This is a genomic window from Streptomyces olivochromogenes, from assembly GCF_001514115.1.
Taxonomy (GTDB): Bacteria; Actinomycetota; Actinomycetes; order Streptomycetales; family Streptomycetaceae; genus Streptomyces; species Streptomyces olivochromogenes.
This window is the reverse complement of the sequence record NZ_KQ948470.1, coordinates 1-55,425: the sequence shown is the minus strand read 5'-3', so window position 1 is coordinate 55,425 and position 55,425 is coordinate 1. Positions and strand designations below refer to the sequence as shown.

The 55,425-nt window shown below is 69.3% G+C and carries 54 protein-coding genes, 1 tRNA gene and 2 pseudogenes (1 of these 57 only partly in view); 31 read left to right on the top strand and 26 right to left on the bottom strand.

Translation table 11 applies throughout. The annotated features are described in order from the left end of the window. Positions 1–484, top strand: the end of a protein-coding gene (locus tag AQJ27_RS39060) for an FAD-binding oxidoreductase (RefSeq protein ID WP_067379782.1). It extends 923 nt beyond the left edge of the window; only the last 484 of its 1,407 coding nucleotides appear in the window; the start codon falls outside the window, past its left edge; the stop codon is at positions 482–484. Here AQJ27_RS39060 and AQJ27_RS56715 read toward each other — a convergent pair. Continuing rightward, complete coding sequence (locus tag AQJ27_RS56715) at positions 481–636, bottom strand: hypothetical protein (RefSeq protein ID WP_159064506.1); 156 nt, start codon at positions 634–636, stop codon at positions 481–483. The genes AQJ27_RS39060 and AQJ27_RS56715 overlap by 4 nt on opposite strands. A gap of 261 nt (positions 637–897) precedes the next feature. Here AQJ27_RS56715 and AQJ27_RS39055 point away from each other — a divergent pair. Continuing rightward, positions 898–2,099 (top strand): annotated as a pseudogene (locus AQJ27_RS39055) (RNA-guided endonuclease InsQ/TnpB family protein). A gap of 34 nt (positions 2,100–2,133) precedes the next feature. Here the strand turns inward: AQJ27_RS39055 and AQJ27_RS39050 are convergent. Beyond that, positions 2,134–2,607 (bottom strand): SsgA family sporulation/cell division regulator, encoded by a 474-nt coding sequence (locus tag AQJ27_RS39050; protein ID WP_067379779.1) that lies wholly within the window; start codon positions 2,605–2,607, stop codon positions 2,134–2,136. Between the two features lie 255 nt (positions 2,608–2,862). On the opposite strand from AQJ27_RS39050, the gene AQJ27_RS39045 reads away from it, so the two are divergent. Further along, a complete protein-coding gene (locus AQJ27_RS39045; protein WP_067379776.1) occupies positions 2,863–4,479 on the top strand; it encodes an RDD family protein in 1,617 nt (538 codons plus the stop codon). 120 nt (positions 4,480–4,599) lie between these two features. Then, complete coding sequence (locus AQJ27_RS39040) at positions 4,600–5,277, top strand: RDD family protein (RefSeq protein ID WP_067379774.1); 678 nt, start codon at positions 4,600–4,602, stop codon at positions 5,275–5,277. A 63-nt stretch (positions 5,278–5,340) separates the two neighbouring features. Here AQJ27_RS39040 and AQJ27_RS39035 read toward each other — a convergent pair whose 3' ends face one another. Continuing rightward, the gene (locus AQJ27_RS39035; RefSeq protein ID WP_067379772.1) at positions 5,341–5,679 is read right to left on the bottom strand and encodes a hypothetical protein; all 339 of its coding nucleotides are present in this window, start codon (positions 5,677–5,679) and stop codon (positions 5,341–5,343) included. Positions 5,680–6,187: 508 nt separating this feature from the next. Here AQJ27_RS39035 and AQJ27_RS39030 point away from each other — a divergent pair. Further along, positions 6,188–8,533: an immune inhibitor A domain-containing protein gene (locus AQJ27_RS39030; RefSeq protein ID WP_067379770.1), complete on the top strand. Its 2,346-nt coding sequence runs from the start codon at positions 6,188–6,190 to the stop codon at positions 8,531–8,533. A 121-nt stretch (positions 8,534–8,654) separates the two neighbouring features. After that, the gene (locus tag AQJ27_RS39025) at positions 8,655–8,996 is read left to right on the top strand and encodes a hypothetical protein (RefSeq protein WP_067379767.1); all 342 of its coding nucleotides are present in this window, start codon (positions 8,655–8,657) and stop codon (positions 8,994–8,996) included. 167 nt (positions 8,997–9,163) lie between these two features. Here the strand turns inward: AQJ27_RS39025 and AQJ27_RS39020 are convergent, their stop codons facing one another. After that, the gene (locus AQJ27_RS39020) at positions 9,164–9,748 is read right to left on the bottom strand and encodes a nicotinamidase (RefSeq protein WP_067379765.1); all 585 of its coding nucleotides are present in this window, start codon (positions 9,746–9,748) and stop codon (positions 9,164–9,166) included. Between the two features lie 274 nt (positions 9,749–10,022). Continuing rightward, on the bottom strand, positions 10,023–11,351 hold the full coding sequence (locus AQJ27_RS39015; protein ID WP_067379763.1) for a nicotinate phosphoribosyltransferase: 1,329 nt from the start codon (positions 11,349–11,351) through the stop codon (positions 10,023–10,025). Between the two features lie 119 nt (positions 11,352–11,470). Here AQJ27_RS39015 and clpS point away from each other — a divergent pair, with 119 nt between their 5' ends. The 7 genes from clpS to AQJ27_RS38985 all read left to right on the top strand — a co-directional run bounded on the left by clpS (position 11,471) and on the right by AQJ27_RS38985 (position 16,637). Further along, entirely contained in the window at positions 11,471–11,788 is a 318-nt protein-coding gene (gene clpS / locus AQJ27_RS39010; RefSeq protein WP_054229692.1) for an ATP-dependent Clp protease adapter ClpS, read from the top strand. A 98-nt stretch (positions 11,789–11,886) separates the two neighbouring features. Then, positions 11,887–12,492, top strand: a complete 606-nt coding sequence (locus AQJ27_RS39005; RefSeq protein WP_067379761.1) for a DUF2017 domain-containing protein — start codon at positions 11,887–11,889, stop codon at positions 12,490–12,492. A 509-nt stretch (positions 12,493–13,001) separates the two neighbouring features. Further along, positions 13,002–14,462, top strand: coding sequence for an amino acid permease (locus AQJ27_RS39000; protein ID WP_067379758.1), 1,461 nt, complete (start codon positions 13,002–13,004; stop codon positions 14,460–14,462). A 99-nt stretch (positions 14,463–14,561) separates the two neighbouring features. Then, positions 14,562–14,984 carry a M67 family metallopeptidase gene (locus AQJ27_RS38995; RefSeq protein WP_067379756.1) on the top strand — a complete coding sequence of 141 codons (423 nt, stop codon included), beginning with the start codon at positions 14,562–14,564 and terminating at the stop codon, positions 14,982–14,984. Between the two features lie 182 nt (positions 14,985–15,166). Further along, positions 15,167–15,268: a putative leader peptide gene (locus AQJ27_RS60575; RefSeq protein ID WP_312638615.1), complete on the top strand. Its 102-nt coding sequence runs from the start codon at positions 15,167–15,169 to the stop codon at positions 15,266–15,268. A 122-nt stretch (positions 15,269–15,390) separates the two neighbouring features. Then, positions 15,391–15,669, top strand: coding sequence for a MoaD/ThiS family protein (locus AQJ27_RS38990; RefSeq protein WP_067379754.1), 279 nt, complete (start codon positions 15,391–15,393; stop codon positions 15,667–15,669). Positions 15,670–15,686: 17 nt separating this feature from the next. After that, on the top strand, positions 15,687–16,637 hold the full coding sequence (locus AQJ27_RS38985) for a PLP-dependent cysteine synthase family protein (protein WP_067379752.1): 951 nt from the start codon (positions 15,687–15,689) through the stop codon (positions 16,635–16,637). 277 nt (positions 16,638–16,914) lie between these two features. Here AQJ27_RS38985 and AQJ27_RS38980 read toward each other — a convergent pair whose 3' ends face one another. Beyond that, positions 16,915–17,397: a type II toxin-antitoxin system PemK/MazF family toxin gene (locus AQJ27_RS38980; RefSeq protein ID WP_067379748.1), complete on the bottom strand. Its 483-nt coding sequence runs from the start codon at positions 17,395–17,397 to the stop codon at positions 16,915–16,917. 260 nt (positions 17,398–17,657) lie between these two features. On the opposite strand from AQJ27_RS38980, the gene AQJ27_RS38975 reads away from it, so the two are divergent. Continuing rightward, positions 17,658–18,410, top strand: coding sequence for an MBL fold metallo-hydrolase (locus AQJ27_RS38975; protein WP_067379746.1), 753 nt, complete (start codon positions 17,658–17,660; stop codon positions 18,408–18,410). Positions 18,411–18,469: 59 nt separating this feature from the next. Here the strand turns inward: AQJ27_RS38975 and AQJ27_RS38970 are convergent, their stop codons facing one another. The 3 genes from AQJ27_RS38970 to AQJ27_RS38960 form a co-directional block, all read right to left on the bottom strand. Continuing rightward, positions 18,470–19,534 carry an MBL fold metallo-hydrolase gene (locus AQJ27_RS38970; RefSeq protein ID WP_067379743.1) on the bottom strand — a complete coding sequence of 355 codons (1,065 nt, stop codon included), beginning with the start codon at positions 19,532–19,534 and terminating at the stop codon, positions 18,470–18,472. 194 nt (positions 19,535–19,728) lie between these two features. Further along, complete coding sequence (locus AQJ27_RS38965; protein ID WP_067379741.1) at positions 19,729–20,145, bottom strand: nuclear transport factor 2 family protein; 417 nt, start codon at positions 20,143–20,145, stop codon at positions 19,729–19,731. A gap of 228 nt (positions 20,146–20,373) precedes the next feature. Further along, the gene (locus AQJ27_RS38960; protein ID WP_067379738.1) at positions 20,374–20,820 is read right to left on the bottom strand and encodes an Rrf2 family transcriptional regulator; all 447 of its coding nucleotides are present in this window, start codon (positions 20,818–20,820) and stop codon (positions 20,374–20,376) included. Between the two features lie 318 nt (positions 20,821–21,138). On the opposite strand from AQJ27_RS38960, the gene AQJ27_RS38955 reads away from it, so the two are divergent. Continuing rightward, a complete protein-coding gene (locus tag AQJ27_RS38955; RefSeq protein ID WP_067379736.1) occupies positions 21,139–21,837 on the top strand; it encodes an SDR family NAD(P)-dependent oxidoreductase in 699 nt (232 codons plus the stop codon). Positions 21,838–21,911: 74 nt separating this feature from the next. Here AQJ27_RS38955 and AQJ27_RS38950 read toward each other — a convergent pair whose 3' ends face one another. Further along, the gene (locus tag AQJ27_RS38950; RefSeq protein WP_067379733.1) at positions 21,912–23,177 is read right to left on the bottom strand and encodes a PTS transporter subunit EIIC; all 1,266 of its coding nucleotides are present in this window, start codon (positions 23,175–23,177) and stop codon (positions 21,912–21,914) included. A 223-nt stretch (positions 23,178–23,400) separates the two neighbouring features. Next, on the bottom strand, positions 23,401–24,690 hold the full coding sequence (locus tag AQJ27_RS38945) for a PTS transporter subunit EIIC (RefSeq protein ID WP_067379731.1): 1,290 nt from the start codon (positions 24,688–24,690) through the stop codon (positions 23,401–23,403). Positions 24,691–24,864: 174 nt separating this feature from the next. On the opposite strand from AQJ27_RS38945, the gene AQJ27_RS38940 reads away from it, so the two are divergent. From AQJ27_RS38940 to rdgB, 4 genes are all read left to right on the top strand, one after another. Continuing rightward, positions 24,865–25,098 carry a PTS sugar transporter subunit IIB gene (locus AQJ27_RS38940; RefSeq protein ID WP_030569190.1) on the top strand — a complete coding sequence of 78 codons (234 nt, stop codon included), beginning with the start codon at positions 24,865–24,867 and terminating at the stop codon, positions 25,096–25,098. 117 nt (positions 25,099–25,215) lie between these two features. Further along, entirely contained in the window at positions 25,216–25,950 is a 735-nt protein-coding gene (rph, locus tag AQJ27_RS38935; RefSeq protein ID WP_067379729.1) for a ribonuclease PH, read from the top strand. 123 nt (positions 25,951–26,073) lie between these two features. Further along, positions 26,074–26,466 (top strand): hypothetical protein, encoded by a 393-nt coding sequence (locus tag AQJ27_RS38930; RefSeq protein WP_067379726.1) that lies wholly within the window; start codon positions 26,074–26,076, stop codon positions 26,464–26,466. 33 nt (positions 26,467–26,499) lie between these two features. Further along, a complete protein-coding gene (rdgB, locus tag AQJ27_RS38925) occupies positions 26,500–27,102 on the top strand; it encodes an RdgB/HAM1 family non-canonical purine NTP pyrophosphatase (protein WP_067379724.1) in 603 nt (200 codons plus the stop codon). 52 nt (positions 27,103–27,154) lie between these two features. Here the strand turns inward: rdgB and AQJ27_RS38920 are convergent. Together AQJ27_RS38920 and AQJ27_RS59190 are read right to left on the bottom strand one after the other, a co-directional pair. Further along, positions 27,155–27,238, bottom strand: a tRNA-Leu gene (locus tag AQJ27_RS38920). Beyond that, positions 27,238–27,375: pseudogene (locus AQJ27_RS59190) on the bottom strand (HNH endonuclease); the annotation flags it as partial. The pseudogene AQJ27_RS59190 and the gene AQJ27_RS38920, both read right to left, overlap by 1 nt. 23 nt (positions 27,376–27,398) lie before the next feature. Between AQJ27_RS59190 and AQJ27_RS38915 the strand changes: the two are divergent. Next, positions 27,399–28,121, top strand: coding sequence for a hypothetical protein (locus AQJ27_RS38915; RefSeq protein ID WP_067379722.1), 723 nt, complete (start codon positions 27,399–27,401; stop codon positions 28,119–28,121). Positions 28,122–28,137: 16 nt separating this feature from the next. On the opposite strand, the gene sugE is transcribed toward AQJ27_RS38915, so the two are convergent. From sugE to AQJ27_RS38900, 3 genes are all read right to left on the bottom strand, one after another. Continuing rightward, the gene (gene sugE / locus AQJ27_RS38910; RefSeq protein ID WP_067379720.1) at positions 28,138–28,458 is read right to left on the bottom strand and encodes a quaternary ammonium compound efflux SMR transporter SugE; all 321 of its coding nucleotides are present in this window, start codon (positions 28,456–28,458) and stop codon (positions 28,138–28,140) included. A 177-nt stretch (positions 28,459–28,635) separates the two neighbouring features. Beyond that, positions 28,636–28,938, bottom strand: coding sequence for a GroES family chaperonin (locus AQJ27_RS38905; RefSeq protein ID WP_187285621.1), 303 nt, complete (start codon positions 28,936–28,938; stop codon positions 28,636–28,638). Positions 28,939–29,142: 204 nt separating this feature from the next. Beyond that, complete coding sequence (locus AQJ27_RS38900) at positions 29,143–29,481, bottom strand: DUF3618 domain-containing protein (RefSeq protein ID WP_067379717.1); 339 nt, start codon at positions 29,479–29,481, stop codon at positions 29,143–29,145. Positions 29,482–29,627: 146 nt separating this feature from the next. On the opposite strand from AQJ27_RS38900, the gene bcp reads away from it, so the two are divergent. After that, complete coding sequence (gene bcp, locus AQJ27_RS38895) at positions 29,628–30,095, top strand: thioredoxin-dependent thiol peroxidase (protein WP_067379715.1); 468 nt, start codon at positions 29,628–29,630, stop codon at positions 30,093–30,095. 64 nt (positions 30,096–30,159) lie between these two features. On the opposite strand, the gene AQJ27_RS38890 is transcribed toward bcp, so the two are convergent. After that, a complete protein-coding gene (locus AQJ27_RS38890) occupies positions 30,160–32,646 on the bottom strand; it encodes a transglycosylase domain-containing protein (protein WP_067379713.1) in 2,487 nt (828 codons plus the stop codon). 203 nt (positions 32,647–32,849) lie between these two features. On the opposite strand from AQJ27_RS38890, the gene AQJ27_RS38885 reads away from it, so the two are divergent. From AQJ27_RS38885 to AQJ27_RS38870, 4 genes are all read left to right on the top strand, one after another. Continuing rightward, positions 32,850–33,656, top strand: coding sequence for an ABC transporter permease (locus tag AQJ27_RS38885; RefSeq protein ID WP_096240266.1), 807 nt, complete (start codon positions 32,850–32,852; stop codon positions 33,654–33,656). A gap of 115 nt (positions 33,657–33,771) precedes the next feature. Continuing rightward, positions 33,772–34,548 (top strand): ABC-2 family transporter protein, encoded by a 777-nt coding sequence (locus tag AQJ27_RS38880; protein WP_079065582.1) that lies wholly within the window; start codon positions 33,772–33,774, stop codon positions 34,546–34,548. 6 nt (positions 34,549–34,554) lie between these two features. Beyond that, positions 34,555–35,556: an ABC transporter ATP-binding protein gene (locus AQJ27_RS38875; protein ID WP_201264422.1), complete on the top strand. Its 1,002-nt coding sequence runs from the start codon at positions 34,555–34,557 to the stop codon at positions 35,554–35,556. 10 nt (positions 35,557–35,566) lie between these two features. Next, the gene (locus AQJ27_RS38870) at positions 35,567–36,472 is read left to right on the top strand and encodes a DUF1707 SHOCT-like domain-containing protein (protein WP_079065570.1); all 906 of its coding nucleotides are present in this window, start codon (positions 35,567–35,569) and stop codon (positions 36,470–36,472) included. 12 nt (positions 36,473–36,484) lie between these two features. On the opposite strand, the gene AQJ27_RS38865 is transcribed toward AQJ27_RS38870, so the two are convergent. Further along, on the bottom strand, positions 36,485–37,819 hold the full coding sequence (locus AQJ27_RS38865) for an SGNH/GDSL hydrolase family protein (RefSeq protein ID WP_067379704.1): 1,335 nt from the start codon (positions 37,817–37,819) through the stop codon (positions 36,485–36,487). Positions 37,820–38,115: 296 nt separating this feature from the next. Between AQJ27_RS38865 and AQJ27_RS38860 the strand changes: the two genes are divergently transcribed. From AQJ27_RS38860 to AQJ27_RS38850, 3 genes are all read left to right on the top strand, one after another. Then, positions 38,116–39,543 (top strand): DUF445 domain-containing protein, encoded by a 1,428-nt coding sequence (locus AQJ27_RS38860; protein ID WP_067379701.1) that lies wholly within the window; start codon positions 38,116–38,118, stop codon positions 39,541–39,543. A gap of 94 nt (positions 39,544–39,637) precedes the next feature. Continuing rightward, a complete protein-coding gene (locus tag AQJ27_RS38855) occupies positions 39,638–41,131 on the top strand; it encodes an MFS transporter (protein WP_067379698.1) in 1,494 nt (497 codons plus the stop codon). A gap of 99 nt (positions 41,132–41,230) precedes the next feature. Further along, entirely contained in the window at positions 41,231–41,737 is a 507-nt protein-coding gene (locus tag AQJ27_RS38850) for a hypothetical protein (RefSeq protein ID WP_235613755.1), read from the top strand. Between the two features lie 124 nt (positions 41,738–41,861). On the opposite strand, the gene AQJ27_RS38845 is transcribed toward AQJ27_RS38850, so the two are convergent. Continuing rightward, positions 41,862–42,392: a levansucrase gene (locus AQJ27_RS38845; protein WP_067379695.1), complete on the bottom strand. Its 531-nt coding sequence runs from the start codon at positions 42,390–42,392 to the stop codon at positions 41,862–41,864. 16 nt (positions 42,393–42,408) lie between these two features. Then, positions 42,409–42,942 (bottom strand): DUF2269 family protein, encoded by a 534-nt coding sequence (locus AQJ27_RS38840; protein WP_067379692.1) that lies wholly within the window; start codon positions 42,940–42,942, stop codon positions 42,409–42,411. 225 nt (positions 42,943–43,167) lie between these two features. Between AQJ27_RS38840 and AQJ27_RS38835 the strand changes: the two genes are divergently transcribed. Further along, a complete protein-coding gene (locus AQJ27_RS38835) occupies positions 43,168–44,193 on the top strand; it encodes a GlxA family transcriptional regulator (protein WP_235613756.1) in 1,026 nt (341 codons plus the stop codon). Positions 44,194–44,226: 33 nt separating this feature from the next. On the opposite strand, the gene AQJ27_RS38830 is transcribed toward AQJ27_RS38835, so the two are convergent. After that, positions 44,227–44,529, bottom strand: a complete 303-nt coding sequence (locus AQJ27_RS38830) for a hypothetical protein (protein ID WP_054229723.1) — start codon at positions 44,527–44,529, stop codon at positions 44,227–44,229. A 98-nt stretch (positions 44,530–44,627) separates the two neighbouring features. Beyond that, entirely contained in the window at positions 44,628–48,746 is a 4,119-nt protein-coding gene (locus AQJ27_RS38825; protein ID WP_067380034.1) for a discoidin domain-containing protein, read from the bottom strand. Positions 48,747–49,212: 466 nt separating this feature from the next. Between AQJ27_RS38825 and AQJ27_RS38820 the strand changes: the two genes are divergently transcribed. Continuing rightward, positions 49,213–50,388: a hypothetical protein gene (locus AQJ27_RS38820; protein WP_159064505.1), complete on the top strand. Its 1,176-nt coding sequence runs from the start codon at positions 49,213–49,215 to the stop codon at positions 50,386–50,388. An 11-nt stretch (positions 50,389–50,399) separates the two neighbouring features. On the opposite strand, the gene AQJ27_RS38815 is transcribed toward AQJ27_RS38820, so the two are convergent. The 3 genes from AQJ27_RS38815 to AQJ27_RS38810 all read right to left on the bottom strand — a co-directional run bounded on the left by AQJ27_RS38815 (position 50,400) and on the right by AQJ27_RS38810 (position 53,587). After that, complete coding sequence (locus AQJ27_RS38815) at positions 50,400–51,746, bottom strand: HNH endonuclease signature motif containing protein (protein ID WP_235613757.1); 1,347 nt, start codon at positions 51,744–51,746, stop codon at positions 50,400–50,402. 795 nt (positions 51,747–52,541) lie between these two features. Beyond that, entirely contained in the window at positions 52,542–52,742 is a 201-nt protein-coding gene (locus tag AQJ27_RS53090; RefSeq protein WP_079065569.1) for a DUF397 domain-containing protein, read from the bottom strand. Continuing rightward, positions 52,742–53,587, bottom strand: a complete 846-nt coding sequence (locus AQJ27_RS38810) for a helix-turn-helix domain-containing protein (RefSeq protein WP_067379688.1) — start codon at positions 53,585–53,587, stop codon at positions 52,742–52,744. The genes AQJ27_RS53090 and AQJ27_RS38810 overlap by 1 nt, the downstream gene beginning before the upstream one ends. Before the next feature lie 212 nt (positions 53,588–53,799). On the opposite strand from AQJ27_RS38810, the gene AQJ27_RS38805 reads away from it, so the two are divergent. Next, positions 53,800–54,444, top strand: a complete 645-nt coding sequence (locus tag AQJ27_RS38805) for an ATP-binding protein (protein WP_067379685.1) — start codon at positions 53,800–53,802, stop codon at positions 54,442–54,444. A gap of 17 nt (positions 54,445–54,461) precedes the next feature. Here AQJ27_RS38805 and AQJ27_RS38800 read toward each other — a convergent pair. Continuing rightward, the coding region (locus tag AQJ27_RS38800; RefSeq protein ID WP_159064504.1) for a DUF3427 domain-containing protein at positions 54,462–55,425 on the bottom strand (964 nt) is incomplete at its 5' end.

Genomic DNA, 55,425 nt, shown 5'->3' with positions numbered 1-55,425 from the left:
GTGCGAGGCCGCGGGCGCGACGCAGGTGGTCCCCGCGGAGGACGCGGCGGAATCCGAACTGCTCCTCCAGGCGCGGCGGTTGTCGCTCACCGCGCTCGAAGCGGTCAAGGGCACCACGATGATCGACGACGTGTGCGTGCCGCGCTCCCGGCTCGGCGACATGCTCGAAGGCATCGAGCGCGTCGCCGAGAAGTACTCCCTGACCATCGGTGTCTGCGCGCACGCGGGCGACGGCAACACCCACCCCACCGTCTGCTTCGACGCCGACGATCCCGACGAGTCGCGGCGCGCCCGCGAGTCCTTCGACGAGATCATGGCCCTCGGTCTGGAACTCGGCGGCACCATCACCGGCGAACACGGCGTCGGAGTCCTGAAGAAGGAGTGGCTGGCCCGCGAGCTCGGACCGGTGGGCGTGGAGATGCAGCGCGGCATCAAGGCCGCCTTCGACCCCCTGGGCATCCTGAACCCGGGCAAGGTGCTCTAGCTGTTCGCCGAGGGGCACTCGGCCAGGCACGCCTGCCAGCCCTGGTGGAGGAGGGAGTGCAAGACGGCCAGCTCGTCCTCGGCAAGGTGCAGTGCGTCGGCGGCCAGGTGATCCGGGTCGCCGGTCCTAGGGCCCGCGGCTGCAGCGTCCACGCCAGTCGGATCTGCACCGCCCTCGCGCTGTCGGGGTGCGCGACTGCCAGGACTTCGGCAGGGTCGGGTGCCGTATCCGGGGCCCCGGGGCGGAGCGCCGGTACGTTCCGCCGGCGGAGCCGAGCATTAGCGAACGCGTGTGCCTTTGTTCGCTGGTTGGGGTGGTTGCGACGGAAGGGGGGTGCGGGTGTGCGGGTGTCGTACGTATGGTCGTTTGGCTGGAGTCGGGTGATATCAGGGCGGGGTGGGGGTTACGCCGTGGTGGCGGTGAAGGAGGCCGACGGGGTCGGGCATGCCCGGTACACCTACCGGCTGCGGGTGTCGTCCACGGCCCGCGCGGAGTTGCTGGCGGAGTGGGACCGGTGCCGGTGGGTCTGGAACGAGTGCGTGGCCCGCTCCAAGAAGGCCCACGCCGACGGGGAGAAGTGCGGCCCCGCCCGGCTGGACAGGATGCTGACCCAGGCCCGCGCGGTGACGCCGTGGCTGGCCCAGGGTTCCTCGGTGCCGCAGCAGCAGCTCATCCGGGACTTCGGCACATCCCGCGCGAAAGCCCTGAAGGACACCAGGCAGCGGCTGCCGATGCACCGTCGGACCGGCATGCCCAAGCGCAAGAAGAAACGCCAGGCGCTGCCCACGCTGAACTACACCCGGCGTGGCTTCCGGCTGAAGGACGGGCGCCTGCACCTGGCGGGCGGGATCGTCCTGACCGTGGTGTGGTCCCGTGAACTGCCCGCCGAGCCCTCCTCGGTGTGTGTGTGTACCAGGACAGCGTCGGGCACTGGTACGCCTCGTTCGTCGTCCCCGTCCAGACCGAGCCGTTGCTGCAGACCGGTCGGGTGATCGGGATCGACTGGGGAGTGAAGGAGACGGCGACCACCACCAGCGCCGCCCACGACCTGCCGCACGTCGAGCACGGCCGGAAGGCACAGGCCAAGCTGACCCGGTACGACCGCATGATGGCCCGCCGCAAACCTGAGAAGGGACATGCCGCCTCCAGGGGCTACCGCGAGGCGAAGAAGCGGCGGGCGAAGACTTACCAGAAGATCGCCCGGCAGCGGCAGGACACAGGCCGCAAGTGGGCGAAGAAGGTCGTGCGTGACCACGACGCGATCGCGGTGGAGGACTTCCGCCCGAAGTTCCTGGCCAGGACCACCATGGCCCGCAAGGCGGCGGATGCCGCGATCGGCGCCACCAAGAAGGCTCTGGTCGAGATGGGCCACAAGCACGGGCGGGATGTCCGCCTGGTGCATCCCGCACACACCACCATGGACTGCGGATCGTGCGGAGCGAGAACCAAGCACGCACTGCCGCTGTCGCAACGCACCTACACCTGCACCACATGCAAAGCGGTGTCTCCCAGGGACAAGAACTCCGCGCGTGTGATGCTCGTCCGGGCTGGTCTGGCCCCGGCTGGTGTCGAGGGCGTAAGACCTCCTGGAGCGCCGCTCCAGGAGGCGGCCTGAGCCAGGAATCCCCTCACTTCAGGGAGGGGAGCAGTCAATCGCCGTCCTTCGACTCGTCCGACGGCCACGGGTCGCGCAGCCACAGGTCGTCGGCCGGGGTCGGGGCCAGCAACTCGGCGAGGCCCTCGTCGATGCCGAGCTGCTCGGCCTCGAAGCCCGGCGGGACCGCCCGCAGGGTGCGCTCCAGCCAGACGGACACCTGCGCGGTGGGCGCCTCGAGGAGGGCGTCCCCGTCCGGGGAGCTGAGCGCCATCAGGACGACGCTGCGGCCCGCGACCTTCGTCGGCCACACCCGTACGTCGCCGTGCCCGCACGGCCTGAACACCCCCTCGACGAGCAGTTCACGGGCGAAGGTCCAGCCGACGGGATGGTCGGAGCCGATGTGGAAGGTGATGTGGACGGCGTACGGGTCGTCGGAGCGGTAGGTGAGCCGGGCCGGTACGGCGATGCTGCGTTCGGGCGACAGGACGAGGTTGAGCTCCAGTTCGCGTTCCACCACGGTGTGCATGTCGATGCGCTTCCTTTCGGGTACGGGGCCCTTGGGGCAGGCCCGTACGAGTGGAGAGCGCGATCACGCGGAACCATTACGCGGGTTCGAAGAAGTTTTTTGGCGGGCGTTCCGAGGCCGTGTTCCGGGCGGCGACCGCTTGTGGCGGAACCTTGCCCGAAAGAGGTGGGTACGGCGGGAGCGCCGCTGACAGGCGCGCCCGTCTGATAGATGTGGAGCCCCCAAAAACCCCCGAGCAGATACGGGACGACGGACATGAGCGCCCCAACCCCGGCCCCCGGTGACGACCGGCCCCGTGAAGGGTATTACCCGGACCCCTCCATTCCTGGATATGTCCGGTACTGGAACGGTGCCTCCTGGGTACCGGGTACGAGCCGTCCCGCGCCCTCCGACGGCGTACCGCTCACGCCGCCGTCCGGTACCCGGCCGACGGCCTCCGTTCCCGCGCCCGCTCCGGCCCCCGCCGAGGAGACCGGCCCGCACTTCTTCGACGAGGACCCGCGACCCGCCGCCGAGCCGCGCCGGGTGAGCCCGGCCGAGGCACAGCACGGCAACAGGCCCGAGCCCGCGGCCGCGTGGGGCGCCGACCGCTCCCAGCAGTCCGGATTCGGCGGCGAGCAGGACCGCCGGGTGTCCTGGGGCGCGCCTGCGACGGCCGACCCGCGGCTGGCGCGCGCGGCCGAACCGGGTGACGCCGTCGTCCAGCCGGACGGTGAGTCGGCCCGCGCCGACGGCACGGCGACGATCCCGCCCGCGGACCAGGGCGGCGCCGCGCAACCTCCCGCGTCCGGCGGCACCGTGGTGTTCCGTCGCCCGACGGGACCGGCGCGGGCCACCGGCGCCGAGGGCGCGTCCGCGGCCCCGGCGAGCGGCGCGCAGTTCGCCGGCACCGGTCACCCCGACGGCGCCGCGGAACCCGCCCCGTCCGAGGGCACCATGATCTTCCGCCCGTCCGCCCCGCGCACGGGTCCGCAGCGCGGGGCGCAGGCCGGGGGCACGGCTCCGGCCACCGGCGCACCGGGGGCGGACACGCCCGCGGCGGGCGGCCCGGCCGGGGCCGGGGGAGGCTTCGGCGCCGGGCAGGCCGCCCAGGCCGCGGCGGAGGCGGCGGAGGCGGCGGCCCAGTCCGCCGCCGCACCCTCCATGCCCTCCACGCCCTCCACGCCCTCCACCCCGTCCACGCCCTCCACCCCGTCCACTCCCTCCGTGCCCCAGCAGTCCACCGGCCCCGCCGCCACGCCCCTCACCAGTGGCCCCGGTGGGGGACAGCCGTCCTGGGCCCAGCAGGTGCACCGGCTCGCGGGTGACCCGGGCGCCGACGGGCAGCCCGTCGTGCCGTGGAAGCCGCCGGTGGACGACGTGTTCCAGGCCGCCGCCCGCAGACAGTCCGAGGCGCGCCCGGCGAGCCTCGGCAGGCGGCTGCTGGCCCGGATCGTGGACACCGCGGTTCTGGCGACCGTCACCGCCGTGGCCGCCGTACCGCTGGGCACCAAGGCGATCGACCACATCAACGAGAAGGTCGACGCGGCCAAGCGGTCCGGCCAGACCGTCACGGTGTGGCTGCTCGACGGCACGACCACGGGCTACCTCGGGATCGTCCTGGCCGTCCTGCTCCTCTTCGGCGTCCTCTACGACGCGCTGCCCACCGCCAAGTGGGGCCGCACCCTCGGCAAGAAGGTGTGCGGCATCGAGGTCCGGGACATCGAGGGCCACGGACCCCCGTCCTTCGGACGGGCCCTGCGCCGCTGGCTCGTGTACGCGGTCCCCGGCGTCCTCGTCATCGGTGTCGTCGGCGTCCTGTGGTGCCTGTTCGACAGGCCCTGGCGCCAGTGCTGGCACGACAAGGCGGCCCACACCTTCGTGGCCGCGTAGCCGCCCGTACGCCGTCGTGGTGGCCCGGCTCCCGCGCGGCGGCGCGGTCGCCGGGAGCCCGGTCCCCCGGACGGCCGCTCGCCGGATGCGCGGGGGCGGGGTTCGGGGTCGACTCGGGCCATGAGCAGCGAGCCGCCGCCCCCGGGTTCGGGTCAGCCACCGGACGAGGATCCGTTCAAGAAGCAGCCCCCGCCCGCCGAGGGCGGCGGCTCCCCCTACGACGGCCCTTCGCCGCCCACACCGCCCCAGGGCTCCCCGTACGACTCCCCGTACGGCGACCAGCCGCCCCCGCACGGCGGCGGCGACCCGTACGGCCCCGGCGGCCCCTACGGCGGCGACCCGCTGGCCGGCATGCCCCCGCTCGCCGACAGCGGCAAACGCACGGTGGCGAGGCTCATCGACATGATCCTCGTGGGCCTCGTGGTGTGGCTGCTGACCTTGGCGTTCGGGGTCGAGGAGTACACACTGAACGCGGACAAGATGGAGTACAGCAGGGGTTTCGGGCAGGCTCTGATCGCCGCGGTGCTCTACACCGGCTACGACACCATCATGATCAGCCGGTCGGGGCAGACCCTCGGCAAGAAGCTGTTCAAGCTGAGGGTGGCCAACCTCGACAACGGCTCCACGCCCTCCGTGCAGACCACGCTGGTCCGCTCGTTGGTGCTGTGGATCCCGTTCGCGTTCTGCTGCGCGTGCATCTGGACCGCGATCGCGGGCGGTTGGAGCTACTTCGACAAGCCCTACAAGCAGGGCCTGCACGACAAGGCGGCCAAGACGGTGGTGGTCAGCACGGGCTGACACACGCGATCAGCCGCACTCCACGAGGAGACGGCTGATCGGGAGAGCGGCGGGTTCGTGGAATCACGGGCCCGCCGGTTCGTGTACGGCGGAGACCGACGCCGACGACACGGACGACATGGACGACACGGACGCGGCGACGGACGCGGTCTCGCGCTGTGCGGGCACCCGCTCCTGAACGGGGGCCGGTGCGGGAGCCGGTACGGCGGCCACGGAGCCGGAGCGCACGCGCTTGGGCAGCGGAACCGTTACGGCGACGAGCAGTCCGAGAGCGAGTGCCGAGAGGGTGATCACCGCGATCCCCAGGCCCGAACTCGTCTGAGACAGCAGCAGCATGGCGAGGGTGGAGAAGATCACGGTGCAGGAACCGTAGGCGAGCTGTGCGGCGGTCGGACGAGGCATGGCGATTCCTCGGGGTGGGGGTACTCCCCCCGTGCCTCTCGCGATGGGGGAGGATGCGGACAACAACGGGACCGGACGGCGACCGGGACGATCGACAACGGGAGTGGGGCCGCCGGTCAGGGTGGGGCTGCGAATCGTGGGACGACAACGGTGTCGACTTGTCAATCCGTTGACATTCCAACGTTCCGCCAATCGACTCTATTCGCCTGCATGCCCGAGTGGAACGTCCGGTAAGCGTGACCTTACCCACGGTGCCGGAGCACAGGGGGCGCACGGAGTCATCGCGTCCACCAAGTGGACGGACGGACGCGCCCGTTGGCGGAGCTGATCACGGTTCGGATACCGAACTACCTCTCCGCATAGTGCAGTTGCCAGGTGCAAGTCAAGATCTGTCTTTTCTTTGGTAACTCCGGTCAAATGTCGTCACTTGACACGCGTATACGCGCGCGGACCTCCATCACCCCGGGATCCCCCCATCCGCGCGAACGGACGCAGGGGAGGACTTCAAGTGACCAGCAGACCATGGACGTTCAGAGCGGCCGCGGTGGGTGTCGCCCTCGCGGCGGCAACCGCCACGTTCTCGACGTTCGCCGTTGCGCAGGCAGATGATGCCGCATCGGCGGCGGCCTCGGCGAGCGCGAACCGCCACGAGCCCCAGCCGGCCGGCAACGAGGCCGAACACGACCTCGACGGCCCGCTCAGCAAGACCCAGGAAGCACAGCGCGAAGAGGCCCTGAACCAGGTCATATCCGGGGACGCGAAGGTCCAGGACCGGAACGGTTCGCAGGTCGTCAAGCTCAAGGGCAAGAACAAGTACGTCGAGCTCGGCCGCGAGAAGACCGACAAGATCTTCACGATCCTGGTCGAGTTCGGCGACCAGGTCGACAGCCGCTACGGCGGCACCGTGGGCCCGCTGCACAACCAGATAGCCGCGCCCGACCGCACCCAGGACAACAGCACGGCCTGGCAGGCGGACTACAACCAGGCGCACTTCCAGGACCTCTACTTCGGCACCGGCAAGAACACCGAGTCGCTGAAGAAGTACTACGAGAAGCAGTCCTCGGGCCGCTACTCGGTCGACGGCGAGGTCACCGACTGGGTCAAGGTCCCCTACAACGAGGCCCGTTACGGTTCCAACAAGGCGTCCACCGGCGCCTGGTACGCGGTCCAGGACGGTGTCACCGCCTGGGTCGCCGACCAGAAGGCGGCCGGCAGGTCCGACGCGGACATCAAGGCGGACCTGGCCAAGTACGACCAGTGGGACCGCTACGACTACGACGGCGACGGCAACTTCAACGAGCCCGACGGCTACATCGACCACTTCCAGATCGTGCACGCCGGTGAGGACGAGTCCGCGGGCGGCGGCGCGCAGGGCGAGGACGCGATCTGGGCGCACCGCTGGTACGCGTTCGGCACCGACGCGGGCGCCACGGGTCCGGCCGGCAACAAGCTGGGCGGCGCCGCGATCGGCGACACCGGCATCTGGGTCGGCGACTACACCATCCAGCCGGAGAACGGCGGCCTCGGCGTCTACGCGCACGAGTACGGCCACGACCTCGGTCTGCCGGACGAGTACGACACCACCAACTCGGCCGAGAACTCCACGGGTTTCTGGACCCTGATGTCCTCCGGTTCCTGGCTCGGCACCGGCAAGAACGCCATCGGCGACCTGCCCGGTGACATGAACTCCTGGGACAAGCTGCAGCTCGGCTGGCTGAACTACGACACGGCCAAGGCCGCGACGAAGTCGAAGCACAAGCTGGGTGTCGCCGAGTACAACACCAAGAACAAGCAGGCCCTCGTGGTCTCGCTGCCGGACAAGGCGGTCACCACCGAGATCGTCGCCCCGGCGCAGGGCTCGACCCAGTGGTGGAGCGGCAGCGGCAACGACCTCAAGAACACGCTGACGCGTTCCGTCGACCTCACCGGCAAGTCGTCGGCCGCCCTCACGCTCGACGGCTGGTACGACATCGAGGCCGACTACGACTACCTGTACACCGAGGTCTCCACCGACGGCGGCGCCAACTGGACCGCGATCGACGGCACGGTGGACGGGCAGCCGATCCCGCGCGACGGCAGTGGCAAGCCCGCGCTGACCGGCACGGTGGACGCGTACAAGAAGCTGTCGTTCCCGCTCGACGCCTACGCGGGCCAGAAGATCGACCTGCGTTTCCGCTACCAGAGCGACGGTGGCGTGGCGCTGAAGGGCTTCACGGCCGACGAGATCGCCGTGACCGCGGACGGTTCGGCGCTCTTCTCGGACAACGCCGAGACCGCGGACGCCGCGTGGACCGCCGCCGGCTTCTCCCGCGTCGGCGCGTCCTTCACCGACGACTACCCGCAGTACTACATCGCGGAGAACCGTCAGTACGTCTCGTACGACAAGACCCTCAAGACCGGTCCGTACAACTTCGGCTTCTCGAAGACGCGTCCGTCCTGGGTGGAGCACTACCCGTACCAGAACGGCCTGTTGATCTGGAAGTGGGACACCTCGCAGAAGGACAACAACGTCAGCGCGCACGCGGGCTCCGGGCTGATCCTGCCGGTCGACTCGCACTCCACCGCGCTGAAGTGGTCCGACGGAACGCTGATGCGCAGCCGGATCCAGTCGTACGACTCGCCGTTCAGCCTGTACCGCACGGACGGTCTGACGCTGCACAACGCGGACGTGGCGACGAAGATCCCGTCGAAGCCGGGGGTGCCGGTCTTCAACGACCACACCAGCACCTACTACGACACGACGGCCCCGACCGCGGGTGTCAACATCACTGACACCAACACCAAGATCAAGATCGTCAAGGAGGCCCGTGACGGGTCGACGATCTCGCTCGAAGTGGGCCCCGCGGTGAAGTAACCGGTATTTCCGCAGGTCAGAAGCGTATCGGCGGCGACCCCCTGGCGGGTTGCCGCCGATCGTGTTTAGGTGCGTCCTGTGGATTTCTTATTGACACCGGTGCGCACGGGGGTGTGACTGCATGGCCGCAGGAGGTTTTTGCAAGCTGCCGAACGGCAGCGTGGTAGTGGCGCTGAACCTGCCCAGCCCGGCGGGTCCGGGCCCCGGCTGCGTGCGCTTCCTGGTCCTGGCTCCGAACCGGGCCCGCGCCCTGACGCGCCTGCGCAACCTCGGCCTGCGCGCGGTCTACCTCCGCGGGAACGCGGCCCCGCCCACCCCCGACGAGATCACCGCCGTCCTGCACCACCCCGACGGCCTCATATGGCGCACCACACCGGACAGCGGCGTCCAGGGCCCCGACCTGACCCAGGAACTGTGGCGCCCGTTCAAATCCCTCCTGAGACGCCCGGCACCCCAGGCGTGACCGGCGACGGCCCGGCGGCACGGACGTAGGCACCCGGCGGTCCCTCGGCCGCGCGGGGGCCGGGAGCACCGCTGCGGGGCGCCCCCGGCGCCCGCGCCGGGGCTGTCCACAGCGGTCCACCACGCCGACGGGCGGGCCGACCGGTTTCGGCGTTTCGGCCAGGAAGGCTAGACGACCGGCTTTCCGGTCAGGTCCACGCCTGCTTCCCGGAGTTCTTCGAGGGCGCGGTCCGTTGTTTCCTCGGAGACTCCGGCCGTGAGGTCCAGGAGGACCTGGGTGCGGAAGCCGTTGCGGACGGAGTCCAGGGCGGTGGCGCGGACGCAGTGGTCGGTGGCGATGCCGACCACGTCCACCTCGTCGATCTCGCGGGCGCGCAGCCAGTCACCCAGCGCGACCCCGTTCTCGTCGGCGCCCTCGAAACCGCTGTACGCCGCCGCGTACGCGCCCTTGTCGAAGACGGCGTCGACCGCGCCGGAGGCGACCGCCGGAGCGAAGTTCGGGTGGAACCCGACCCCCTCCGTGCCGGCCACGCAGTGCGCGGGCCAGGAGTGGACGAAGTCGGGGTTGTCGGCGAAGTGGCCACCGGGAGCGATGTGGAGGTCACGCGTGGCGACGACATGCCGGTAGCCGGCGGGCGCCTGCCCGATCAGCTCCGTGATGGCGGCGGCCACATCGGCGCCTCCGGACACCGCGAGGCTGCCCCCCTCGCAGAAGTCGTTCTGCACGTCTACGACGATCAAGGCGCGGCGCATGGTCGGTGTCCTTCGACTGTGTCGACTATGGGGTCGGTGAATGTGACAGGGGGTGTGCGGGACCGGCCTGTGGAGCCGAGCCTAGAGACTTCACGTGCGGCGCGGGAGGGGGCATTCGGTTACGGCCTGTCGCGGCGGCCGGTGCGATGTGCGTGTTGCCGTTGCATTCCCGCTGACCGCCCGTTCATTCGTGTTTGCCCAAGGGTGGCCGGAGCCGGCCGGAGCGCCGCCCGCGCGCGCTCCGGCGCACCCCGCGCACACCGCGGGGGCCGAATCAGATGTACTCCGTCGGAATGACCGGTTCCCCGCGCGAGAGCTGTGTCGCCGACAACGGCAGGTTGGCGCGGGAGGCCGCGTGCCGGTCGCGTACGACGTCGAGGGGCTCGCGGGTGAGGACCTGCCCGCCCTTGACGAGCTCCACCAGCAGTTGTCGGTCGGCGAGCGCCACGGGGACCGCCCCGGTGCCGATCACCTCGGCCTCGGCGACCCCCCGCTCGTCGAGCCGGCGCGCGGCCCACTTGCGCCCGCCGATCGAGGTCTTGCCGCCGGTGGACCTCTTGGCCACGGGTTCCAGCGGAGCCTTCGGGTCCGCCGACTCGGCGCGGGCGACCAGCTTGTAGACCATCGAGCAGGTGGGATGGCCGGAACCCGTCACCAACTGCGTACCGACGCCGTACGCGTCGACGGGCGCCGCCGCCAGCGAGGCGATCGCGTACTCGTCCAGGTCCGAGGTCACGATGATGCGCGTGTCCCTCGCGCCCAGCTCGTCCAACTGCTGCCGCACCCGGTACGCGACCAGCAGCAGGTCCCCGGAGTCGATCCGTACGGCCCCGAGCTCCGGTCCGGCGACCTCGACCGCCATCCGTACCGCCTCCGCGACGTCGTACGTGTCCACGAGCAGCGTCGTCCCCCGGCCCAGCGAGTTCACCTGGGCCTGGAAGGCGTCCCGCTCCCGGTCGTGCAGGAGGGTGAAGGCGTGTGCGGAGGTGCCGACGGTCGGGATGCCGTAGCGGAAGCCCGCCGCCAGGTCGGAGGTGGTCGTGAAGCCCCCGACGTACGCGGCCCGCGCCGCCGCCACCGCGGCCAGCTCGTGCGTCCGCCGGGCGCCCATCTCCATCAGCGGCCGGCCCCCGGCGGCCGAGGCCATCCGGGAGGCGGCGGCCGCGATGGCCGAGTCGTGGTTGAGGATGGAGAGGATCACCGTCTCCAGGAGCACGCACTCCGCGAAGGACCCCTCGACCCGCAGGATCGGTGAGCCCGGGAAGTACACCTCGCCCTCGGGATAGCCCCAGATGTCCCCGCCGAAGCGGTACGAGGCGAGCCACTCCAGGGTCGGCTCGTCCACGATGGCGTGCTCGCGCAGGAAGCCGAGGACGTCGGCGTCGAAGCGGAAGTTCTCGACGGCGTCGAGAACCCGCCCGGTGCCCGCGACGACGCCGTAGCGCCGCCCCTCCGGCAGCCGCCGCGTGAAGACCTCGAAGACCGAGCGGCGCTCGGCGGTCCCCGCGGCCAGTGCGGCCTGCAGCATCGTCAGCTCGTACTGGTCCGTGAAGAGCGCCGTCGAGGGAACGTCCACCGGCAGCCCAAGGTCCGCTGTGTTCATAAGCCTGGATGGTACCCCCATTTCGTCACTCTGACGATTTAGGGCGGCCGGTGTATTCCGGTGGTCTCCCGTTGTATTCCGGGGGTCCATTTGTGCGGGCCCCCCTCTCTGGTGGCAGCATGGGCCGTGTGACCGCTCCCGCACCCCTAGAGATCGAAAAGACCGAGTCGGCGGAGGAGGTCTTCGCCGTACCCGAGCCCGACGTCCCCTGGGTCACCATCGTGCACAACGACCCGGTCAACCTCATGAGCTATGTGACGTATGTCTTCCAGACGTACTTCGGCTACACCAAGGACAAGGCCACCAAGCTCATGCTCGACGTCCATCACAAGGGCCGGGCGGTCGTCTCCAGCGGCACGCGCGAGGAGATGGAGCGCGACGTGCAGGCCATGCACGGCTACGGTCTGTGGGCCACCCTTCAGCAGGACCGGAAGTAGCGGGACCGCAAGTCGTCGGACCGGCGGCCGTCGGACCGGCAGCAGCCCGAGCCCTCCCTGTAAACCGCGAGCAGGACCGGAAGTAGCGAACTCACTCCATGCCAGGACACTTCGAACCGCTCCCCGGCGGCGGCGCGGCCGTCGCGCTCGACGAGGTCGAGATCTCCATCATCCGCTCCCTCGCCGTACAGCTCCTGGAGCTCATCGGTCCCGGCCCCGCGGAGAACGCCCCCGACGACCCGCTCGCCGAACTGTTCGCGGAGGGCCCCAGCGAGCCGCCCTCCGACCCCGTGCTCCAGCGCCTCTTCCCGGACGCCTACAGCGGCCCCGACGTCGAGGCGTCCTCGCCGGAACAGGCGGAGGAGCAGCGGGCGTACTCCTCCGAGTTCCGCCGCTTCACCGAGAACGACCTGCGCGCCGGCAAGCGCGAGAACGCCCTCGCGGTGATCCGCTCGCTGGACGCCCTCACCACGGCGGGCGACGGCGGCGCGGTCCTCAAGCTCTCCCCCGGGGAGTCCGAGCAGTGGCTGCGCGCCCTCAACGACCTGCGCCTGGCGATCGGGGCCCGGCTCGACGTCGTCGACGAGGAGGACACCGACCTCCTCTACCGCCTCCCGGACGAGGACCCGCGCAAGCCGATGGTGATGGCGTACCTGTGGCTGGGCGGTCTCCAGGAGACGCTCGTCGAGACGCTGATGTCCTGATCGGGCGTCGAGACGCTGATGTCCTGATCGGGCGTCGAGACGCTGATGTCCTGATCGGGCGCCGAGACGCTGATGCCCTGGTCGGGCGCCGAGACGCGCTGATCGGGGAAGTGATCGGTATGCCCTGGTCGGGCGCCGAGTGGGGAAGCGGTCGGTGACGCGGTCGGTATGCCCTGATCAGGGGTTGGTTCAGGGTTCAATCGGTGTTCGCTCAGAGGACGCTCAGATCCGGATAACGATCCCGTCACCGTAGTGGCCTGCTATGTACAGGTGAGTGCTGTTTGTCCGCTTCTCCCTGTGGCATGCCTTACAACACCCGCAGGCTGCCCATGTTGCGGCCGTGATAAATCTTCACGACCGCCCGACAGGACACCACCCATGTCCGGTCGGGTGCGCCACCGAGCCGGCGACCGCCGGCCAGGCACAGCTCCATCACATCCGGGGGGATCGGAACCCGATCCGAAGCCAGGTGACTGGCTCGGACCGGCATGGAGAAAGGCGCACCACACATGACCTCATCGCAGGTCGACAAGACCGACGAGCCGCGTTTCGGCAGTGAGGCCGTGGGCGGCGACGCCCCCGAAGAGGGGTACGAGCGCGGGCTCGGCAGTCGCCAGGTCCAGATGATCGCGATCGGCGGCGCCATCGGCGTCGGCCTCTTCCTGGGCGCCGGGGCGAACATCGCCAAGGCGGGGCCCAGCCTCATCTTCATGTACGCCCTCGCGGGCGTGATCATCTTCTTCATCATGCGGGCGCTCGGCGAGCTGCTCCTGTACCGCCCGGTCTCGGGCTCCTTCGCGGAGTACTCCCGCGAGTTCCTCGGCCCGTTCTTCGGCTACTTCACCGGCTGGACGTACTGGCTGATGTGGGTGGTCACCGGCATGGCGGAACTCACCGCCGCCGCGATCTACGTCCACTACTGGTTCCCGTCCATCCCCCAATGGGTGACGGCACTGGTCTTCCTGATCGTCCTCTTCGTGGCGAACCTGATCTCGGTGAAGCTCTTCGGAGAGATCGAGTTCTGGTTCTCGATGGTCAAGGTCACCGCCCTGATCGGCATGATCGTGATCGGCCTCGGCGTCCTCACCTTCGGCTTCAGCTCGGCCGGTGACACGGCCTCCGTCGCCAACCTCTGGCAGTTCGACGGCTTCTTCCCCAAGGGCATCGGCTCGTCCCTGATGACCCTCCAGGGCGTCATGTTCGCCTACCTCGCCGTCGAGCTCGTCGGCGTCACGGCGGGCGAGTCCGAGGACCCGGAGAAGACCCTCCCCAAGGCGATCAACACCCTCCCCTGGCGCATCGCGCTCTTCTACGTCGGCGCGCTCACGGTCATCCTCTGCGTCGTGAAGTGGACGGAGTTCGCCCCAGGCGTCAGCCCCTTCGTCGAGGCCTTCGCGAAGATCGGCATCCCGGCCGGCGCCGGCATCGTCAACTTCGTGGTCCTGACCGCCGCCCTGTCCTCCTGCAACTCCGGCATGTACTCCACGGGCCGCATGCTGCGCACCCTGGCGGACAACGGCGAGGCCCCCAAGGTCTTCAGCAGGCTCTCCTCGACCAAGACCCCGGCGCTCGGCATCACCGTCTCCATGCTCTTCATGGGCATCGGCGTGATCCTGAACTACGTCGTCCCGGAGAAGGCCTTCGGCTACGTCACCTCCGTGGCCACCGCCGCCGGTATCTGGACCTGGCTGATGATCCTGGTCAGCCACATCCTCTACCGCCGCGCGGTCGACGCCGGACGCCTGCCCGCCTCCTCCTTCCCGGCCCCGGGCGGGGCGAAGTGCAGCTGGATCGCGGTCGTCTTCCTGCTCTTCGTCACGGGCCTCATCGCGTACGACGCCGACTCCCGCGTCTGCCTGTACGTGATGGCCGGCTGGGCCGCGGCCCTGGCCATCGGCTGGTGGGTACTCAAGGCACGCAACCCCCAGGTCACCGAGCGCCGCGAGCCGGCGTTCGAGAAGGTCGGCTGACCTTCCCGGTTCGGCGCGGCCGACCTTCCCGGTTCAGCATGTGGGCCGCCCCGTACCACCCCTCGGTACAGGGCGGCCCTTCTGCTTATCCTGACCGACATGCTGACCCTCACCCAGGCCCTCGTCGACCAGATCGTCGCGCACGCGCGCCAGGACCACCCCGACGAGGCGTGCGGCGTCGTCGCGGGCCCGGCGGGCTCGGGCCGCCCCGAGCGCTTCATCCCGATGCTCAACGCCGCCCGCTCGCCCACGTTCTACGAGTTCGACTCCGGCGACCTGCTGAAGCTGTACCGCGAGATGGACGACCGCGACGAGGAGCCGGTGATCATCTACCACTCCCACACGGCGACCGAGGCCTACCCCTCCCGCACCGACATCTCGTACGCCAACGAGCCCGGCGCGCACTACGTCCTCGTCTCGACGGCGGACGCGGACGACGCGGGTCCCTTCCAGTTCCGCTCGTACCGGATCGTCGAGGGAGAGGTGACGGAGGAGGAGGTCACGGTCGTGGACGCGTACTGACGCCGCCCCGACCGCGCCCCGACGCCGCTCCGGTCCTTTGCTCCGATGCCGCTCCGATCCTTTGGTCCGGCTCCGCCCCGATCCTGCTCCGGCACCGCTTCGATCCCGGACTTCGGGCAGAATTCATCCACCATCTGAGATCACACTCCGGGACCCGGACCGGGAATCGATACGATGACCCCATGGTTTCCCAGGACGTGAGCGACAAGACGCCGGGCATGCTGCTCGTGGCGCGGCTGCACGTCGACCTGTGCAGGCTGCAGAGCGCCATCTGTACGCGCTGAACCCTGCCGCCGTACGGCCGTGAGCCACGGCTCCGCGGGGCCGCCACCGGCGTCCCCCTGCCCTTCCCGCGCCGCCGCGCGCCCACCGACCTGACTTTTCCTTCCGACAGGAGCCCGCAACCATGGCCATCGAGGTCCGCATCCCCACCATCCTCCGCACCTACACCGACGGCGAGAAGGCCGTCGAGGGCGGCGGCGCGACCCTCGCCGAGCTCTTCGCCGACCTCGAGACCCGGCACGCGGGCATCCAGGCCCGGATCGTCGACGACGGCCAGCTGCGCCGCTTCGTCAACGTGTACCTGAACGACGAGGACGTCCGCTTCCTCGACGGCATCAACACCAAGCTCACCGACGGCGACAACGTGACGATCCTGCCGGCCGTGGCCGGCGGCATGGTCTGATCGGCTGCTGATCGCTGATGCGCTACGACTCCCCGCTCGCCGCGGTGGGCAACACCCCTCTGGTGCGCCTGCCACGTCTTTCGCCGTCCGCCGACGTCCGGATCTGGGCGAAGCTGGAGGACCGCAACCCGACGGGCTCGGTCAAGGACCGCCCGGCTCTCCACATGGTCGAACAGGCGGAGAAGGACGGCCGGTTGACCCCGGGCTGCACGATCCTGGAGCCGACGAGCGGGAACACCGGCATCTCGCTGGCCATGGCGGCGAAGCTCAAGGGCTACCGCATGGTGTGCGTGATGCCGGAGAACACCTCTCAGGAGCGGCGGGACCTGCTGGCCATGTGGGGCGCGGAGATCATCTCCAGCCCCGCGGCCGGCGGTTCCAACACCGCCGTGCGCGTCGCGAAGGAACTGTCGGCCGAGCACCCCGACTGGGTGATGCTCTACCAGTACGGGAACCCCGACAACGCGGGCGCCCACTACGCGACGACGGGCCCCGAAATCCTGGCGGACCTCCCCTCCATCACGCACTTCGTCGCCGGCCTCGGCACGACGGGCACCCTGATGGGCGTCGGCCGCTACCTCCGGGAGCACAAGCCGGACGTGAAGATCATCGCCGCGGAACCGCGCTACGACGACCTGGTCTACGGCCTGCGCAACCTGGACGAGGGGTTCGTTCCCGAGCTGTACGACGCGTCGGTCCTCACCTCCCGCTTCTCGGTCGGCTCCGCCGACGCGGTCACCCGCACCCGTGAGCTCCTCCAGCAGGAGGGCATCTTCGCGGGCGTCTCCACCGGGGCCGCGCTGCACGCCGCGATCGGCGTCGGCAAGAAGGCGGTCGCCGCCGGGGAGTCCGCCGACATCGTCTTCGTCGTCGCCGACGGCGGCTGGAAGTACCTGTCGACGGGCGTCTACACCGCCGCGACCACAGAAGAAGCCATCGAAACCCTCCAGGGCCAGCTCTGGGCGTAGGCCGCACGGGCGGCGGCCCGGATGTGTCTCGCCCCCGCCGCCCCTACCCGTCCCATCCCTACTTGGGGGGCTCCGCCCCCCAAACCCCCGATCGGCCTGAACGGCCTCGTCCTCAAACGCCGGACAGGCTGAAAGATGCGCGCCAGCGCTCTCAAGGGGCGCGGGGAACTGCGCGCCCAGCCCCCACCGGCCCGCAGCCGAAAGACCACCCCTCGGGGTCTGGGGCGGAGCCCCAGGATGATGGGACGGGTAGGGGCGGCGGGGGCGAGGGACGGGCTCAGCCGGCCAAGTAGCGGACCTGGTCCCAAAGGACCGGATCCACCACCCCCACCCGCCGCCGAAACTCCCACAAGGGCACCTCGCGCAGCTCATCCGTCTCCAGGAAGCTCGCCCGCCCATGGGCATCGCCGACGGCACCCGGCGGCAGCGGAATCACCCCGGCCCGCTCGTCGTGGTACTTGCTCGTGATCTTCGCGACGGTCACCCGTTCGCCCCGCACGGCCAGCACCAGACACGGCCGGTCCTTCTCCCCGGGCCCGTCCTCGTACGGAACCTTCGCCCACCAGATCTCCGCCGGCCGCGGCCGGGGCACCCGGGGCCGCTTCCGCCCCCCGGCCGGCCGCCCGGGCGGCCGAGTCCGACCGGCGGCCCGGTCCGGGCGACGCTCTCGGCGCCCACGGCGCCCCCAGCCGTCCACCAGCGTCGCGACCAGCGCGAGCAGCACCACGGCCGCCAACGCGAGCCACCAGGACGTGTCCATACCAAAGAAGGTACCGGCGCGCACTCCGCCCCGCCCCCCGCCCGCAGAACCCAGGCATCCGACCTCCGGTCGACCATCCATCCGAACCGGTGACACCACAGGTGAGTTCGCCCACAACAGCCCCTGGTGGAGGAGCGACCCGCCCTTTTGCGCCTTACGCTCGACGGACCGCACGACCCCCGTTCCCGTATCTGCACCCGAGTACCTGCACCCCGCATCTACTCTCTGCACTTCCTGTCAGCGCGGAGGTTCCAGCTCCTATGAAGCTCACCGTCGTCGGCTGCTCGGGGTCGTTCCCGTCCGCGGAATCGGCCTGCTCGAGCTACCTCGTCGAGGCCGACGGCTTCAGGCTGCTTCTCGACATGGGCAACGGTGCCCTTGGCGAGCTGCAGCGCCACTGCGGTCTCTACGACCTCGACGCGATCTTCCTCAGCCATCTGCACGCCGACCACTGCATCGACATGTGCGCGTACTTCGTCGCGCGCTACTACCGCCACGACGGCGGCCGCTGCGACCCGCTCCCCGTCTACGGACCCGAGGGCACGGAACAGCGACTGACCACCGCGTACGCGGACACTCCCACCGCCTCCTCGATGAGCGAGGTCTTCGACTTCCACACCGTCAAACCGGCCACGTTCGAGATCGGCCCGTTCACCGTGCACACGGAGCGGGTGCGCCACCCCGTGGAGGCGTACGCCATCCGCATCGAACACGGCGGGAAGTCGCTGACGTACTCCGGGGACACCGGTGTCACCGACGCGCTGGACGAACTCGCCCGGGACACCGACCTGTTCCTCTGCGAGGCCGCGTTCACGCACGGCAAGGAGAAGATCCCCGACCTGCACCTCAACGGCCGCGAAGCGGGCGAGAGCGCCGGCCGTGCCGGCGCCCGTCGCCTGCTGCTCACCCACATCCCGCCGTGGACGGACCCCGCGGTCAACCTCGCCGACGCACGCGAGGTCTTCGACGGCCCGGTGGAGCTGGCGGTGCCGAGGGTGACGTACGAGATCTAGATCCTGGGGGACCCGGTCCGTGCAGGCGGCCCCAGGATCTGTCGGGCATCGGACAGCGGTCAGTCGTGGACCGTCATTCCGAAGCCGCCGTCGAGGCGTATCGACTCCATCAGCATGAAGGCGTTGCTCTCGGTGAAGACGTCGGCGGCGGCGAGGATCCCGGTGTACTTGGTCACGACCGGACGTGAGGCGACCGCGATCACCTCGTCGAGGTAGGTCTTCACCGCGGCCCAGGTGTTGTTGCCGTACTTGACGAAGTACGGCGTCGCGTCGACCGTCGTGAGCGCGCGGCGGATCTCCGTGTCGAGGTCGGCCATGTAGTCCTGGTGGATCTTGAGGTCGTGCCGCGTCCCCAGCCGGCCGAGGTGGCCTCCGATGAAGGTGGTCCACGGGTACTTCAGGGCCTTGGCCGGCGCCAGCAGCGAGCCCGGGATGTCCTCGTTGATGTTGAGGTTCGCGAACGGCACCCAGCCGGGCAGGGCGACGTCCACGAGCATCAGCGTGTCGTGGTCGGGCAGGTGGATGTAGATGTTGTCCGGGGTGTGGTTGGCGCCGTGCCACGCGAGTTCGATGCGCTCCCCGCCGATGTGGAGCACCCGGTGGTCGTCGAAGGTCTCCTCGGGCGCCGGCTTGTTGGGGTCGTTGTCCCGTATGAGCAGTCTGCGGGTCTCGGAGTGCCCGATCCGGGTCACCCGCCGGCCGAAGATGCCCGACCCGCCCGCGTGGTCGGAGTGGTGATGCGAATAGATCAGGTGCGTGACCTTGTTGGTCAGCCCGCTGGGCTTGGTCACGTCGTCGATCGCGCGCTGGATGTTGTGGCCGAGCGACGGCGGCGCGTCGAGGAGCACCACGCCGTCGCGGGTGGTCAGGAAGGCCGAGACGTAGGTTCCGTCGGTGACCCAGTACAGGTTCCGCTTGATCCGTCCGACGTAGTAGCCCTGGCTGTTGATCGCCGGGCCGAGCGACGACCGGGGGACCGGGGCGTAGTCGGGCAGGTCGGTGGCGTCGGCGGCGACGGCCGGTGAGCCCAGTGCCGTGTCCGCGACGACGGAGCCGATCGCGGGCACCGCGGCGAGGGCGGCGGCGCGCGCCAGGAGGCTTCGGCGGGTGGCGTGGGTGTCCATGTTCCGGACCTCTTCTCTGCAAGACCTATGACTTGACAAGACCTATGACTTGCTTGACGGAGCAACCATAGAGCCATTTGATTGCTTAGGCAAGGAATCTGGCTGCCTGGTGGACGCCGCGGGCCGACTTCCGCCGGCTGCTGTCGGCCTGTGCCGGCCGGCGGCGTCCGGGGCCTGCAACTACGGCTGTGGGATCAGAAGTTCGTGCCGGCGAGCGCGTTCAGGAAGACCTGCGGGTTCCAGTACTCCCGGTAGTTCACGATGAGGCCGTCGCGGAAGGTCACGAAGGTCGCGTAACTCATGTTGTAGGGATTGCCGTTGGACACCACGCCGCCCTTCACGCTCCACTCCGCGATCGCCACGTTCTCGTCGTCGGTCGGATAGATGCGCACGGCCGGGATCTCCCGCACGTCGATGACGTCGGGGTAGCCGCGGAGGTAGTCGAAGAGGGCCCCGCGCCCCTCGATGCGCGCCGGCGCCCCCTCCGGGGCGAAGGGGAATTCGGCGACGACATCGTCGGCGCACAGGTCCGTCCAGGCCTTCATGTCCTTGGCGAGGAAGGTGTCGAGGCTGCGCCGAAGCAGGTCCACAGCCGAGGGGGTGTTGCTCATCTTGCGCTCCGATCGTGGAGGGCGTCCGCCGGGAGGGGCGGCTGCCTGGGGGCTGACCGTGATGGACCGCAGGGTTCGCCGAGTCGGGGACACTGCACGCGCACCCATGACTCGGGCGAGCGGGATTCGTCACCCCGTCGGCCCGGCGGATGCCCCGAGACTATCACTGTGTAAGTGACACAGCGACACTTATTTCGGAGCGGGACCACGGGCCACCCCGTCGGGGGATCACCATTCGAGCGGCATCGTGAACTTTCCGAGACGGGCGACCGCGTCGGCGAGTTCCGCGATCGTGGTGTGGTCCAGCTCCGCCTCGAATGCCTCGCGAGCGCGGATCAGAGCAGGCTGGAGGGCGTCCACGATGTTGCTGCCGACCGCGCAGTCGGCCGGCGGCGGCGTGCGGTGCATGGTGAACAGCCGGGTGTCCTCCACCGCCTGGTACACCTCGAGCAGCCGCATCTCCTCGGCCGGCTTGGCCAGGAGTGCGCCACCGCCCGCCCCGAGCTGGGACTTGGTGAGACCCGCGCTGCTCAGCCGGGAGAGCAGGCCCCGGATCACGACAGGACTCGTGTGGGCCGAGTAGGCGAGGTCTTCGGAGCGCAGGGGCTTGTCGCCGCTGACCGCAAGGGCGACCAGGGCGTGGACGGCGACGACGAAGCGGCTGCTGGTAGGCATTGCGGTCCCGAAGTGTGTAAGGGCAGGTGCACACGCCTCCGCACCGGCCCGTACCCGGGAGGTGCCGCGGCGTGTGGCGGTATCACGTCCAACTATGCCGCAGCGGCGGCGGGCCCGAGCCGGTCGCCGGTACGCCCGGCGGCTAGGGGGTTTCCGACGCCCGTGGCGTACGTGACGTGCCGTGGGGCCGGCGGCGGCACTTGCCGTGAGGCCGACAGCGGGCGCACAATTGCTTGCCGGAGCAAGCTGTCGCGTGGAACGCCGCGCTCGCGGCCACCGCAGTCCACCGACCGGCGGCGCGGAACGAGGAGATGAACCATGGCTGATGTCTCGACCTCACGGGTCGCGGTGGTGACCGGCGGGGACGGCGCGATCGGCGGGGCGATCGTCCGTGAACTCGCCCGGTTGGGCCACCGCGTCGTGGTGCTGGACCGCGCCGGTGACATCGCGTGCGATCTCGGTGTGGAACAGGACGTACGGAGGGCTGCTGCCGAGGTCCTCGAGACGTACGGCCGGGTCGATGTCCTCGTCCACTCGGCCGCCGCGAGCGACCTGGTGGAACTCGACAAAGTCGACCTCGCCACCTGGCGACGGATCCAGGCCGTCAACGTCGAGTCGGCTCTGCTGTTGTCCCAGGCCTTCACCCCCGGTATGCGGGAGCGCAAGTTCGGCCGGATCGTGCTCATCACCTCCGACACCGTCTGGAAGCCACCCAGCGCCGACCTGCTCGGCTACATCACCAGCAAAGGGGCCCTCACCGCGTTCGGGCGCACCCTGGCCGTCGCGCTGGGCAAGGACGGTATCGCCGTGACGTCCGTGGCTCCGGGGCTCACCCGCACCCCGGCGACCGCGTATCAGCCCGACGAGGCGTTCGTCATGGCCGAGGCGACACAGGCACTGCCCCGTCCACTCGTCCCCGAGGACGTCGCGGCAACCGTGGGCTTCCTAGCCTCCGAGGCCGCGGAGGCGCTGACCGGCCAGGTTCTGACCGTGGACGGCGGCAGCCTGCTGCGATGAGGGCGCAGGTATGACGAAGGGCCCCGCAGCCGAGCGATCGCTCGACTGCGGGGCCCTTCGGTCGTGCACGGGGGCTACTTGGCCTCCGCCTTCTGCAGCTCCGCCAGTTCCTCGTCGGACTCGCGGCCCGGCGTGGGGAGGTTCCACTTGATGATGGCGAAGCGGAAGACCGCGTAGTAGACCACCCCGAAGCACAGACCCACCAGGACCAGGCCCCACGGGTTGGTCGCGATGCCGAGGTTCAGTCCGAAGTCGACCGCGCCGGCCGAGAAGCCGAAGCCGTCCTTCATGCCGAGCGCCCAGGTCAGCGCGAGCGAGACACCGGTGAGGACCGCGTGGATCGCGTACAGGACCGGCGCGATGAACATGAACGTGAACTCGATCGGCTCGGTCACACCCGTCACGAACGAGGTCAGCGCGATCGAGAGCATCATGCCGCCGATGACCTTGCGGCGCTCGGGGCGGGCGCAGTGCACGATCGCCAGGCACGCGGCCGGGAGGCCGAACATCATGATCGGGAAGAAGCCGGTCATGAACTGGCCCGCGGTCGGGTCGCCGGCCAGGAAGCGCGCGATGTCACCGCTCTTGCCGTGGTAGTCGCCCGCCTGGAACCAGGGGTAGGAGTTCAGCAGGTGGTGCATGCCGATCGGGATCAGCGCACGGTTGGCGACACCGAAGATGCCGGCGCCGACGGCACCCGAACCGACGAGCTTCTCACCGAAGCTGTGCAGACCCGTGCCGAGGACCGGCCAGATGTAACCGAAGACGATGCCGATCAGCAGACCCGCGAACGCGGACAGGATCGGGACGAGCCGGCGGCCGCCGAAGAAGCCCGCCCAGTCGGGCAGCTTGGTCCGGTAGAACTTCTGGTACAGCAGGGCGACGACTATGCCCATCACCACACCGCCCAGGACCTTGGCGTCCACGGGGGCGTTCACCATGACCACCTTGCCGTCGACGGCCGTGGCCACCTTCGGCAGGTTCTTGTCGGTGAACGTCGCCAGCACGTTCTTGAACACCAGGTAGCCGACCACCGCGGCGAGCGCCGTCGAGCCGTCCGACTTCTTCGCGAAGCCGATCGCGATGCCCACGGCGAACAGCAGTGCCATATTGTCGAGGATCGCGTTACCGCCGGCCGTCATAAAGCCGGCGATCTTGGTGAAGAACGTGGGGAAGGACGGGCGTCCCAGCATGTCCGTGTTGCCAAGACGCACGAGGAGCGCGGCGGCGGGCAGTACGGCGACCGGCAGCATCAGGCTGCGGCCGATGCGCTGCAGGACAGCCATCGCGCCGGAGCCCTTCTTCTTGTCGGCCGCGGGAGCGGCGCTGGCCGTGGTCACAACTTCCTCCAGTGGACAAGGCGCCGCCCGGGCGACAGGAAAGGGTGGGTGGGGGCGGCGTGGTCTACACCACTCAGTGGTGTAGACCTGTTGTAGCACGGTGAAGGTGAGATAAGGAACCCACGAATTTTGTGGCCCGGGCCATAAGGGGAGGAATCGGTTCCGGACACGACGAAGCCGCGCCCCGAAAGAGGCGCGAGCCCGCGGCCCGTGAACGAACCGCCTACGGCTTGGTCGTGTCCTCGTGCTCCTCCTCCGGCTCCCTGCCCGGAGTCTTCAGGTCGAACTTCGTGATCGCGAACCGGAAGATCACGTAGTACACGACCGCGAAGCACAGCCCGATCGGCACGATCGCCCACGGCTTGGTCGCCAGATGCCAGTTGATGACGTAGTCGATGACTCCGGCGGAGAAGCCGAAACCGTCGTGTACGCCCAACCCCCAGGTCACCGCCATCGACACTCCCGTCAGCAGCGCGTGGATCACGTACAGCACGGGCGCGACGAACAGGAAGGAGTACTCGAGCGGTTCCGTGATGCCCGTGACGAACGAGGTCAGCGCGACCGACAGCATGAGCCCGCCGATCTCCTTGCGGCGCTCGGGCCGGGCGCAGTGCGTGATGGCCAGGGCCGCCGCCGGCAGCGCGAACATCATGATGGGGAAGAAGCCGGACGTGAACTGCCCGGCGTTCGGGTCGCCCGCCAGGAACATGGTGATGTCACCGTGCACGACCGTCCCGTCCGGCGCGGTGTAGCTGCCGAACTGGAACCAGACGGGCACGTTCAGGAACTGGTGCAGACCGACCACCAGCAGCGCCCGGTTGGCCACGCCGAAGACACCGGCACCCCAGGAGCCCAGTCCCACCAGCCAGTCGCTGAAGTCCTCGAGGCCCCGCCCCACCGGCGGCCAGACCCACAGACACAGCACGGCGAACACGATGGCCGCGAACGCCATGATGATCGGCACCAGCCGCCGCCCGTTGAAGAACCCGAGCCAGTCGACCAGCCTCGTGCGGTGGTAGCGCTGCCAGATGTACGCGGTCATCAGCCCCATGACGATGCCGCCGAAGACCCCCGGATTCTGGTACGTGAACGGGGCCACGGAGGAGTCGGCCGCCTGGCAGCCGATGTTCGTGAGAGCCTTCGCCCCGCCCGGGCAGCTCACCGGGAACTGGCGCAGCACGTTGTAGTAGACGAGGAAACCGGCGACCGCCGCGAGCGCCGTCGACCCGTCCGACTTCTTCGCCATGCCGATGGCCACGCCCACGCAGAACAGCATCGGCAGCCCGAGCGAGCCGTCGAGCAGCGCGCCGCCGGCACCTCTCATGATCTTGGAGACGTTGTCCCAGCCGAGCCCCTCGGCGCCGAACACACCAGGCTGGCCGAGCCCGATGAGAAGGCCCGCGGCCGGCAGCACGGCGATCGGCAGCTGGAGGCTGCGGCCCATCTTCTGCAGCCCCTGGAACAGCTTGTTCCAACGGGCCCGTGCGGGCGCGGCGGCGCTGTCGGCACTCATGGGCGTCCTCCGGACGGGGCCGGGTTGGCGACTGCACGCCCACTGGTGTAGACCAGTCGGCGAACGGTTGCGCTGTCGTGAACGCCATCATTCGGTACGCGCGACATGGCCGCTCGCAAAGATGGGCCAACTGTGGGTTACTGCGACAAAGCGGTTCTGATCAGGGAGTAGGACATGGCCACGAAGGCTGAGAAGATCGTCGCCGGGCTCGGCGGCATCGACAACATCGAAGAGGTCGAGGGCTGCATCACCCGCCTGCGTACCGAGGTCGTGGACCCGAGCAAGGTCGACGAGGCCGCCCTGAAGGCCGCCGGCGCCCATGGCGTCGTCAAGATGGGCACCGCCATCCAGGTCGTCATCGGCACCGACGCCGACCCCATCGCCGCGGACATCGAAGACATGATGTGAACCGATGTGAACCGATGTGAGCCGAAGGGGCACCCTTGAGTCCCCTGCCTCACCCTTGAGGGGCCGCTTCCATAACCGGAGGCGGCCCCTCAGCCGTATGCGGCTAGGCTCGACGTCATGTCTCGAATCGACGGCCGCACCCCCGAACAACTGCGCCCCATCACCATCCAGCGCGGCTGGAGCAAGCACGCCGAGGGCTCCGTCCTCGTCTCCTTCGGCGACACCAAGGTGTTCTGCACCGCCTCCGTCACCGAGGGCGTCCCGCGCTGGCGCAAGGGCAGCGGAGAGGGCTGGGTCACCGCCGAGTACTCCATGCTTCCCCGCGCCACGAACACCCGCGGAGACCGCGAGTCGGTCCGCGGCAAGATCGGCGGCCGTACGCACGAGATCTCCCGCCTCATCGGCCGCTCCCTGCGCGCCGTCATCGACTACAAGGCGCTGGGCGAGAACACCATCGTCCTCGACTGCGACGTCCTCCAGGCCGACGGCGGCACACGTACGGCGGCCATCACCGGCGCGTACGTGGCGCTGGCCGACGCGATCACCTGGGCGCAGGCCAAGAAGCTGGTCAAGCCCGGCCGCAAGCCCCTGACCGGCACCGTCTCCGCCGTCTCGGTCGGCATCGTCGGCGGGATCCCCCTCCTGGACCTCTGCTACGAGGAGGACGTGAAGGCCGACACCGACATGAACGTCGTCTGCACCGGCGACGGACGCTTCGTCGAGGTCCAGGGCACCGCGGAGGCCGAGCCCTTCGACCGCAAGGAGCTGAACGCCCTGCTCGACCTCGCCGTCGCCGGCTGCGACGAGCTCGCGGCGATCCAGCGGGCGGCCCTCGAGGCAACTGCGGGATAACCCTTCGCGTTCTTAGGGGTACGGGCGTACGGTCCAGCCGTGCGCCCCCATCGGCCCCGCACGGGCCGAGCCGACCGCGTCACGGGGTCGACCACATGTTTGTCCACGGGGAGGGACCGTTCCATGGCCGCGCGCCACCGACGCCGCACAGCCGCATTCGCCGTTACCGCCATACTCGTCGCCCTGCCGGCGGCCGTGGGCTGCGACGCCGTCAACAAGGCCCTGGACTGTGTCCAGACCGCCGACTCCATCGCCGACAGCGTCACCAACCTCCAGCAGGCCGTGGAGAACGCGGCGAACGACCCGACGCAGACCGACGAGTCCCTCAACGCGATCGAGAACAACCTCGACAAGATCGGCGACAAGACGGACAACGCCGACGTCAACAAGGCGGTCGACGACCTGAACAAGGCCGTCGGCAACGTCCGTACGGCCATCAAGAACGGCGACAACACCCCCGACGTCAGCCCGGTCACCGACGCGGCCGGCGAACTGACCAAGGTCTGCACGCCGTAACGAGCAACTCTCCGGCCCTTGGATACTGGTCCCATGACCCGCCTGATCCTCGCCACCCGCAACGCCGGAAAGCTCACCGAGCTGAAGGCGATCCTCGCCGACGCAGGTCTCACCCACGACCTCGTCGGCGCGGACGCCTACCCCGACATCCCCGACGTCAAGGAAACCGGCGTCACCTTCGCCGAGAACGCCCTCCTCAAGGCCCACGCCCTGGCCCAGGCCACCGGCCTGCCCGCCGTCGCCGACGACTCCGGCCTCTGCGTGGACGTCCTGAACGGCGCCCCCGGCATCTTCTCCGCCCGCTGGGCGGGACGGCACGGGGACGACCGCGCGAACCTGGACCTTCTCCTCGCCCAGCTCTCGGACATCTCCGACGAACACCGGGGCGCCCACTTCGCCTGCGCGGCGGCACTTGCCCTGCCGGACGGCACGGAGCGCGTCGTCGAGGGCCAACTGAGGGGCACCCTGCGCCACACCCCCACCGGCACCAACGGCTTCGGCTACGACCCCGTCCTCCAGCCGGAGGGCGACACCCGAACCTGCGCCGAACTCCCCCCCGAGGAGAAGAACGCGATCAGCCACCGGGGGAAGGCGTTCCGGGGGCTGGTGCCGGTGGTTCGGGAGTTGTTGGGCTGAGAGCGCACACGAGAACGGCCTGCGCATCTTTCGATTCGCAGGCCGTTTGCTGTGCGGCGGAAGGGATTCGAACCCTCAAGCCGTTTCACGGGCCACAGATCCTAAGTCTGCTGCGTCGCCGTTGCGCCACCGCCGCTAGCCGCCTGCCATCGTACCGGGAGTCGCCCGCGGCCTTCTGCCTCCCCTGCACCAGGTGCTCGTGATCGCGTGGCAGTTGGGGCACAGCAGCCGCCGATTCTCACGCCGGTTGTCATGCCAGGGCCCTGCGGGATGTGGTCGCGGGTAGCGTTCGGTGGATGGGTGCGGAGTTCGACGTGGGTGCCGAAGGGGTGGCCTTCGAGGGCCGGGCGGGGGTCTGGCGGTTCGTCGAGGGCTTTGCCCGGTACTGGCGGGAGCCGATCAGCGCCGGTGACGGCTGTTCGTACGAGGAGTTGGCCGATGCCGAGTACCGGCTTCGATCGCCGCTGCCCATTGCGTTGTGGGATGCGTACGGGCTGCTCGGCAGGCGTACGGACCTGACCAGCGTGCAGGATCGGCTGCTCCCGCTGGAGCAACTGCGCATCGCCGACGGTGCTTTGGTGTTCCGGTCGGAGAACCAGGCGGTCGCCGAGTGGGCCGTTCGGCAGGAGGACCTGGAGAAGGACGATCCGCCCGTGGTCTTCCGGCGTACGGACGGCAGCGCACCTGACTGGTCCCCCTTCCTCGACCGGTTCTCCCTCGCCTGCGTCGAGATGGTGCTGTCCGAGTCCCTGCTCGCCCACGATGAGGACCGCGCGGACAACCGCCCCCTCGGAGAGAGCGAAACCCTCGACGCGCCTCCGGCGGGGTTCGAGCGGCTGTCCTTGCCCGACTACCCCATGTGGGCCCTCGACGCAGGCGTGGTCCGCTGGTTCTCGTCCCCCGACGCCCTGCTTCGGGTGGACGGCGGTGACTGGCTGTGGGCCCTCGGCCGGACCGCGCCCGCCCTGGAGGCGGTCCGCGCGCTTCTCCCCGGTGACTGGATCAACCGGCCGTGGTGAGGAGCCCGGCGCCCGGTCAGTGCCCCGACGTCACCTTCAGGCCCACCACCGCCACCAGGAGCAGGCAGACGAAGAAGATGCGGGCGGCGGTCGCCGGTTCGCCGAGGACGAGCATGCCCAGTACCGCCGCGCCGGCCGCGCCGATGCCGACCCAGACGCCGTAGGCGGTGCCGATGGGGAGGGACTTGGCGGCGTAGGAGAGCAGGACCATGCTCGCGATGATGCCCGCGCCGGTGAGGACGCTGGGGACGAGGCGGGTGAAGCCGTCGGTGTACTTCATGCCGATCGACCAGCCGACTTCGAGCAGGCCGGCGGCGAGCAGCAGGATCCAGGCCATGAGAGGCACCTCCGTGAGTGATCAACAGGGGTGCGTCGTCTTTGCCTGGGAGCTCTTTCGCTCTCCGCCCGGTACGGCGCGTCTCGTCGGGGTCCTTCCAACGCCTTCCACGGTAGCAAAGCACAGGCAAAAGGGGCTGGTGACCATGGTCACCAGCCCCGTCAGGTCAGCTGCGCCCTACAAATACAAGCCCGTCGAGTCCTCGGAGCCCTCGAAGCGGTCCGCCGCCACGGCGTGCAGATCGCGCTCGCGCATCAGCACGTACGCGATTCCCCGCACCTCGACCTCGGCCCGGTCCTCGGGGTCGTAGAGGACACGGTCGCCCGGTTCCACCGTCCGTACGTTCTGTCCGACCGCGACGACCTCGGCCCAGGCGAGGCGCCGTCCGACGGCCGCCGTCGCGGGGATCAGGATGCCGCCGCCGGAACGCCGCTCGCCCTCGGCGGCGTCCTGCCGCACCAGCACGCGGTCGTGCAGCATCCGGATGGGCAACTTGTCGTGGTGGGGGGTCTGCTTGTCCCGATTGGCGCTCACGTCCAGAACCTACCTGCCTTTGAGCCGTCCGTACGCAGCCGGGTCGCGCCCGGCCGGGTCGAGTCGAGTTGAGACGATCGGGCCGGGGGCGAGCCGGATCGAGCCGGAGCCGATTGACCCGGAGCCGAGTCGAGCGGGGCCGAGTCGTTGTCAGCGCTTGCGTCGCCGTGAGCCCGCCACCATCAGGCCCACGAGCCCGACCGCGACGAGCGCGAGGGGCACGATGCGCTCCAGGCGTGGCGCGCCGTCCTCGGTGACGAACTGCCCCTTCGCATCGCCGACGACCCGGTTGACGCCGACGTAGGCGCGGCCGAGCGTGTGGTCGATCTGGGAGGCGACCTTGGCCTTGGCGTCCCCGACGATCGTCTTCGGGTGGACCCGCACGCCGATCTCGTCGAGCGTCTCGGCGAGTGTTTCGCGGCGGCGCTTGATGTCCGCCTCGATCTGCGCCGGAGTCCTGGTATCCGACGTTCTCGACGTATCCGACACCGCGCTGCCTCCGTGGTCGTGTTCTCAAGCTTTGTCTCTGTGCCGCCGACAGTCTGTCAGCTCGGGCCGCCGCTCACCCCTCGGCACCCCCATTACGCTCGTTCCCGTAGTCCCGTAAGCATTCACCCCGGCCACGTGAGGTACCGATGAGCGAGCGACTCCAGCCCGGCGACACCGCCCCCGCCTTCACCCTGCCCGACGCCGACGGCAACGAGGTCTCCCTCGCCGACCACAAGGGCCGCAAGGTCATCGTCTACTTCTACCCGGCCGCCCTGACCCCCGGCTGCACGAAGCAGGCCTGCGACTTCACGGACAACCTCGACGTGCTGGCCGGTGCCGGGTACGACGTCATCGGCGTCTCCCCGGACAAGCCCGAGAAGCTCGCCAAGTTCCGCGAGAAGGAGTCCCTGAAGGTCACCCTGGTCGGCGACCCCGACAAGACCGTCCTGGAGGCGTACGGCGCCTTCGGCGAGAAGAAGCTGTACGGCAAGACGGTCGTCGGCGTCATCCGCTCCACGGTGATCGTGGACGAGGAGGGCAAGGTCGAGCGGGCGCTGTACAACGTCAAGGCGACCGGCCACGTGGCGAAGATCATCAAGGATCTGGGGATCTAAGGATCTAAGGATCTAAAGATCTGGGGATCTGAGGATCTGAGTTCCCGCGGGTCGCTGCTGCGGGTCACGGTTTTCGTGACGTCAGTCCGCTCAGTGGCCCCGCTCCCGCGGTCGTCCCCGCCGTACCGCCGCCGTCCGTGGTCCCGCCCGACGGGGCCGCGGTGTCGCCGCCGGTGGTGGTGCCGGCGTCCGTGGTGCCGCCGCCGGTGGTCGTCCCGTCGGTCGTGCCGCCCCCGGTGGTGGTGCCGCCGTCGGTCTGGCCCTGCGTCTGACCTTCGGTCTGGCCCTCCGTCCGGCCCTGGGTCTGGCCGTCCGTCTGCCCCTGGGTCTGGCCCTGCGTCTCATCCGAGGGCGGGCTCTGGGAGGCCGTTCCACCGGTGGTCTGGCCCCCGTCGTCCTCGTCGCCGGTGTCGGGGGACTGGTCGGTGGGGTCGGTGCTCGGGAGCTGCTGCTCCTCCGCGCCCGGCTGGAGCCGGAGGTCGAATTCCTTCAGGCCGCTGCCCTTGAGCGCGGCCTTCGTGTACTGCGCCCAGATCTGCGCCGGGTAGCCGCCGCCGTTGATGCGGGGCTGGCCCAGGGCGCCGTAGAGCGACTCGTGGGTGCCGGTGTCGGGGTCCTGGCCCATGACGGCGACGACGGTGGCGAGGTCGGGGGTGTAGCCCGCGAACCAGGCCGCCTGGTCCTCCTCCGCGGTGCCGGTCTTGCCCGCGGCGGGCCGGTCGGCGGCCAGCGCGGCGGTACCGGTGCCGCCCTCGACGACGCTCTGCAGGATGGACGTGGTGGTGTCCGCGGCCTCCCGGGGCACCGCCTGCTCGGTTTCCTGCCTGGGCAGGCTCACGGCCGACGTGCCGTCCTTGGTGACCTTCTCGACGAGCGTGTACGTGCCGTGCCGACCATGGTTGGCGAGTGTCGCGTACGCCTCCGCCATGTCGAGGACGCTGGCCGTGGACGGGCCGAGCGCGATGGACGGGGTGCCGGTCAGGTCGGGAGTGTCGGAGGGGATGCCGAGGGCTTCGGCGGTCTGCTTGACCCTGCCGGGGTCGACGTCGACGGCCATCTGCGCGTACACGGCGTTGACGGACTTGTCGGTGGCGGTGCGTACCGTGATGGGCCCGTACGAGGTCTTGTCCTCGTTCTCGGGCGCGTACGAGCCGCCGTTCCAGCCCTGCACGGGGCGCGTGTTGGTGCCGTCGTAGACCGTGTTCGGGGTGATCGTGCGGCCGTCCTGCGTCAGCGAGCCGTTCTGCACGGCCGAGGTGAAGACGAACGGCTTGAAGGTGGAGCCGACCTGGTAGTCACGGCGTGTCGCGTTGTTGACGTACTGCTTGGTGTAGTCGATGCCGCCGTACATCGCGACGACCTTGCCGGTGGCCGGGTCGATGGAGACGCCGCCGGCGCGGACGTACCGGTCGACCTTGCGGTTCTTCTTGTCGAGGTTCGACATCACCTGGTCGTCGACGGCCTTCACGAAGGCGTTCTGCCGGGACTTCTGGAGTGTGGTCGTGATGCGGTAGCCGCCGGTGGTCAGGGTGTCCTCGTCGATGACCTTGTTCGAGACGAGGTAGTCCTTGACCGCCTGCACCAGGTAGCCGCGCTGGCCCGACATGGCGGCCGCGACCACTTCCTGCTTGGGCTGCGGGAACGTGACCTTGGCCCGTTCCGCCGGGGTCAGCCAGTTCTTCTTGACCATGCCGTCGAGGACGTAGTTCCAGCGGGCGAGGGCCGCGGACTTGTTCTCGGGGTGCGCGACCACGTCGTACTCGCTCGGCGCGTTCAGGAGCGCGGCGAGGTAGGCACCCTGACCGAGCGTCAGGTTCTTGGCGTCGACGCCGTAGTACGCCTGGGCGGCGGCCTGGATGCCGTACGCGTTGCGGCCGTAGTAGCTGGTGTTGAGGTAGCCCTCGAGGATGTCGTCCTTGCTCTTCTGGCGGTCGAGCTTGATGGAGATGAAGAACTCCTTCACCTTCCGCGTGGCGGTCTGCTCCTGGCCCAGGTAGTAGTTCTTCACGTACTGCTGGGTGATCGTCGAACCGGACTGCCTGCCCTTGCCGGTGGCGGTGTTCCAGCCGGCGCGGATCATCGCCTTGGGGTCGACGGCCGACTCGGTGTAGAAGTCGCGGTCCTCGGCGGCGAGCGTCGCGTGCTGGGCGTCCTTCGAGATCTGAGCGAGCGTCACGTTCTCGCGGTTGACCTCGCCGTCGCGGGCGAGCTGGCTGCCGTCCGCGTACAGGTAGACGTTGCTCTGCTTGGTCGCGGCGGCGTTCGCGGGCGGGATCTTGACCAGGTAGTAGCCGAGTGCGAACAGGCCGATCACAAGCAGTATCGCGCCGAGGAACGTGCCGAACACCATCCGCCAGGTCGGGATGAGCCGCCCCCAGCCCGTCCGCTTCCGCCTGGGCTTCTTCCCCGGCTTCCCCGGCGTGTCCGTCCCACCCGGATCGCCCGGTGCGCCGTCGCTGTCCGGGCCGTCCGGTGCCGCTTGAGGCGCCGGTTCCGGTTTCTCCGGGGCCCAGCCCTGGCTGCTCTGCTGCGGCTGCGGCTTGTCACTCATCTGTTCGCCGGACTCCTGTTTCGCATCGTACGTTCCCGTACGCCCTCATACGCCTGGTGCGCCCCCTGATGAAGACTGTCGCACCAAGCGTTCCGTTCCCGGATCCCGGCACGTGTCGCGCCTGAAAATGCCTGGCAGGCGAAGCCGGGCGGGGCTAGGCTCCTGCGCTTCGGCCACAGCGGCCCTTTTGACGCAAGGAGGACATCCTCGTGGGGACAGGGCGGTTGTACACGGCCGTCGCGGTGGGCGGGTTCCGGCGCTACGCCACTTATCGGACGGCGACGGCGGCGGGGGTGTTCACCAACACCGTCTTCGGGCTGATCCTGGCGTACGTCTTCATGGCCCTGTGGGACGAGAAACCGCACCTCGGCGGCTATGACCAGGCCCAGGCGCTCACCTATGTGTGGCTCTCCCAGGCGCTGCTCATGGCGATGGCGACGATGGGCGGCGGCTTCGAGGACGAGTTGATCGAGCGCATCCGTACGGGTGACATCGCGATCGACCTGTACCGGCCCGCCGACCTCCAGTTGTGGTGGCTGTCCCAGGACGCGGGGCGGGCCATGTTCCATCTGCTGGGGCGCGGAGCGGTGCCCCTGGCGTTCGGCGCGCTCTTCTTCGAACTGGCGCTCCCCGCAGACCCGCTGACCTGGATCGCGTTCCTGATCGCGGTCGTGCTCGGAACAGTCGTCAGCTTCTCGCTCCGCTACCTGGTGGCCCTGTCCGCGTTCTGGCTGCTCGACGGGGCGGGCGTGGCGCAGATGTACATGATCGCGGGTGTCTTCTGCTCGGGGATGCTGCTGCCGCTGAACGTCTTCCCGGGCGCGCTGGGCGAGGTCGTACGCGCCCTGCCCTGGTCGTCCCTGGTCCAGGGTCCCGCGGACGTCCTGCTCGGCACCGCGGACCCCCTCGGCACGTACGCCTTCCAGGCGTCCTGGGCACTGGGGCTCCTGACCCTGGGCCGACTGATCCAGTCGGTGGCGACACGGAGGGTGGTGGTGCAGGGTGGCTGACTCGACAGAGGTACCGGAAACCTCGCGGGGTTCCGGGGAGCGGGTGGCTTCGGCGGTGCTGGGTGCGCCGCAGGGGACGTATGCCCGGGTGCGGGACGGATTCCGCGCCTACCGGATGATCGCCGGGATGTGGATCCGCTCCACGATGGCCTACCGCGCCTCCTTCGTGATGACCACCTTCGGGAACTTCGCGGCGACCGGCCTCGACTTCGTGGCCGTCCTGCTGATGTTCTCGCGGGTCGACCGGCTCGGCGGCTACAGCCTGCCCGAGGTCGCCTTCCTGTACGGAATCTCGGCCACCTCCTTCGGGATCACGGACCTGGTGGTCGGCTCGATGGACCGGCTCGGGCGCCGGGTGCGCGACGGCACCCTCGACACGCTCCTCGTACGCCCCGTCCCCGTACTCGCCCAGGTCGCCGCCGACCGCTTCGCGCTGCGTCGCCTCGGCCGGGTCACCCAGGGGCTGCTGGTCCTCGCGTACGCGATCTCCGTGCTCGACATCGACTGGACGCCGCTCAGACTGCTCATGGTCCCGCTGATGCTGCTCTGCGGCGCCGCCATCTTCGCGGCCGTGTTCGTGGCGGGCGGAGCCTTCCAGTTCATCGCGCAGGACGCCTCCGAGGTGCAGAACTCCTTCACGTACGGCGGCACCACGCTCCTGCAGTACCCGCCGACCGTCTTCGCCAAGGACCTGGTGCGCGGGGTCACCTTCGTGCTCCCGCTGGCCTTCGTGAACTGGCTGCCCGGGCTGTACGTGCTGGGCCGGCCCTATCCGCTCGACCTGCCGACCTGGATCGCCTTCACCCCGCCCCTGATCGCGGCGGGCTGCTGCGCGCTGGCGGGCCTCGTCTGGCGGGCGGGACTTCGTTCGTATCGCAGCACGGGGAGTTGAACCGACATGGAAACAGGCCTGATGGCGGACCCGGTCAGGGATCCGGTGGACGACTTCATCGAACTCGACGGCGTCGAGAAGGTCTTCGACGTCCGCAAGAAGACCGGCTTCCTGCGCAGCGAACGGCGTCAGGTGCGGGCCGTGGACTCCCTCTCCTTCACCGTGGCGCGCGGTGAGATGGTGGGCTACATCGGCCCGAACGGCGCGGGCAAGTCGACCACCATCAAGATGCTCACCGGCATCCTCACCCCGAGCGCCGGCCGGGTGCGGGTGGCGGGCATCGACCCGTCCCGCGAGCGGACCCGGCTCGCGCAGCGCATCGGGGTCGTCTTCGGGCAGCGTACGACCCTGTGGTGGGACCTTCCGCTGATCGACTCCTACCGGCTGATGCACCGTATGTACCGGATCCCGGACGCCCGTTACCGCGAGAACCTCGACCGCTGTGTCGAACTCCTGGACCTGGAAGCCCTGTTGGACGTGCCTGTGCGCCAGCTCTCGCTGGGGCAGCGGATGCGCGGTGACATCGGGGCGGCGCTGCTGCACGACCCCGAGGTCCTCTACCTCGACGAACCCACCATCGGCCTCGATGTGATCAGCAAGGCCAAGGTCCGTTCCTTCCTGCGGGACCTGAACGCCGAGCGCGGTACGACGGTGCTGCTGACCACGCACGACCTCACCGACATCGAGCAGCTGTGCCGGCGGGTGATGGTCATCGACCACGGGCGGCTGATGTACGACGGTCCGCTGACCGGGCTGCACGAGGTGGGGGAGAGCGAGCGGACCCTCGTGGTCGACCTGGAGCGGGAACTCCCGCCGATCGAGGTGGACTCGGCGCGGGTGGTGAAGGTGGAGGGGCCCCGGCAGTGGCTCGCCTTCCCCGCGGCGGCGTCGGCGGCGGAGCTGGTGGCGCGAATCGCGGCCGAGTTCCCCTTGGTGGACCTCTCGGTGCGGGAGCCGGACATCGAGGCGGTCATCAGCCGCATGTACGCGGAGAAGGCTCTCTCGTAGGCTGAGTCCCATGACCGAGGATGCGCCTTCCAGGGGAAGCGACGACCAGCGACCGACGCCGCCGGACCCCGGATCCCCGAGCCCCGAGCTGCGGGCCTCCGACGCCGATCGTGAGCGGGTCGCCGAACAGCTGCGGGACGCCCTCGCGGAGGGCCGCCTCGACATGGAGGAGTTCGAGGAGCGGCTGGAGGCGGCGTTCAAGGCGCGGACGTACAGGGAACTGGCGCCGCTCACCCGCGATCTGCCGGGCGTGCACGCCGTGGCCCCGGTCTCCATGGTCAAGCAGCCCGAGGAGAGCGGGAGTTGGGCGGGGCGGATCGTCGGCGGCGAGGGCTCGTCCTCGTGGGGTGTCGCGATCCTGTCGGGCTTCGAGCGCAAGGGCCGCTGGACGGTACCCAAGCGCTTCAACTCCTTGGCCTTCATGGGCGGCGGTGAGATCGACCTGCGCGAGGCGAACTTCGCGGACCGCGAGGTCGTCGTCAACGTCGTCGCCGTCATGGGCGGCGTGAACGTCATCGTGCCGCCCGGCGTCGAGGTCGTCGTCCGCGGCATCGGCATCATGGGCGGCTTCGACCACCGCGAGGAGGGGCGGGCCGGGGACCCGGGCGCCCCGCGCGTGATCGTCACGGGCTTCGCGTTCTGGGGCGGCGTCGGCGTGGAGCGCAAGCTGACCCGTGCCGAGCGGCTGCGCCTGAAGGAGGAGCGCCGCCAGGAGAAGCTGGAGCGCAAGAGCGCCCGCAAGGAACTGGAGGGTTCACGGCGGGACGGCCTCGGCGACATGTTCGACGCCCTGGACGACGCCCACGACCTCATCCGCGAACGCCACGAGGAACGCAGGGAGCGCCAGGAGGAGCGCCGGGAACGGCACAGGGAGCGCCGGGACGAGCGGCATCGGCGGAGGCACGGCGGCTACTAGATTCCGCCGAGGTCACAGCTCCGCAGGCGCCGCCCCCTTCAGGTCCCCGAGCTCGAACACCTCCGCCATCCGCTTGTACCCCTTGTCACTGGGGTGCAGATGGTCCCCGGAGTCGTAATCGGCCCGCAGCCGCCGCGGATCGTACGGATCCCGCAACGCCTCGTCGAAGTCGACGACGGCGTCGTACACCTTCCCCGCGCGGATCTCCGCGTTGACGGCCCGGCGTACGGCGTCACGCGACCGCGAGTACCCGCGGTGCCCGCCGAAGGGCATCAACGTCGCCCCGACGACCCGCAGTCCGCGCGCATGCGCCCGCCGCACCATCTCCCGCAGCCCGTCGGTGACGGTCACCGGATCGACCTCGCCCTGGTTGCGCAGGATGTCGTTGACGCCGAGGTCGATGACGACGGCCTTGACGTTCGTACGGCCGAGCACGTCGCGTTCGAGACGGTTCAGGCCGCTCGGGTTGTCGGCGGGCCGGCCGAGCCCTTCGGCCAGGACCTGGTTGCCGCTGATGCCCTGGTTGACGACGCTGAAGCGAGGCACGTCCCCGGTGCCGGCCGCGGCGCGCAGCCGGGCGGCGAGGACGTCCGTCCAGCGGTGGTTGGCGCCCTCCGTGGAGGTGATGCCGTCGGTGATCGAGTCGCCCAGGGCGACGACGGTGCCGACGGATTCGTCGCTCAGTACGTCGAGCGCGGTGAGGTAGCGCCAGTGCGGGGTCTGCTCGGTGTACGCGGTGGCGGTCAGGTCCTCGGTGCGGTCGCCCTGGGCGGCGTACGAGATCTGCCGGGCGTGCGGGTGGTAGGTGACCGGGCCGGACGGGGTCGGGGAGTACGTGGTCACGAGGACGTCGGAGTCGCGCGGGATGCGCACGCGCACGGCGTCGCTCATGATCTGCGCTCCGGCCGGGACGATCACGGTGGTGCTGCCGGAGAAGGTGAGGCGGCGCATGGTGCCGGCCACCGCCGCCGCGTCGTTCTCGGCCGCGGCGACGGCGATCGAGGCGTGCGTGATGTCCAGCGGCTGCTGTCCGTAGAGGTTGGACAGGGTGATGCGGGCTTCGGTGCCGCCGACGTCCGTGTGCACGACGTTGCGCAGGGAGCGGCCCGCCATGCCGTTCGTCTCGGTGCCGGGCTCGGCTCCGGCAGGGGAGGCCGACCAGGTGCCGACCCAGGTGCCGGCGGAGGCGGGGGCGGCCGAGTCGCGCGGGGCGCGGTTGTCGGCGGTGGTGTTGCGGGTGCCGCCGGTGCCGTCGTCGGCGGCGACACCCACGTATATGGCTCCGGATATGGCCACGATCACGGCGATGACGGCGGCCAGCAGGGCATAACCATGACGCTTGGTCATGCGGTGCGTGTCTCCTCGGGCGAGGGGAGCCCGAGGCTCCGAAGTGATGATCACATGATGGGGTACTGGGTAGGGAGGAAATCCACGGGACCCCCCTCCCGTGGCCTCGAACGACCCGGAGACGCCCCGGAGGTGTCCCTGAGACGCCCCCGAGATTTCCCGGAGACGGCCCCAGGATTCCCCTGAGTTCCCCCCGTCCGAACAGACGCAGGGAACTCCTGTTCCGTTCCGGGAGTCGGTCAGGAAGGGACAATGTGTACGGAGCCCTCGGACGGCTCGGCGAACGGGTGGAGTGAATGGAACGAACAGAACCGGAAGACGCGGGCGCCGAAGGGCGGTCCGCCCGGCCCGGCGCCCCCGGCCACCACGTGACGACCGCCGTCGACCAGGCCGAACGCACGACGACCGGCCCCGGCCGGGAGCGGCGCGCGACGACCGCCCCCGGCCCGACGAACCGCGCGATGACCTCGTTCAGCCCCGCCGACGAGGAGAAGCGCCGCGGTGTCCGCCAGATGAAACTGACGGCCACCGGCCTGCTGCTCTTCGTCGCCCTCGTGTACGTCCTCGCGACATGGGCGTCCCACGAGGGCGCCGGAGCCTGGGCCGGTTATGTCGCGGCCGCCGCCGAGGCCGGCATGGTCGGCGCGCTCGCCGACTGGTTCGCGGTCACGGCCCTCTTCCGCCACCCGCTCGGCCTGCCCATTCCGCACACCGCGATCATCCCCACCAAGAAGGACCAGCTGGGCGTCTCGCTCGGCGAGTTCGTCGGCGAGAACTTCCTCTCCTCCGACGTCGTACGACAGCGCCTGCGCGCCGTGGGCATCGGCAGCCGTCTCGGTGCCTGGCTCGCCGAACCGGAGCACGCCGACCGGGTCACCGCCGAGCTCGCCGCCGCGCTCAGAGGCGCCCTGACCGTGCTGCGCGACTCCGACGTGCAGGCGGTGGTCGGAGAGGCGATCACCCGCCGCGCCGACGCCCAGGAGATCGCGCCCGGCATAGGGAAGATGCTGGAGAAGATCGTCGCGGACGGCGGCCACAATCGGGTCGTGGACCTGGTCTGCATCCGCGCCCACGACTGGCTGGTGTTCCACGACGAGCAGGTCATGGACGCGATCCAGGGCGGCGCGCCCGGCTGGACCCCGCGCTTCGTCGACAAGAAGGTCGGCGAGCGGGTCTACAAGGAGCTGCTCCGCTTCGTCACCGAGATGCGCGACGCCCCCTCCCATCCGGCCCGCGGCGCCCTGGACCGCTTCCTCACCGACTTCGCCTCCGACCTCCAGTCCGACACCGACACCCGCGCGCGCGTGGAGCGCCTGAAGGGTGAGGTCCTCGGCCGCGGCGAGGTCCAGGACCTGATCGCCTCCGCCTGGACGGCCGTACGATCCATGATCGTCTCCGCCGCCGAGGACGAGCGCAGCGAGCTGCGGCTGCGCGTGCGGGCCTCGCTGCTCTCGCTGGGTGCCCGGATGGCCACCGATCCCAAGCTCCAGGCCAAGGTCGACCGGTGGGTCGAGGGCGCGGCGGTGTACGTGGTGACGACGTACCGGACCGAGATCACCTCCCTCATCACCGACACGGTGGCCGGCTGGGACGCCGAGCACACGACCAGGAAGATCGAGGCCCACATCGGCCGTGACCTGCAGTTCATCCGGATCAACGGCACGGTGGTGGGCTCGTTGGCCGGGTTGCTGATCTATACGGTGTCGCGGATCGTGGGGGCGTAGATCCCTCTCGGGAGGGCGTGACCGCATTCGGGCGGGCGTAGGCCGTGCCCCGGAGGGAACCCGGTCAGGCGTCGCTCGACGAGGAGGGAGCCTCATGTCCACCGTTGAGGAGAAGGGCCGGGGGGAAGGCCGGGGTCAAGCCGGGGGCCGGGTCACCAGCGCCGTTCCCGCCCGTCTCGACCGTCTCCCGTGGTCACGCTGGCACTGGACCGTGGTGATCGGCCTCGGCACGGTGTGGATCCTCGACGGCCTGGAAGTCACGATCGTCGGCAACATCGCCGGACGCCTCTCCGAGCCCGGCAGCGGCCTGCCGATCACCTCCGCGCAGGTCACCGGCACCGCGGCCGCCCTCTATGTCGCCGGCGCGTGCGTGGGGGCGCTGTTCTTCGGCCGCCTCACCGACCGCTTCGGCCGCAGGAAACTGTTCATGGTCACCCTGGCGGTGTATCTGGGGGCCACGGCCCTGACAGCCGTCTCCTTCGAACCCTGGTGGTTCTTCACCTTCCGCTTCCTCACGGGCTTCGGCATCGGCGGCGAGTACGCGGCCATCAACTCCGCGATCGACGAACTGATCCCCTCCCAGTACCGCGGCCGGGTCGACCTGATCATCAACGGCAGCTTCTGGCTGGGCGCGATCGGCGGCTCCCTGCTGTCGATCGTCGCGCTGGACACCGCCCTCTTCCCGGCGAACATCGGCTGGCGGCTGACCTTCGCCCTCGGTGTGGTCCTCGGCCTGGTCATCCTCGTCGTACGCCGCAATGTCCCGGAGAGCCCACGGTGGCTGCTGATCCACGGCAGACAGGAGGAGGCCGAGCAACTGGTGGCCTCGGTGGAGGAACGGGTCCGCGCCGACCTCGGCGGCCGCGAACTGCCGCCCCCCGCCGGGGAGATCACCATCCACCAGCGCAAGACCATCGGCTTCCTCACCATCGCCCGCACGGTCCTCGCGACCTACCGCAAACGCGCCGCGCTCGGCCTCTCCCTCTTCATCGGCCAGGCGTTCCTCTACAACGCGATCACCTTCGGCTTCGGCGCGATCCTGACGAAGTTCTACGACATTCCGGTGGGCTCCACCGGCTACTACTTCGCCGTGATCGCGCTCGGCAACTTCCTCGGCCCGCTGCTGCTCGGCAAGCTCTTCGACACGGTCGGCCGCCGCCGGATGATCTCGTCGACGTATCTGCTCTCCGGGCTGCTGCTGTTCGGCACGGCCTGGCTGTTCGGCCGGGGCTCGCTGAGCGCGGTGACCCTGACGGCCTGCTGGTGCGTGGCCCTCTTCTTCGCCTCGGCGGGCGCGTCGAGCGCCTACCTCACGGTCTCCGAGATCTTCCCCATGGAGACCCGCGCGATGGCCATCGCCTTCTTCTACGCCATCGGCACGGCGGCCGGCGGCATCAGCGGACCGCTGGTCTTCGCGGACCTCACCCAGTCCGGCGTGGTCGGCGACACCGTGCTGGCCTTCCAGATCGGCGCGGGCCTGATGTGCGCGGCGGGCCTGGTCGCCGCGTTCCTGGCGGTGAACGCCGAACGGCGCTCGCTGGAGGACATCGCGCCCCCGCTGTCGACGGTGGCACCCGCCGATTCTTGAGTACGGGAACCGAGTTCGGGCCGAGTACGGGAACTGAGTTCGGGAACCTGAGTACGCGTACTCTGTCGGGCCGCCGTCCGGGCGGCAACCCTCGTACGCATGACCGAGAAGCTGTTAGGCCCTCTGCGAACGCGCCCCTGGCCGGAACGCTGGCTGACGCGCGTGCTCGGCGCCGCCCTCTCCGGCGCGGCGTACCTCCTCTGCCTCCCCTGGGACCTGCGCAACCGCCCCGGGGCGACCGGGTCGGTCACCGAGACGACCTCGGTGACCGTCCTCGGCGCCGTCCTGCTCGGTGTGGCCCTGCTGCTCCTGGCCGCCTACCTCGGCCGCCGGGACGCGCTGGCCTGGCCCCTGCTCCTGGTGGCGGGACCACCGGCAGCACTCATGTACCTCTCCTTCCACTCCCACCCGGAGCCCCCGGACGCGGCGGTCTGGCCGCTCACCTGGGCGTTCTTCACGCTGGTGGTCGCGGCGGGGGTGCTGATCGCGACGGCGGTGGCGAGGCGGTACCGGGCGGCGGACTGGGCGAGTTCCTCGGGCTCCGGGGACTCCGGCGACTCCTGGGACTCGTCGGACGAGGCGCTCAGCCTCGCCCGGTGGTGGTGAACGCCCGGCGGGGGCCCAGCGGGGGGAGGACTCACGGACCGTGGAAGCGGCGACTCACGGACCGTTGAAGTGACGATTCACGGACCGTGGAAGCGACGATTCACGGACCGAGGAAGGCGACGGCTCACGGACCGTAGAAGTACCGCGAGCCCTTCTCGATGAAGTACGTGGCGTAGACGCGCCCGAGGGCCGGCTTGCCGCGGTACATGCCCACGTACGCGCGGGAGCTGTCGACCACGACGGGCCGTGTCATACAGGCGAACCGGACACGCTGGCGCTCCTCCGCCCACCGCACGGCGGCCGGGTCGACACGGTCGCTGACCAGGACGGGGAAGGCGCCGACCCCGTTCTGCAGACCGACGGGCAGGCCGCCCTTGGTGTCCTTGGCGTACTTCGTCACCTGCTCGGTGAAGCCCTCGACGACGGGCACGGTGATCTCCGGAACCGCCGCGGCCACGGTGAACAGATACAGCTTCGTCGCCATCCAGCGCAGCCGGAAGTCCGACCGTCGCCCCACCAGCACGGGCACCCCGGCCCAGTCCTCCCAGCGGGTGGCGCACCCGTCGGCCGTCAGCCGGCCCTCCAGGGTGGCGAGGTAGGCCGCCGGGGCCGAGGGCGTCGACGGATCGTGTGGTCCGTGCACCTGTCCATGCATGAGCCGGATCCTAGGGCTAAGCGCCCGTGGTCGACCCCGGTCGGACAATCATCAGGATCGTGACGGTGGCCCAGAGGAGGTTGAAGAGCCCGGTGAACATGGCGAGCCGGGCGGTGTCCCGCGGGCCGACACGGCTCACTCCGGCGTTCGCCACGCCTTCCCCGCCTGCCCCCACGCCTCCCTCTCTGCGCTCCTCCACGGCCTCCACGCCCTCTATGCCTTCCATGAGCGCGGTCTGCCGGGGCAGGACCAGCGCGGCGAGGACGACGGCGGCCAGGGCCGTCAGCGCGATCGAGACGATCAGCCAGGTGTCGCCGAGCACGCCCATGTTCTTGGCCGTGGCGAACCCGAACACGGGCACGGCGACGCCGACCGTCGCGTACAGACGGCAGATGCGGTGCAGCACCCGCACGGTGGAGAGGGCCTGGGCGTCTCCGGGCTCGGCGAGCGCCTTGCGCGCACTGGGCGGGAACATGCTGGCGGCGACGGTGACGGGCCCGACGGCGACGATCGCGGCGAGGACGTGCACGGCGAGAAGGAACTTGTTCACGGGCCGACGCTAGGGGCGTGCGCGATCTTGCGGAAGCGGCACTTCTGCCAGGGTCCAACGGATTCTCGCCAGCCGCGGTGCCACAGGGAATCGGCGCCTCGAACGCAGCTCTACGCAGCTCTACGCAGCTCTACGCAGCTCTACGCAGCTCTACGAAGCTGTCGGCACCCTATGAGGCCACGAGCCCCCCTTGGCCGCAATCCGTCGTATGCCTACGCTCTTGCCATGCACACCGTGGCCGTACTGGCGCTCGACCAGGTCATCCCGTTCGACCTCTCCGCCCCGATCGACACCTTCGGCTGGGCCCGGCTGCCGGACGGCCGGGAGCCCTACCGGATCCGGGTCTGCTCGCCGACGGCGGAGGAGGAGGTGAGCGCGGGCCCGTTCACGATCCGCGCCCCCTACGGCCTGGAGGCGCTGGCCGAGGCCGACACGATCATCCTGCCCGGCGTCGCCGACCCGACCGCCCCGCTCCCGCCGGGTGTGACGGAGGCGCTGCGCGCGGCGGCCGCGAACGGCACCCGGATCGCCTCGATCTGCGTCGGCGCCTTCGTCTTCGCCGCCACCGGCCTGCTGGACGGGCTGCGCGCCACCACCCACTGGGTCGCGGCGCAGGACCTGGCGGCCAGGTACCCCGCCGTGACCGTCGACCCGAACGTCCTCTACGTCGACAACGGCCAGTTCCTCACCTCGGCGGGGGCGGCCGCCGCCCTCGACATGTGCCTGCACATGATCCGCAACGACCACGGTTCGGCGGTCGCCGCGCACGCGGCCCGGATGTCGGTCATACCGCTCGAACGGGAGGGCGGCCAGGCCCAGTTCATCATCCACGACCAGCCCCCGGTACCGGCCGGCACCACGATGGAGCCCCTCCTCGCCTGGCTGGAGGAGAACGCGGAGCGTGAGCTGACCCTGGAGGACATCGCCGCCCACGCCGGGATGAGCACCCGTACGCTCAACCGCCGCTTCCGCGACCAGACCGGCACCACACCGCTTCAGTGGCTGCACCGCGCCCGGGTCCGCCGCGCCCAGTACCTCCTGGAGACGACGACGTACCCGGTCGAACGCATCGCGACCCAGGCGGGGTTCGGCTCCCCGACGGCGTTCCGGGAGCGGTTCAAGCGGGTGGTGGGAACGAGCCCGTACGCATACCGCCGCGCGTTCCAGAGCACGGGACCAACCCCGGTCCCGGTCCCGGTCCCGACCTCGGTCCCGGTCCCGGAATCCGTGTCCGCTGCCGCGGCCTCGTAGGCCTCAGGCCCTCGGGCCCGTGGCGATGGTTGCTCAGGCCCGTCGGTCGGACACGGCCCACGAGGCGAGGGCCACGGCACCGGCGACGCCGAACACGGAGGGCCAGGCGCCCACCTTCTTGGCCAGCGGGTGGGACCCGGCGAAGGCGGCGACGTACGCGACGGTCAGCGCCCCGGCGGCCTTCCCGCCGGCCTGCCGCCGCCACTGCTGCGCGGCCGTGGCCCCGGCGGCCGCCAGTACCACCCCGCCGAGCTGCCGCTTCTTGGTCCACCGGGCCACGCCGTACCCGCCGATGAGCCCACCCGCGGCCACCGCCGCGGCCGGTACCTTCGCCATTGCTGCCTCCCGCTCCTGCCTGCGTCTTTCGAACAAACCGAGGCTAACGCGCACGAACGGACACCCGACGACCGCCCTACCCCCGCCCCACCTCCGCACTACCCCCGGGCGACCGTGCGGGGACTGTTGTAGGCGGACACGCTGAGCGCCGGACGGTTCGACGGCAGCGCGTGAGCCGGCCAGGACAGGGTGACCGTCCGCGACTCGCCGGGCAGCAGCCAGAGGTAGTTGTCGCTGTACAGCGTCGGCAGGACGCGCTCACCGCTGTGATCGTCCAGCAGCGACAGCCGTACCATCGAGGCGAGGGCCGACCCGCGGTTCTTGACGACAGCGGTCAGCTCACGTCGGGCACCGGTACCGGTACCGGAGTGCGTCGCGCGCGTGATCGAGGCCGAGAGCCTGACCCGCGGGAGATCGTTGAGTGCCTTCATCGCGGCCGGGGTCCGATGGCGCCAGTAGGTGTTGGCCGAGAGCGTACGACCCGCGTGGTCCTCGAGGGTCAGACGCAGCAGGTGCAGATCGGGCAGGTCGTCGGTCCAGTCCACGGCGAAGGCGGTTGTGGTGGAGGCCGAGGCGACATCGACCACGGCTTGCCTGGTCCCGCCGATCCGGCGACCGGCGAGGTCGTACAGCCGGGCGGTGACGGTCGCGCCCTCGACCTTCCCGCGCGTGTGGTTCACCACGAGGAGCTGCCATTTCAGCGGGTCGGCCTGGACGTGCAGGGGCTCGCAGGCGGTGCGGGCACCGTAGTAGGTGCCGTTGACGTCGAAGTCGTAGTCGTAGGTCTGCCAGACGGTGCTGTGCCAGGCGGGGTGGGACATCCACAGCATGAGGCCGCTGGCGTCGTCCCACAGGTGGGCGTTCCACGCCTCGAACATGCTGCGCGCGTTCTCGTAGTTGACGAACTGCGCCTTGCCGGCGAAGTCGTCGAGGTCCGTCGCGGTGCCCAGGCGCGCCTCGATCGCCGCCCGGTACTGCTGCGGAGCCTGATTCCCGTGTTCGCTCCAGTCGTGGTAGTACCACGCTCCGCCTATCGGCCACTCCTTCTCGTCGCCGACCAGGTTGCGCATGCTCTCGGCGGTGGAGACGACCGGCATGCCGATCTCGGTGTGGAATCCGAAGCTGTTGCTGCCGTAGGTCGACGGGTCGTAGTACTTCTCGGGCTCCACCCAGTTGTAGGGGCCGCCGCCGGTGATGATGCCTCCGGCGGAGTTGTTCTGGTAGAGGAGGCCGGGGGCCTGCTGCTCGACGGCGTCGCGCATGCCCTTGTCGATGGCGGCCGGCGGGTCGCCCTCGTTGGCGCCGCACCACACGACCACGCACGGATGGATGCGGTAGCGCAGGACGGTGTCGCGCGCGATCGCGTTGAACGCGTCATGGTCCGGCGGGTCCATGGCCCAGGCATTGGGGAAGTCGTTCCACACCAGGATGCCGTGCTCGTCGCAACTGGCGTAGAACTCCTCTCGGTTGATGCTGCCGACCCAGTTGCGGATCATCGTGAAGTTCATGTCGCGGTGCATGCGCACCGCCGCGTCCATCCGCTCGGCCGGCATCCGCCGCAGCAGTTCGTCCCAGCCCCAGTTGCCGCCCCGGGCCAGCACCCGTACGCCGTTCACGCTGATCTTCAGCGGCACCGGGCTGTTGTCCACGGACTTCACATCCGTCCAGCTGTCACCGTCGGACGACACCTGGATGACGTACGTCTTCGGGTAGGCCTGCTCCCACAGGATGGCCACCCGGTCGAAACTCTGGGCGGAGCCGAGGTCGACCTGGATCCACTGGTGGTCCTCGTACTGCGACGACCACCGGCTGTCGGGGCTGCCGTCGGTGGCGGCCGCGGCCGGATGGTCGGACTCCTCCGTGGAGGCCGTGGCCGCCTTGTGCAGGGCCAGGTCGGTGCCCGGACGGGAACTGTCGATCACTGACAGGGACCAGAGGGAGTTGCCCCAGCTGGTGTGGCGCACACCGCAGTTGATCCGCACGAAGCGGGCCGTACGGGCGGTGAAGTCCTCCACCTGCAGGCTCGCCCGGTCGGTGTTGAACGGCAGCGGTACGGCGGTGTTGTCGACGGACTTCACGTCCGTCCAGGTCGAGTCGTCCGTGGACACCTGGACCACGTACGTCCGGGCGTAGGCCTGCTCCCACACGAGGTCGACGCCGTCGAAGGACTGCTGGGAGCCGAGGTCCACGCGGATCCACTGATCGTCCTGGTAGGCCGAGGACCAGCGGGTGCCGGGGTCACCGTCGGTGACGTTGCCGGGGCCGTGGTCGTCGCCGTCCGTCGTGGAGGAGGTGGCGCTCGCGTGCAGGGCGAGGTCGGTACCCGACCTGCCGCTGTCGGTCACGGACAGGGTCCACAGGGAGTTGCCCCAGTCCGTGGCCCGGGTCAGGCACCTGACCCGTACATAGCGGGCCTGCTGCCTGCCGACCGCCAGCGACTGGGTGCAGGCGTCGCCGGACGAGGTGAAGGGCAGCGGCACGTCGTACTCGTAGCCGAACTGGCGGATACCGAAGCGGGTGGTGCGCCGGTCGCTCTCCGTCCCGTCGACCGAGGCGGCCAGGGTGAGGTCGTGGAGGGTGGGGCTGCCGAGCCCGTTGGGCCACCACAGTGCGGGGTTGCGCAGCCGCAGCCGGCTGAAGGCGTCCGGGGCGAAGGTGACGTCGACGCTCCGGCCGGCCGGGACGGTGACGGCCTTGGAGACACGTATGTCGCCGAAGGACGCGGAGACGGTCGTGGTGTGCTCGGCCGCGTCGGCGTTGCGGACCGGGACGGTGAGGGTGACTTCGGCGACGGAGGTGTCGGGCAGGTCCGGCAGAACCGTGTCCACCCGGGGGTCGCCGATGACCACGGGCCCCGTGGATCTCAGCCGGACATGGTTCCAGATCCCCGAGACGCGGTCCCGTACGGCGGGCATCCAGTCCCACCCCGAAGCGGCCAGATACGTGGGCGAGTTGAGATTCATCTGACCCGCGCCCGCGTCCACCCAGGACTCCCCGGCGGGACCCTTGTCCCCCGGGCTGCCGGGAACGGGCATCGGCGTGATCTTCACCGCCAGCGCGTTCTGCCCCTTCGTCCCCTTCTCGGCGAGCAACTCCGTCACGTCATGGGCCGAGCGGGCGAACGGGTAGGTGAGCCCTCCCACCTGGTGGCCGTTGAGCCAGATGTCGGCCTGATGGTTGATGCCGTCGAACTCCAGCCAGACCCTGCGGCCATGGCCGGTGCGCAGACCGGACGGCAGGTCGAAGTCACGCTTGTACCACCAGGAATGGCGGGAGAGCGCCTCAGGGATGTGCAGATTGTTCAGACCGGCGACCGGGTCCGGGAGCTTTCCCTGATCGACGAGTGACGCGAGGACCGTGCCGGGCACGGTGGCGGGCAGCCAGCCGCTGGTGTCCACGGTCGGTTTCGACAGGTCGGGACCCGCGCCTTCGGCCCAGTCGTCCAGGGTCAGCCGCCAGCCGGACTCCAACGGCACCGTGCCGTCCGCCGCGACGGCCAGCCGGGGAGCCTCGCCGTGATGGGTCCCCCAGTCGGTCCAGCCGGTGGCCGAGGGCCGCCGGCCACCGACGGTGCCGTACACCTCGAACCCGTTCAGCCCGAGCGGGTTGGGACTGGACCGCCGCTGCGCCGTCATCCGCACCCACCGCGCCGTCACGGACCGGGTCAGCGGAATGTCCACCACCCCGCCCGTACCGGCGGTCGTGCGGTACGCGCTCGTCCAGGAGCTGCCGTCCCTGGACGTCTCGACCACGAAGGCGAGCGCGTAGCTGGACAGGATCTCCTTACCGGTGGTGCCGTCGGCCGGGTTGCCGGTGGCCGGGGGAGTGAAAACCGGATCGCTCGCGTCGGCCTCGAAGGTGAGCCGGACCCGCGTCACCTGGCAGTCGGCCTGAAGATCGACCGAGATCCACTGCGGATCGTCACCCGCCGCCGCGCGCCATCCGCTTCCCCGGACCCCGGGCGACGCGAGACGGTCGACCACGAACTCGCCCGGAGTCGCCGCGTAGTCCGTCGAGGAGACCTTGACGGGGCGGTAGGCGGCGAGTTCACCGGACGGCGCCGCCGCGGTGAGCGCGTCGCCGCGCTCGGCGGCCGTACTCGTCGCCGGGAACAGAGCGTTCAGCCCAAACCCGCCGAGAAGAGTCGAACCCGTAGTGACCACCGACCGCCGGGAAGGACCGGAAGGATCCCGCGGCGCATGTGACTGACCTGCCATGAACGTGAGTCCCATCAGAAAACAGCGCGGCCGACGAACACGCGGAGGCGCCGGAGCCGTTGGCGTGACAACGTTGCCAGAGCGTCTGACAACGTTGCCAAAGGTGGCCGCGCGCCCAAGCTCCTGTCAAGACCTCGCACACGATCACCGTGTTCTGACGGCACGATCGCCGTGCTCAGCTCCCGGTCACCACACGTCGAGAAGCAAGTCGCCCCAGGGGCACGGGAGTCATGGAGCAAGTCGCAGAATTTCCGGCGTGCCGACCCAAGGCGCGGCCTCCACTGGAAGCTGCCCGCCGAACCAGGCCGGAGCGGGAGTAGCGCTGTGGGCGCTATGAGCAGAAGGCACGTCCTCGCCCTGGCTGCCAGTTGCTCTGTCGGGCTGGGGCCGTCGACAGCCATTGCGCGAACAGTTCCTGGCCAGGCATGATGCCCCGCGTTGTTCGTGCGGCAGGGGTGGAACAGCTGTGAACCAGGAAGCCCGTAATGGCGGAGCGGAATCGTCGGGAATGGTCGGCCGAGTCCGCTATCGGGCTTCGTGGCAGCAGTCCCTGCCACTGGGCCTGATCCTCGGCGCCGCCATGCTGATGCAGTTGTCGAACCCCTTGCTGTGGGCGCACCAGCGACCCGGGCTACCCGGCCTGCCGTTCGATTCGCGGGTTCTGGCCATGGTGCTGCTGTTCTTTGTCTCGCTCGAACTGTGGGTGCTGAGCCGCTACGTCGGGGTAACTCTGACCTCTGAGGCGGTCGTCGTCCACAACCTGCGCCGCCGGACCATCCCGTGGGCCAACGTGGCCGAGGTCGCGGTCGAGCCGTTCACCGGCGGACGGCGGGTGGTCCTCTACGAGACGGATGGACGCCGCACCCCGCTACGAATGCCAAGCTCCGGTTTCCTGTCCCGCGACCGCCGGTTCGACGACAAGGTCGCGACCATCCGAAGCTGGTGGCTCGCCAACGGCGGCGCGGCCCAAGTCGAAGACACAGCTGGTGAACTCGGCGCCTGGGGGTATACCTACGGCCGGCTGCCCGAGCGACTGGGCATGCGACCTGCGCCAAGCCGGTCGGTGCCCACGGTCCTGCTGCTCGGCTGGCTTGCGGCTGATGCGGTGATGGTGGGGTTCGCCGAGGGGCCCGGCGCTGATCTCCCGACGCTTCTTGGCCGCACGCTCGGCGCACTCGTCGCGATCTCGCTGCTGCTGGGCGCGGGCTTCCTGAGCTTCGGCAGAGGCGTCATCCTCACTGCCGACCACCTGGTCATACGAGGGCTGCGGCCCCGAACCGTTCCCTGGGACGAGATTCAAGGGATCGCCGTCGAGCGCCACCGCGGCGGGCGCAGGCTAGTCATTCTTGAAGCGAGCAGTCGCCGAACGCCATTGCCGGTACCGCGCGTCGGACGCGTGCTCTGGGACTCGGAGTTCGAAGCCAAGATCCAAACGCTACGTCACTGGTGGCGCACCCACGCGGAGATTGGCACGACCCCGGCCGAAGCGGCGCTCCAACCCTCGGACCAGCCACCGCTCCTTCCCTACCGCGGACCGCGTCTGTGGCAGAAGGGAGTGTTGGCCCTGGCCTGCATCGTCCTCGGCTACGAGATCCTCGTGTCAGTTCTAGTCGGAGCTCTGTTCCTCACCGCCGGTCAGTGAGAAAACCTCACTCACTCCCGATAAACGGGCGGCGCATTCCTGTACGTATGCCCGGTGGGACTCGTCCAACTGGCAATCCCGGTATGCGGATCCCGCGTCACCCTCCACCCGGGATGGTGAGTCTTCAGCCGATGATGCCGCCGACACAACGGCTGCAGATTCTCAGGAACCGTCAGCCCACCCGCCTCAGGACGCTCGTGATCGAACGGTACGACGTGATCGACATCGCAGCGATGCGCAGGCATCCGACAACTGGGAAAGGCGCAGTACTGGTCGCGCGCGACGACCTGCCGCTCGGCATCAGCCGTGGGCCGATAGGTTGTCGGATCGACCTTCACAAGCAGCCCACTGCCAGGATCGGTAAGAAGCCTCCGCCAGATCGTCCCCGGAGCGAAGGCGATCTCACGCGCCTGCCCCGCGGTGATCGGCCCGTACCCCTTCAGCTCGGCAGGCCCGTCCTCGGCCCCCACCAGAACATCAAGAGGCACCGTGACCTGCACGACGGCAGCAGCCCGCCCCCGCACCGGACTCGCGCAATCGCCCACCACGCCATTCCGGTTGACCACAAGGTCGTACAACGCGTCGGCACGCTTCTGCGCCAGAGTCCGCCCGTCATTGTCGAACGTGGCCGCGTGTGCATCGACGGCCTGTCCCATCTCGGCGGCCTGCTCAGCAGGCAGAACGGCGCCGAACAGGGCCATCCCATCCTCTCGCGGATAAAGGACAGTCTCCCGATCCGCTTTGCGCCGCCGATGCCGCTCATCAGCCCCGTCCGGATCGGCCTTATGAATCTGCCGACGCAACAAGGCCCGCGTCTGCCCGACGGCCAACTCCGGCATCTTCGCGATCACGACGGCCTCAACCTGCCCAGCCGTCTCCGGCTCGAGCACCGCACACGATTCCGTGACGGCCTCAGCCTGCAGATAGGAGATCTCCCCACGCTTCAGTAGCCCCAGAGTCGCCGGATACCGAGCGCACAGCTGCTGCGCCACGTCGAGCCGCCGCGAAGCGGTGCCGCCGGCCAGCCGCAAGGCACAAGCCACTTCATCGCTCGCGGCGTCCCACTCCCGCAGTAGCCGAGCATCGAACGCCTCACCGGCTGCGGCAGCATCGGCCCCAGAATCCGCGTAATCCCCAATAGCCGCCAACACCTCGACCTGCATCCCCTGCATCCAGGCAAGATGCCTCTCGAACACAGCCAGGGCATCAATCCGCCCCCGCGCCGAAAGCCGCTCACCGGTCAACTCGACCAGCAACCCCAGGGTCTCCACCGAAGGTGCGCACGACCGTAATTCAGCGATCCACTCATCTGTCACCGCAGACGACACATCGACTTCGGACTCCACCACAACAGCCACCGCGCTCACCCCCGTTCCCATGAGAGCGCCGCACCTCACCCACCCACCAACGATCCAACCCCTCCATTATCGCTCACGGAGAGTGATATCCCCAGCTCATTGCCACATTTCATCCGTCAGAATGATCCACCCCGGAACCGGGAACTCCGCCTGCCGCCGGCCAGCCGCCAGCCCACGCGGCGCGTCATCGCAACCGGTGCCAGGCCAAGACGACCGGCGTCCTGGTCCACCCGGACCACCCCAGACGTGCTCTCGACCCACCCACCATCCGGAAGCCGCCAAACCAACCCGGCGTGCGCGGAAGGCCATAGGCGTCCCCCAAGCCGCAAATTTCCGGCACCCGGCAACGCGAAGAAACCTCCCCCCACTTCTCCCGCCGCCCCCTTTCGGGCCGCCCGGCCAAGAGCACTCCGCGGTGGAGGGGTGAGAGTCAAGAGTGGAGCGCAGCGCAATCGGCGCAGCCGACGCCCGAAGGGCGCTCTTGACGCTCACCCCGGAACCGCCATCCTCGGGAAAACCGGGCGGCCTTGGGTGCCCCGTAAGCGGAGGGCGACTGCGGCAAGCATCTACGGAGCGGCGGAAGCGGCACTTGTTCAACGGGAACCTGGCTGGAGCGTCAAGCGGCCCTCGGTCACCGGATGTCATCCCTTGCCGAAGCGGTGGGTGATTGCGCGAATCCTCGGCTGGCACATATAGCACCAGCGCCCGGCTAAGCGCGAGGTCATCGATGCCGTTACACAGGGAGAACTACGACGCCGGCGAACTGGCGCAGTCGTGGCCCAGGGCCGCCCATCGTTAACGTCCCCAAACCCGGTGGCTCAACTGTCCTATAAAACTCCGCCAGGCGCCGCTTCCTATGGTGACCATCGGGCCGGTTGGATCCTTGGAGTCACGCACGAGGGTGCCCTCTCTCGTGGGCGAGCACTCGACGCATTCGGTGCCGCTACCGCCGCTGTAGGACGACTTGAACCAGTGGGGCTCCAGCGGTCCGGGCATCAAGACTCCTTGTCTATGCGATGGACGAGCGCAGCAGAGGACTCGAGATCGAGTGCCTGAGCGCTCAGGTACTCGAACGCCAACCTATAGCGCCCAAGTTCCTGGGGCTTCTCCATGAAGAGCCCGCCGCCAAGGATGTCTACGTACACCACGTCCAACTCGGGAGAGGGGCCGCGCAAGACGACGAAGCTGCCAACTGCTGCTGCGTGAGCTCCTGTTGAGAAGGGAAGTACTTGCGCAGTGACGTGGGGCAGTTCCGACATGGCCAGAAGATGCTGAAGTTGCTCGTGCATGACTTTGCGTCCGCCGACACCGCGTCGAAGCGCCGCCTCGTCGATCACGCACCAGATGTGTGGCGGTTCATCACGCAGAAGGAGTTCTTGTCGTTTCATGCGGATTTCGACCATGTGCTGTACCTCCCTCTCTGAACACTGCATCTCCGAGGCGCGGTGTACGGCCTCGGCGTAGTCGCGGGTCTGGAGGAGGCCGGGGATGTACATGCACGCGTAGTGGTCTTCGCGCACTACCTCATCCTCAAGCGTGAGCATGAGATTCATAGACTCGGGGATGGGGTCGGCGAGCGACCTCCACCAGCCTTGGATCTTGGCGCCCTTCGCGAGTTCGACGAGTGCGAGGCGTTCCTCGTCGGACGTGCCGTACTCACGGCACAGTGCGTCAACGGCAGGCCACTTGACTGATCCTTCCTTGGTCTCGTAGCGGCTGAGCGTAGCCTTTGAGATGCCTACCCGTGCTCCGGCTTCCTCCAAGGTCAGGCCCTTGCGTTCACGGAGGCGGCGCAAATCGGCGCCAAGTTGGCGTCTGCGAGTGGTGGGCCCAACTGGCATATCCCGCACCTTTCGTGTTGATCTCTCAGATCCTGCTGCCTGCCCGATCGTGACAGCAACACAGCGTGCGCCGGGGCGCGCGAAAGGTGGCTGCGCTCCTGCCCGCTCCCTCAATGACGTGATGAGAGTTCCATTTTGAGAGTTCCAGTGTCACTCTCAGTGTTGCATCGATTGCGAGGTGCAACTTGACGTGCGAGGAGAGGACTTGAGGCATGGACTGTGCGGGTTGTGTGCCGAGGAAGCCGTGGGACATCCCGTTCGTAGCGGAGCCGAGGGAGGTGTCAGCTCTGCGTCGCATCATGCGGCTTCATCTGGGGCTCTGGGGCCTGCACGAGATCGCTGAGGCAGCCCAACTGTGTGTTACCGAGCTGGTTTCCAATGTCATCACGCACGTGGGCGCCGGCACCCCGACCACACTCGCCGTCTCCATGAACGGCACCTACTTGCGCATCGAGGTCCAAGACCCTGACACCCGTGCCCTGCCAACTCTCATCCAGGCGGGAGTCGAGTCCGAAGGCGGACGGGGCATGGCTCTCGTCGATGCCACCGCCGACCGCTGGGGTGTCCAACTCCACCCCGACCGAAAGGTCACCTGGTGCGAGCTGTCCACCGGACTAACTTCGCCCAATGGCCACAGCAGGGATGTTCGTGTGGCAAGAGCAGGATCGATGCTGGGCCTCTACGGCGCAGCGAAGCTGCCCGGTATTCAGGGCCCAAGCCCGTTAAGCGTGACCGTAGCGCAGGAGGCGGCGATCGAAGTCATCGCTGACCTCCTGCACTGGCTTCGCGTACATGGCGTTGACGCCGATGAAGCCCTCGACCGGGCCCAGATGCACTTCGAGGCGGGGGTGGAGTAGGACATGAAGAGCGACGATCACCCAGCAGCAATGGCGGAGTACGTCCAGACGTCCGCTGGGATTTCGTGTGCCAACTTCCACGTAATCGCCATCGGCTTGCTCCCCTTGTGTTCGACGTACTCAGCTGGGCCGAGCAGCATCCACGGTTGGGCTCCGCCGATGTCGGTGCTCTTGTAGCGGCGGACGAACAGTAGGACGTGGCTGCCTTCGGCTTTGTGGTGTTGGTAGCGCAGGCCCGTGGCGGATGTGGCCGAGGTCTGGTTCTGGGACTCCCAGTGGAAGAGGGTCTCGCTCAGCGCGTAGTCGTGGTAGCGGGTCTGGGGAGAGAAGTCCTTGTCGTCCTTGTCCAGAGTGATCATCAGGGCATCGGTCTTCGCGGACTCACACCACTTCACGCCCTCGCGGAAATCGCCCGGCATGAAGCCGCCGATGTAGGACTGGCCGAGTGCGGGGAGGATCTCCTCTCTGCTGTAGGAGGCGTGGATGGTCAACGGGAGACCAGTTTGGCCGCCGATGCCAAGGAGCGGGATCGGGACGTGCTCGGTATGGGCGAGGTTGTACTCAAGCACCTGGCGAAGCTCGCTGCGTACGGCGTGCTGGGCTCGGAGTGCTGCGAAGCCAGTGTCGTAATCCTTGAATCCCTTGCGGGTGACGCCTCCGAGAGGCCAGAGCTGGAAGAAGAGCATCCGAGCGTAGGCCTGTCCCCGCTCGTCGAGTTCGCCGTACGAAGGGGCGTCATCCTCCAACATGCGGGTGTACGCATCGACGCGCAGAGGGTCGTCAACGTGGAGGAAGGCAGGCACGCGTTTAAGCAGAGCCGCTTCGCCCTCTGGAGGCTCGCCATTGAGGAGTCCAGCACGCCGGAGCAGTCCCGTCCAGGAGTTGCCGTTGCCGCGATACAGCTCCTTCAGCTCGCGGCCGCTCTCGTAGAGATAGGTGCTCAGCCGATGCTCGGCGTAGGTCGCGACTTCGCGCGCTAGG

Coding starts and splice junctions, on each gene's coding strand:
- AQJ27_RS38890 (WP_067379713.1), bottom strand. CDS start 32,646: ATGAGTGACAAGCCGCAGCCGCAGCAGAGCAGCCAGGGCTGGGCCCCG.
- AQJ27_RS38905 (WP_187285621.1), bottom strand. CDS start 28,938: ATGCTGCACGACCGCGTGCTGGTGCGGCAGGACGCCGCCGAGGGCGAG.
- AQJ27_RS38975 (WP_067379746.1), top strand. CDS start 17,658: ATGAAGCTCACCGTCGTCGGCTGCTCGGGGTCGTTCCCGTCCGCGGAA.
- rdgB (WP_067379724.1), top strand. CDS start 26,500: ATGACCCGCCTGATCCTCGCCACCCGCAACGCCGGAAAGCTCACCGAG.
- AQJ27_RS38995 (WP_067379756.1), top strand. CDS start 14,562: ATGCTGACCCTCACCCAGGCCCTCGTCGACCAGATCGTCGCGCACGCG.
- AQJ27_RS39015 (WP_067379763.1), bottom strand. CDS start 11,351: ATGAACACAGCGGACCTTGGGCTGCCGGTGGACGTTCCCTCGACGGCG.
- AQJ27_RS53090 (WP_079065569.1), bottom strand. CDS start 52,742: ATGCCCGGACCGCTGGAGCCCCACTGGTTCAAGTCGTCCTACAGCGGC.
- AQJ27_RS38810 (WP_067379688.1), bottom strand. CDS start 53,587: ATGCCAGTTGGGCCCACCACTCGCAGACGCCAACTTGGCGCCGATTTG.
- AQJ27_RS38980 (WP_067379748.1), bottom strand. CDS start 17,397: ATGGACACGTCCTGGTGGCTCGCGTTGGCGGCCGTGGTGCTGCTCGCG.
- AQJ27_RS39050 (WP_067379779.1), bottom strand. CDS start 2,607: ATGCACACCGTGGTGGAACGCGAACTGGAGCTCAACCTCGTCCTGTCG.
- AQJ27_RS39035 (WP_067379772.1), bottom strand. CDS start 5,679: ATGCCTCGTCCGACCGCCGCACAGCTCGCCTACGGTTCCTGCACCGTG.
- clpS (WP_054229692.1), top strand. CDS start 11,471: ATGGGCCGTGTGACCGCTCCCGCACCCCTAGAGATCGAAAAGACCGAG.
- AQJ27_RS38945 (WP_067379731.1), bottom strand. CDS start 24,690: ATGAGTGCCGACAGCGCCGCCGCGCCCGCACGGGCCCGTTGGAACAAG.
- AQJ27_RS38960 (WP_067379738.1), bottom strand. CDS start 20,820: ATGCCTACCAGCAGCCGCTTCGTCGTCGCCGTCCACGCCCTGGTCGCC.
- AQJ27_RS39000 (WP_067379758.1), top strand. CDS start 13,002: ATGACCTCATCGCAGGTCGACAAGACCGACGAGCCGCGTTTCGGCAGT.
- AQJ27_RS38850 (WP_235613755.1), top strand. CDS start 41,231: ATGACCGAGAAGCTGTTAGGCCCTCTGCGAACGCGCCCCTGGCCGGAA.
- AQJ27_RS38865 (WP_067379704.1), bottom strand. CDS start 37,819: ATGACCAAGCGTCATGGTTATGCCCTGCTGGCCGCCGTCATCGCCGTG.
- AQJ27_RS38860 (WP_067379701.1), top strand. CDS start 38,116: ATGGAACGAACAGAACCGGAAGACGCGGGCGCCGAAGGGCGGTCCGCC.
- AQJ27_RS38825 (WP_067380034.1), bottom strand. CDS start 48,746: ATGGCAGGTCAGTCACATGCGCCGCGGGATCCTTCCGGTCCTTCCCGG.
- AQJ27_RS38940 (WP_030569190.1), top strand. CDS start 24,865: ATGGCCACGAAGGCTGAGAAGATCGTCGCCGGGCTCGGCGGCATCGAC.
- AQJ27_RS38970 (WP_067379743.1), bottom strand. CDS start 19,534: ATGGACACCCACGCCACCCGCCGAAGCCTCCTGGCGCGCGCCGCCGCC.
- AQJ27_RS38835 (WP_235613756.1), top strand. CDS start 43,168: ATGCACACCGTGGCCGTACTGGCGCTCGACCAGGTCATCCCGTTCGAC.
- AQJ27_RS39005 (WP_067379761.1), top strand. CDS start 11,887: ATGCCAGGACACTTCGAACCGCTCCCCGGCGGCGGCGCGGCCGTCGCG.
- AQJ27_RS39045 (WP_067379776.1), top strand. CDS start 2,863: ATGAGCGCCCCAACCCCGGCCCCCGGTGACGACCGGCCCCGTGAAGGG.
- AQJ27_RS60575 (WP_312638615.1), top strand. CDS start 15,167: ATGGTTTCCCAGGACGTGAGCGACAAGACGCCGGGCATGCTGCTCGTG.
- AQJ27_RS38930 (WP_067379726.1), top strand. CDS start 26,074: ATGGCCGCGCGCCACCGACGCCGCACAGCCGCATTCGCCGTTACCGCC.
- AQJ27_RS38915 (WP_067379722.1), top strand. CDS start 27,399: ATGGGTGCGGAGTTCGACGTGGGTGCCGAAGGGGTGGCCTTCGAGGGC.
- AQJ27_RS38855 (WP_067379698.1), top strand. CDS start 39,638: ATGTCCACCGTTGAGGAGAAGGGCCGGGGGGAAGGCCGGGGTCAAGCC.
- AQJ27_RS38955 (WP_067379736.1), top strand. CDS start 21,139: ATGGCTGATGTCTCGACCTCACGGGTCGCGGTGGTGACCGGCGGGGAC.
- AQJ27_RS38880 (WP_079065582.1), top strand. CDS start 33,772: ATGATCGCCGGGATGTGGATCCGCTCCACGATGGCCTACCGCGCCTCC.
- AQJ27_RS38830 (WP_054229723.1), bottom strand. CDS start 44,529: ATGGCGAAGGTACCGGCCGCGGCGGTGGCCGCGGGTGGGCTCATCGGC.
- AQJ27_RS39025 (WP_067379767.1), top strand. CDS start 8,655: ATGGCCGCAGGAGGTTTTTGCAAGCTGCCGAACGGCAGCGTGGTAGTG.
- sugE (WP_067379720.1), bottom strand. CDS start 28,458: ATGGCCTGGATCCTGCTGCTCGCCGCCGGCCTGCTCGAAGTCGGCTGG.
- AQJ27_RS38985 (WP_067379752.1), top strand. CDS start 15,687: ATGCGCTACGACTCCCCGCTCGCCGCGGTGGGCAACACCCCTCTGGTG.
- AQJ27_RS39020 (WP_067379765.1), bottom strand. CDS start 9,748: ATGCGCCGCGCCTTGATCGTCGTAGACGTGCAGAACGACTTCTGCGAG.
- AQJ27_RS38990 (WP_067379754.1), top strand. CDS start 15,391: ATGGCCATCGAGGTCCGCATCCCCACCATCCTCCGCACCTACACCGAC.
- rph (WP_067379729.1), top strand. CDS start 25,216: ATGTCTCGAATCGACGGCCGCACCCCCGAACAACTGCGCCCCATCACC.
- AQJ27_RS39040 (WP_067379774.1), top strand. CDS start 4,600: ATGAGCAGCGAGCCGCCGCCCCCGGGTTCGGGTCAGCCACCGGACGAG.
- AQJ27_RS38875 (WP_201264422.1), top strand. CDS start 34,555: ATGGAAACAGGCCTGATGGCGGACCCGGTCAGGGATCCGGTGGACGAC.
- AQJ27_RS38805 (WP_067379685.1), top strand. CDS start 53,800: ATGGACTGTGCGGGTTGTGTGCCGAGGAAGCCGTGGGACATCCCGTTC.
- AQJ27_RS38870 (WP_079065570.1), top strand. CDS start 35,567: ATGACCGAGGATGCGCCTTCCAGGGGAAGCGACGACCAGCGACCGACG.
- AQJ27_RS38965 (WP_067379741.1), bottom strand. CDS start 20,145: ATGAGCAACACCCCCTCGGCTGTGGACCTGCTTCGGCGCAGCCTCGAC.
- bcp (WP_067379715.1), top strand. CDS start 29,628: ATGAGCGAGCGACTCCAGCCCGGCGACACCGCCCCCGCCTTCACCCTG.
- AQJ27_RS38845 (WP_067379695.1), bottom strand. CDS start 42,392: ATGCATGGACAGGTGCACGGACCACACGATCCGTCGACGCCCTCGGCC.